Raw genomic sequence first — 43,751 nt, forward strand, 5'->3', positions numbered from 1 at the left:
GAGCTGAAGTTCACGACGGCGTTGCCGTTGTCGTATATCGCGTGAAAGGCCGCGAGGACGGCCCGCTCACCATCTCAACCAATGCTTTCCGGCGAGCGCTCCCAGCGCCGCCGACATGCCCATCCCGAGCACGTACCAGATCGCCACGAAGGGGGCTTCCATCTCGGGGCAGTGCAGCGAGTAGACACACGCCCCCACCGCGCCCGCCAGCCAGCCCGCCGCCGCGCCGGTCAGCACGGGCCGCGTCGGCGCCAGACCGCGCAGGGCCCACAGCAGGCCGACGCCAATCGGCAGCGACGTCGCCGTCACGTTGAACACGCACACGCGCCAGGTCGTGCCCAGCATCAGCGGCACGCGCGCAGCGGGCTCGGCCATCCAGAGCACCACCGCCGCCCAGATCCACAGCAACGACACCGGCAGCCACACGCCCAGCCACCAGCCGTTCATGCGCGCGCCGGGGTGCCCGAGGCGGAACACCACGATCAGGCCGGTCGCCGCCACCGCCAGCGGCATCGCGACCTTCCGCCAGAACGCGGCCGTGCCCATCACCTCGGCCAGGTCGGCGCGGATGCCGAAGGCTCCCTGCACCCACGCCAGCGCCAAGGCGATGCCAACGAGCAGCGCGACCGCGAAGCGCCGCTCTCCCGTGCGCGTCGGCACTGGGGCGGCGTCCTGCGCCAACAGTCCGATCAGGTCGTCGGTTTTCATGTCATGTCCTTCCACAGCCGCGCGAGCGTCTTCAGTCCCCGGTGTACGCCGACCTTCACCGCCGACTCGCTCAGTCCGGTGAGCTGGGCGGTCTCCTGGACCGACAGCCCTTCGACCTTCGTGTGCAGGATCGGCAGCCGCTGGTTCGTCGGCAATTGATCCAGCAGCCGGCTCAGGTCGCGGCGCGAATCGCCGGCTTCGTGATCCGCGCTCGCGAACACCGCGAGATCGTCATCGAGAGGCTCGTTCAGCGCCTCGTGCCGTTCGCGCCGGCGCCAGAGGTCCACCAGCTTGTAGCGCGCGACCGCGTGGACCCAGGCCGTCAGCGGTTCGCCGCGGCGATAGGTCTGGCGCTGGTTATGCACGGCCATCAGCGTCTCCTGCACCAGATCTTCCACCTCGTCCGGCAATTGCTGCAGCCGCCGGCGGAAGTACCCGCGAAGCAACGCCCCCAGACGCTGGAGGAAGCGGTGGTAAGCCCCCGCGTCCCCGTCCAGCCCGGCCACGAAAAGGTCGTGCAACTCATGCTCTGTCGCGATCACGGGATCTATTCGCTTAATGGGGCCGAAAGGTTACAGGGGGTCTGAAAAAAGAGAGTGAAAAATTTTTCAGGTGCGATGTAACCCTTGGCCGATCGGCGGCGAACTAGCTTGCGGAACGTGACGGACAGACCGCCTCGTCCGACCCTCAACCCGCATCCATGCACAAGGAGTGCCCCCATGAAGTCGACCACCCTCAGCCTCGCCCTCGTGACCCTGACCGCCCTGTCCGCCTCCGCGATGGCGCAGGACGCCAAGCCCGCCGCCGAGAAGGAGCGTTGCTACGGCGTCTCGATGGCCGGCAAGAACGACTGCGCCGCCGGCCCGGGCACCTCCTGCGCCGGCACGTCCAAGATGGACTATCAGGCCAACGCCTGGAAGTACGTCCCGGCCGGCACCTGCACCACGATCAAGACGCCCAAGGGCATGGGTTCGCTGGCCCCGGTCAAGTCCTGACCCTCGCATCGCCATGACGCACGCGCTGGGCGCCGGCCTCGGCTTCAAGCCCGAGTTCGCGGAGGACGCGCTCGCCGCGCGCGCGCCCGGACTCTGGTTCGAGGTCCATCCCGAGAACTACCTCGTGGCGGGCGGACCGCGGCTGGCCTTGCTCGAGACCCTGCGGGCGACGCATCCGCTGTCGCTGCATGGGGTGTCGATGTCGCTGGGCGGCGCCGCGCCGCCGGATGCGGAGCACCTGCGCCGCTTCGCCGCCCTGGCGGAACGGCTGCAACCTGTGCTGGTGTCGGAGCACTTGGCGTGGAGTCGCTTCGGCGGCGCCTATGCGCCGGACCTGCTCCCGGTGCCGCGCACGACGGAAGCGCTGCACCGCGTCGCGGCCAACCTCTCCCGGATGCAGGACGCGCTGCAGCGCCGCGTCGCCATCGAGAACCCCACCCATTACCTGACCCTGTCCCACGAGTGGGGCGAGGTCGATTTCCTGCATGAACTCGTGCGCCGCACCGGCTGCGGGCTGCTGGTCGATGTGAACAACGTGTTCGTGTCCGCCAGCAATCTCGGCATCGACACCGGGACCTGGATCGACGCGATCGACGGCGATGCGGTGATGGAGATCCATGTCGCCGGACATCGCCTCGATGGCGACGCCACCACGGGGCTGTTGATCGACAGCCACGATGCCGCAGTCGCGGCGCCGGTGTGGGCGCTGCTGGAACGATTGACGATGCGCATCGGGCCCAGACCGACGCTCGTCGAGCGCGACGGCAACCTGCCGCCCTTCGCCGAGCTCCTGGCTGAGCGCGGTGACGCGCAGTCCGTGCTCGACGTCCGCTTGTCTGCGCCTCAAGAGGTGCCGGCATGAGACTCATCGAACTCCAGGAGTCCTTCTGGCGCGACCTGTGGGCCGACCCGGAAGATGGCGTTGCCGGCTCGGGTGTGGCTGCCCAGCCTGGCTTCGCCGTGTATCGCAACACCGTGCTCAAAGGCTGCGCGGACGCGTTGATCTCGCTGTATCCATCGGTCCATCGCCTGACCGGCGACGCCTGGATGCAGGCGGTGGCGCTGGACGCCGTGCGGGCCGATCCGCCGTCGGGCGGCGACCTCCAGCACTACGGCGCGTCCTTCCCGGCCTTCCTCGATGCTGCGCTCGCCGGCGGCGAGCTGCCCTGGCTCGGCGACGTGGCCCGTCTGGATCGCTTCTGGGGCGAAAGTCATGTCGCGGTCGACGCACCGGTGCTCGACCCGACGTCGCTGGCGCGTTTCGACCCCGAACGGCTGGCCGCGTCGCGGCTGGTGCCCCACCCCGCGGCGCGATGGCGCTGGTCTGAGGACTGGCCCGCATTCAGCCTGTGGCATGCCGCCCGCACCGGCGCCGACGACCCCAACCCGCCGCACTGGCTCGGACAGGGCGCGCTGCTCACGCGGCCGTCGGGCGCGGTCGTCGCGCTGGAGGTCGCCGCCGCCGAGTGCGCGCTGCTCGATGCCTGCGCCGCCGGTGAGCCGCTCGGACCCGCCCTCGACGCGGTCCAAGACCGCTTCCCTGCTTTCACTCCCGGCACCGCGCTGGGCCGCCTGCTCAATCACGGCGCCTTCACGGGCGTCATGGAGATCCCGTCATGAACACCATCACTGCCACCTCTCGCGCCGGGCGCGACTCCGCCGGGTTCCTGGCGGCCATCCGCGATCGCCTGGAGCGCCTCATCTCGCCCGACCTCATCGCACTGGCCTGCCGCTTCAGCATCGCGGGCGTCTTCTGGCTGTCCGGCCGCACCAAGGTCGAAGGCTGGTTCACCCTGACCGACACGACCTTCCTGCTGTTCCGCCAGGACTACAAGCTCCCGCTGATCCCGCCGGAGGTGGCGGCCTACCTCGCCACGGGGGCGGAGCACGTGCTGCCCATCCTGCTCGTGCTGGGGCTGTGCACGCGGGTCGCGGCGCTCGGCGTGCTGGGGATGACGGCGGTGATCCAGACCTTCGTCTATCCGTCGGGCTGGCCGACCCACCTGAGCTGGGCGGCGCCGATGCTCTATCTGGTCGGTCGGGGGCCGGGCCGATGGTCGCTGGACCATCTGCTCGCGTCAAAGGCAATCGGTCCGTGGCGGCGCTGACCCCAGCACCGTCAGGAGATGTCCTTCAACGTCCCCGCTGCGAAGGCGGCCGCTGCGGCCTTGGCCGTGTAGACCGACGGCCCGTCGTAGCGCAGCGATTTGCGCACGCGTGTCATGACGCCGTCTGCCCACTTGCAGAAGGCCGGATCCTTGGCGACCCACTTGCCGTCGACGAAGACCCGGTTGTGGAAGTACAGCCGTCCCCAGCGCATCTCCGACCCGGTGTAGTACGGGCGGATCAATTCGATCAGATGGGAATTCTCAAGATCGACGTGCGTCTTCACCGGGCTCAGCCGTTTCAAGATGACCCTGCGCGGTAGCGACTTCGGCGGCAGGTAGCTGGTCAGGGAAACCTGACCCGCGGCGGACACAGGGATGGCCAACCGCTCCAGCGGCAACAGATCCGCCAGATCGTCCGTCGCAGTGTCTGACAGGACGTCGACGTCCCCGGAAGCGACCAGGAGGTCCTGAATCGCAGCGACGTCGCTGTCCGTTGCGTGGTAGCTGAACTGTTTGGCCATTGCTCCGGATCTTCTCATCGCGATGCGCCGGCCGCCGATCAGGCCCTCATTGAGGAACGCTAGTCCGAACTCGATCCGATCAAGATCGTCGCCGACCGTTCTTCCAGGAAAGCATAGGCGAAGTCCCAGAACACCGGATAGGCCGGGTGCCCGCTGCTCAACCAGAAACGTTTTATCGCAAGGGCGCGCTTTCCCAACGCGGACACTTCATCGGCCAAATCGTGACGGCCTTTCCGACCAATACTCCTAGGAACCCGCCATGACGCTTGCGATCCCGTCACGTGTGCCCTCAACCTTGATGTCACGAGACGCCGCTTCACGACGGCGTTTTGCGGCGGGTTGAATCGAATGCCGCACGCCCAACGGCTGGTGTGTTTCCCGTACGGACAATCCCTCCCCCGCCGCCCTGCGAATCTCCTCCCGGCATCTACGGCTTCAGCCGCGCCCTTGAAACGTCACCACCCGTCCATATAATCTCCCTGCTAGCACTCGCGAAGGTCGAGTGCTAACAAGCCCCGCGGCCCTGGCTGAGGGGCTTACTTCTTGTGATGGACTGGCTTGTGCGTTCAGCGCACGGCGGGTCATTGAAGCAAGTCTGCATAGTCAAGGAGATCTGATGAAACTGCGTCCTCTGCACGATCGCGTGATCGTTAAGCGCCTGGAAAACGAAACCAAGACGGCCTCCGGCATCGTCATCCCCGACAACGCCGCCGAGAAGCCCGACCAGGGTGAAGTGCTGGCCGTCGGCCCGGGCAAGCGCAACGACAAGGGTGAGTTCGTCGCCCTGAACGTCGCCGTCGGCGACCGCGTCCTGTTCGGCAAGTACAGCGGCCAGACCGTCAAGGTCGACGGCGACGAGCTGCTCGTCATGCGCGAGGAAGATCTGTTCGCCGTCATCGCCAAGTAATCGGCGACCGCGACAGACATTCATCCAGATAGAGAATTCGGAGAAATACACATGGCAGCAAAAGACGTTGTCTTCGGCGGCGAGGCCCGTGCCCGCATGGTCGAAGGCGTGAACATCCTGGCCAACGCGGTCAAGGTCACGCTGGGCCCCAAGGGCCGTAACGTGGTGCTGGAGCGCTCGTTCGGCGCCCCCACCGTCACGAAGGACGGTGTCTCGGTCGCCAAGGAGATCGAGCTCAAGGACAAGCTGCAGAACATGGGCGCCCAGATGGTCAAGGAAGTCGCTTCCAAGACCTCGGACAACGCCGGTGACGGCACCACCACCGCCACCGTCCTGGCCCAGGCCATCGTCCGCGAAGGCATGAAGTACGTGGCCGCGGGCATGAACCCGATGGACCTGAAGCGCGGCATCGACAAGGCGGTCACCGCCCTGGTCACCCAGCTGAAGGCGGCCTCCAAGGCCACCACCACGTCCAAGGAAATCGCCCAGGTCGGCACGATCTCGGCCAACTCCGACGAATCCATCGGCAAGATCATCGCGGACGCGATGGAGAAGGTCGGCAAGGAAGGCGTCATCACCGTCGAAGACGGCAAGAGCCTGGACAACGAACTCGACATCGTCGAAGGCATGCAGTTCGACCGCGGCTACCTGTCGCCGTACTTCATCAACAACCCGGAAAAGCAGTCGGCGATCCTGGACAACCCGTTTGTCCTGCTCTACGACAAGAAGATCTCGAACATCCGCGATCTGCTGCCGACCCTGGAAGCCGTCGCGAAGTCGGGCCGCCCGCTGCTGATCATTGCTGAAGAAGTCGACGGCGAAGCGCTGGCGACCCTGGTCGTCAACACGATCCGCGGCATCCTGAAGGTCGTCGCCGTGAAGGCCCCGGGCTTCGGCGACCGCCGCAAGGCGATGCTGGAAGACCTGGCCATCCTGACCGGCGGCAAGGTGATCGCCGAGGAAGTCGGCATGTCGCTCGAGAAGGTCACGCTGGCTGACCTGGGCCAGGCCAAGCGCGTCGAAGTGGGCAAGGAAAACACCACCGTCATCGACGGCAACGGTTCCAACGACGACATCCAGGCGCGCGTCAAGCAGATCCGCGTCCAGATCGAGGAAGCCACCAGCGACTACGACCGCGAGAAGCTGCAAGAGCGCGTGGCCAAGCTGGCCGGCGGCGTCGCCGTCATCAAGGTCGGTGCCGCCACCGAAGTCGAGATGAAGGAAAAGAAGGCCCGTGTCGAAGACGCGCTGCACGCCACCCGTGCCGCCGTTGAAGAAGGCATCGTGGCCGGCGGCGGCGTCGCGCTGCTGCGCGCCCGTCAGGCCGCTGGCACCATCCAGGGCGACAACGCCGACCAGGACGCCGGCATCAAGCTGATCCTGAAGGCCATCGAAGCCCCGCTGCGCGAGATCGTCTACAACGCCGGTGAAGAGTCGTCGGTCGTCGTCAACACCGTGCTGGCCGGCTCCGGCAACCACGGCTACAACGCGGCCAACGGCACCTACGGCGACATGATCGAGATGGGCATCCTGGACCCGACCAAGGTGACCCGCACCGCGCTGCAGAACGCCGCGTCCGTGGCCTCGCTGATGCTGACGACCGAATGCATGGTCGCCGAAGCGCCGAAGGACGAGTCCGCCGGCCCGGCCATGCCCGGCGGCATGGGCGGCATGGGCATGGACATGTGATGTCCGCCTGAGCCCGTCGCGCGGTGCGCCCACCGCGCTTCAGGCCCGGGACTCACGTTCTCGAAAGGGGTCGCTTCGGCGACCCCTTTTTTCGTTCGCACGGCAACACGCCGTTGCGATTCGATACGAAGTCGGCTGGCGCCTTGCCGAAACCGGGCGCGCCAATCGCCCAGAATCATTCGACCCCGCCGGTCGCGTGGTCGCGCCAGCACCGGGCTTTCCCCAGGTCGCACGTCCCCGTGCCCCAGGGGATGTCACCTGAATGTGGGGCGACCATAATGCGGCTGACAACTTGTCACAAATGATGGTCCAAGCGTCTTCGCCCTCCCAGCAGTCCCTGCTCGACGACATGCTCGCGCATGTGCCCACCCTGGCGCATGCGGTCTACAACGGTCTGCAGGACGAACTCAAGAGCCGACTGGAATACCACCAGCTACTCGCCGGCTGGTCCAAGCGGCGCGCCAGCTTTGCCGCCGACTTCGAGGGCTCGCTCAGCCTGTTGCTGAAGATCGCCCGCGACGGCGGCGACCCGCTGCAGCGGGACCGGACGGCGCAGCGCGGCCGCGGCGATTTCGCGCTGAGTCTGGTCGACGAAGGCCAGGCGCTGAAGGACGTCGCGATCTCCCATGTGATCACCGCGATCGAAGACCAGTCCCGGGCGGAGCTGCACCAGCTGAGCAACTTCTTCGCCGCGCTGCGCGGCATCGCCCGACCGCTGAAGAACGACAACCCCTTGCGGGCGGCGCTGTTCGCGCAGGCGCTGGCACGCGCCATCGAAGGCGTGGACCTCGACGCCGACGGCCGCTATGCGCTGATGCGCATGGCCGCGCATCCGCTGGCCGTCCGGCTGCAGCCGATCTACACCCTGCTCTGCCAGAGCCTGAGACAGGCGCAGTTGACCGGGATGCTGACCAGCCACGGCTCGGCAATCAAGGAATCGGACCTGCGCCTGCGCCAGTTCAAGACGCTGACGGACACGCCGACGCAGAACGCGACGCTCGATCAGGTCGCGATGAAGCTGGACCTGATGAACACGCGGGCCGCGGAACTCGGATCGGTGCGCGCCGCGACGCCGTCGACCCCGGGCGCGCTGGCCGCGGCACCGGCCCGGTTGGGCCCGGGCATCGGCGCGCCGGGCTCGGACCTGTTATCGCGCCTGTATGACCAGATCCTCGCCGACGGCAGCCTGCAGCCGCCGCTGAAGGTGCTGATGGGTCGACTGCAGGTCGCGATCGTTCGACTGTCCAAGGCCGATCCCACGCTGCTGCGGCGCCAGGACCATCCGACCTGGCAGCTGTTGAACCGCCTGGCCGCGCACGGCGCGGGCTTCCAGCGCAGCGACGACGCGGCGCTGAAAGCCTTCCTGCAGTTCCTCGAACGCGTGATCCAGCCGCTGCTGGACGCCGCGCATCCGTCGGCACTGCAGTTCCAGCAGGCGCTGACCGAAGTCGAGTCCCACATCCGTGCCCAGGCCGAGGCCCGCGGCCAGCGCAGCGCCGTCGCGCTGGAACGGCTGGACCGCGAGCAGCGCCGCCAGGAGTGGCAGCGCATGCTGCGCGACCAGTTGCAGCACCAGCTCGACGATGCCCAGGCCGGCAAGCTGATGCGCCGTTTCCTGCTCGGCCCCTGGGTCGAGGTCATCGCGCAGGCGATGGTCCACCACGGTCGCGACGCCGCCGAACCGCAGGTCTACATCGAGCTCGTGGATGCGCTGCTGCACAGCGTGTCGCCGCAGCCGGACGACGCGGCGCGCCTGCGCCTGCGCGGCCAGTTGCCGGATCTGATCCGCGCGCTGGAACGCGGCATGGACGCCATCGCGCTGCCGCCGATGCAGCGGCAGGCCTTCCTCGACGAACTGATGCGCCAGCACGGCCGCGTGCTGCGCGGACTGCCCGCGGTGCAGGAGAACGCCCCGGCGGCGCCCGCGCCGCGTCGTCCGGCGCAGACGCCGGAAGAGCTGCTGCAGGTGCTGCTGGACGAGCGCGAGTCGCAACTCCCGTCGCGCTGGGCCCATGAGCGCGTCGATCGCGGTCAGCTGCCCACGGTGCCGGTGGCGCTCTACAGCGAGGAGCACTCCCCGCACGCGCACGCGGCACTGCAGGACTGGATCGCCGGCGTGCACATCGGCGGCTGGTACCACTTCTTCCATCGCAGCGAATGGATCACCGCGCAGGTGGCGTGGATCAGCGACAGCCGGCAGATGTTCCTGTTCATCGGGCAGGTCGCCGAGGATCGCCATTCGGTGACACGCGGCGCGCTGGAGCAGCTCGTCGCCAACGGCCTGATCACGCAGCTGGAAGACCAGCCGCTGCTGCAGCGCGCGATCGGCACGCTGATGCTGGACCTGGACCGGGCGCCCCACAACGGCAACGACCACTGACGGACGTCCGCCGGCTCGATGCCGCGTGCGACGTCGAGCCGCTTCGGGTCACAATGCGCCCGCCTCGCGCCGTTGCCGCAGGGCCTGTGCCGTCAGCCCGATGTCCGCCGTGTTCCGAGATTCCAGCGCCCCTCTCTCCCCCCTTCCCGGCCGCCACCGCTGGTCCTGCCGCCGAATCCGTCACCTTGACCGGCTCCGCCGCGTGATGCTGGCCGTCGCCGCGGCGGCCCTCGCCACGCCGGTCGTGCTGCTCGCGCAGACGGTGCCGCCGAATCCGCCGCCGGGCCCCGTGGCCACGCCCGCGGCCGACCAGGCCCAGCGACCCAAGCTGGGCCTGGTGCTCTCGGGCGGCGGCGCCCGGGGCCTGGCGCACGTCGGCGTGCTGAAGGTGCTGGAGCGCGAGCGCATCCCCGTCGACATCGTCACCGGCACCTCCATGGGCGCGATCATCGGCGGCCTCTACGCCAGTGGCATGTCCGCCGACGACCTGGACCGCGAACTCTCGCGGATCGCCTGGGACCGGCTGTTCGCGAGCCGCGTCGACCGCCAGGATCTGTCGCAGCGTCGCAAGGAGGAGGATTTCGAGTTCTCCGCCACGATCGAGTTCGGCCTGCGCGACGGCGAGGTCCGCGTCCCCACCGGCACGCTCTCCAGCCGCGGGCTGGAAGCGCTGCTGCGCCGGCTGACGCTGCCGGTGCGCGACGTGAAGCAGTTCGACCGCCTGCCGACGCCCTTCCGCGCCATCGCCACCGACATGGAGAACGGCCGCGAGCGCATCCTGGCCGAGGGTGACCTGGCGCTGGCGCTGCGCTCCAGCATGAGCGTGCCCGGCGTGTTCGCGCCGGTCGAATGGGAGGACCGCATCCTGGGCGACGGCGGGCTGGTCAACAACCTCCCGGTCGACGTCGCCCGCGAGATGGGGGCGACCCGGCTCATCGCGGTCAACGTCGGCACGCCGGTGGGCGGGCGCGAGACGCTGAATTCCCTGCTCGGGCTGACCGCCCAGATGATCAACATCCTCACCGAGCAGAACGTGCAGCGCTCCATCGCCAGCATGTCCGCCGGCGAGGACCTGCTGGTCACGCCGGCGCTGGGCAAGCTGACCTCCGGCGACTTCGACAAGGCCCGGGAACTGATCCGCGCCGGGGAGGAGGCCGCCGAGGCGCTGCTCCCGCAGCTGCGCGCCTACGCCGTCGACGAGCGCACCTACACCGACTGGCAGATCGCCCGCATCGGCACCAAGGCGCCCGGCGTGTTCATCGCCGCGGTCAAGCTGGAGGGCTCCGACAACACCAATCCGGAACGCTTCCGCAGCCAGCTCGAATCGAAGCCCGGCCAGCCCTTCAACAACGAGACGGCCGAGCGCGACATGCGCTTCCTGTCCTCCAGCGGCGACTACAACCGCGTCGATTACCACGTCGAGCAACGCCCCGAGGGCGAGACGCTGGTCTTCAACATGGAAGACAAGCCCTGGGGACCGAACTACTTCCGGGTCGGGATGGACCTGTCGACCGATTCGAGCGGCGACAGCTTCTTCAATCTGCGCCTGAGCCACAACCGCCACTGGCTGACCGACAAGGGCACCGAGTGGCGCAACCAGATCACGATCGGCGAGACGCCGCGGCTCTACACCGAGCTCTACCACCCGCTGGGCCTGAAGCTGGGCGTGGCCGACGACTGGTTCGTCAGCGCCTGGGGCGAAGCCAACCAGCGCAAGCAGATCGTCTACAACGACAACGACCCGGACGATGCCGCCCTCGGCCAGGCGCGGCTGGTGCGGCGCGACGCCTCCCTGGGTCTGGACATCGGCCAGCCGTGGGGACGCTGGGGCGAGGTGCGGCTCGGGGCGATCAGCCAGATCCGCCATGCGAAGCCGGATCTGATCACCCTGCTCGCGCCGGAGGCCGGCAAGCTGCGCTGGACCAGCTACGAGCGAGGCTTCCGCCTGCGCACCGTGGTGGACCAGCTGGACTACGCCAATTTCCCGCAGCACGGCTACCGGTTCACCGTCGAGGCGCAAGGTGGCCGCCAGGACAACCGCAACCTCAGCAGCGGCCGCTTCCTGCGGCTGAACATGGACGGGAACGTGGTGCGCAGCTTCGGCGGGCACACGGTCAGCCTGTACGCGCGGGCCGTCGCGTCGCAGCAGCCGGACGACACCGGACTGGGCGGCTACACGCTGGGCGGCTTCCACCAGCTGTCGGGCTACAACCCGAACCAGCTCAGCGGCAACTCGCTGCTGTTCACGCGGGCGACCTACTACCGGCGCCTGAACGACCAGCCCTTCCTGTCGCGCGGCTTCTTCATCGGCGGCACGCTGGAGGCCGGCAACACCTGGCTCTCGCGTCGCGACTTCAGTCCCAAGGACCTGCGTTACGCGAGCAGCGTGTTCCTGGGCTCCGACACGGGGCTGGGGCCGCTGTACGTGGGCGTCGGCTACGCGCCGCGCGGCGGGACCGCGTTCTACGTGTTCATCGGCCGGCCCTGAGCGTCATCGCCGGCCCCGGGGCCGGCGAGGCCCGGGGTCAGGTCTGGTCGGCCTCGTCGCCGATGGAGGCGGTGTCGTCCGACGCCGCGTCGTCGTCCTCATCGTCGCCGTCCGGGGTCCGCGGCTCGGCGTGCGCCCAGTCGTAGATCACCTCGGCGACGTCCTCCAGCCCCTGCTTGCTCAGCGCCGAGAACAGCGTGACGCCGATGTCGGAATCCTCCGTCGCCAGCACGCCCAGGTCCTTCTGCACCTGCGCCAGGATGGCGGCGCCTTCCTTGCGGTTGAGCTTGTCGGCCTTGGTCAGCACGACCAGCAGGCTGACCTCGCCGGCGGTGACGCGGTCGGAGACGAATTCGAGCAGCTGCTTGTCGAGGTCGGTCAGCCCGAGCCGGGAATCGACCATCAGCACCACGCCCGACAGCGATTCGCGCTGGCCGAGGTAGTCGGCCATGACGCGCTGCCAGCGCAGCTTGGCGTCGCGCGCGACGGCCGCGTAGCCGTAGCCGGGCAGGTCGGCGAACAGCGCGTTCGGCGCGTCGCGCGGGCCCACCGCGAACAGGTTGATGTGCTGCGTGCGGCCCGGCGTCTTCGACGCGAAGGCCAGGCGCTTCTGCTGCGCCAGCGTGTTGACCGCCGTGGACTTGCCGGCGTTGGAACGACCGACGAAGGCGATCTCCGGCAACCGGCGCGGGGCCAGGTCTTGCGCGAGCGCTTCGCCCTCGGCCACCGATCCGGAGCCGGAATCCGCCTCCGGCGCGCCGACGTCGGCGTCGTCCAGCAGGTCGTCGTCGACCTCGTCGATCTCATCGAACCCGGTGGCTTCCGCGCCGGCCAGCGCCGCTTCCGCCTCCGCCTCGGCCCGCGCCTGCGCGTCCGCCGGCAGCACGCCGTTGACCGGCAGGTGCTTGAGCTGGCTGGCGGTGGTCAGGAAACGCGCGGTGTGCGTCCAGGCCAGCGCCCGCTTGCCCGGGGTCATGGGCTCGGTGCTGGCGGTCTTCTTCACCGGCGGGGGCAGGCCTTGCGCCTTCGCCTTCTCGGCGTTCTTCGCGCGGGCCTTGGCGGCCGCGCGCATACCCGTTTTTCCAGGACCCTGCTTCTTCTTTGACGCTCCAGCGCGCCCCGCGCCACGGCCTGCGGGTTTCCCTGGGGCCGCAGGGGCGGGTTTCTTGTTGGAATCGGTCATCGGGCTGCGGGGCTCTAAAGAGGTGCATTGTAAGATCCTGCGGTTGCGCTCACCCAACCCTCAACATTCATGAAGACTGCCGCTTTCTTGTTGTCGAGCATGGTTTTGATGTCCGGCGCCGCCAACGCCAATGAACCCGCTGCGGCGGCCAAGCCCGATCTGACCAAGGGTCAGGCCATCAGTTCGCAAGTCTGTGCCGCCTGCCATACGGCCGACGGCACCCGTGGCAGTCCTGCCAATCCCATCATCGCCGGCCAGCACGCCGACTACCTCGCCAAGCAATTGCACGAGTTCAAGTCGGGCAAGCGCAAGAACGCGGTGATGTCGGGCATGGCCGCGCCGTTGACGGACGACGACATCCGCAACGTGTCCGCGTTCTACGCCAGCAAGGGCTCCAAGCCCGGCTTCGCGAAGAACAAGGAGCTGATCACCCTGGGCGAGAAGATCTATCGGGGCGGCATCGCCGACAAGCAGGTGCCCGCCTGTGCCGGCTGTCACAGCCCCAACGGCGCCGGCATCCCGGCGCAGTACCCGCGCCTGGGCGGCCAGCACAGCGACTACACCGAGGCCCAGCTGACGGCGTTCCGCGCTGGCGGCCGCCCCAACAGCCCGCAGATGCTGGCGATCGCCGCCAAGATGAGCGACCGCGAGATCAAGGCGGTCTCGGACTACATCGCCGGCCTGCGCTGAGCGATCGCCCGCGGGGCACCTTTCGGGGAAGGTTCCGACGAACGAGGCCGGTGATCCGATCACCGGCCTTCGCTTTTGCCGGCCCTCGCCCGATTCGTCACCCGGGGCAACGAGAATGCCGGCCATGACCGAGAAGTCCCCCGAGAGTTCCCGCAGGCTGACAGCCCAGGCGGTTGCGCGCGTCGCGCTCGACGACGCGATGGAGCTGGTGGCGTCGATGCGCTTCGCCATCGCGCTGCTGACGGTGCTGTGCATCGCCTCCGTGATCGGCACCGTGGTGCAGCAGCGCCAGCCGATGCCGAACTACGTCAACCAGTTCGGACCGTTCTGGTCGGAGCTGTTCGGCAAGTTCGACCTCTACACGGTCTACAGCGCCTGGTGGTTCCTGCTGATGCTGGGTTTCCTGGTCGTCTCGACCAGCCTGTGCATCGCGCGGCATACGCCCAAGATCCTGCGCGACCTGAAGACCTACAAGGAGACGATGCGCGAGCAATCGATCCAGGCCTTCAAGCACAAGGCGCTGGGTTACCTGCACATGAATCCGGAGGCCGCGCTCGGGCAAGTCAACGCCTGGCTGAGCGCCGAGGGCTGGAAGGCTCGCGCGCAGGTGCGCAACGGCGGCGTCATGATCGGCGCGCGCAAGGGCTCGGCGCACAAGATCGGCTATCTGGCCGCGCATTCGGCCATCGTGCTGATCTGCCTGGGCGGGCTGTTCGACGGCGACCTGGTCGTGCGCGTCATGATGTGGGCGCAGGGCAAGCAGATCTACCAGGGCGACGACCTCACCCAGGTCACCGACGTCAACCGGCTGACCCCAGCCAACCCCAGCTTCCGCGGCAACCTGTACGTGCCCGAGGGCAGCCGTTCGTCCAACGCGCTGATCTCCATGCCCAGCGGCGTCGTGGTGCAGGACCTGCCCTTCGACGTCGAGCTGAAGAAGTTCATCGTCGAGTACTACTCGACCGGCATGCCCAAGCTGTTCGCGAGCGACGTCGTCCTGCACGACCGCCGCGACGGCAGTTCGACCACGGCCACGGTCAAGGTCAACGAGCCGGTGACCTACCGCGGCGTCACGCTCTACCAGAGCAGCTTCGAGGACGGCGGTTCCTCGCTGAAGCTGAAGCTGCGCGCGCTGCAGGCGCCGCATGACACGCCGCTGGACGGCAAGGTCAACGGCACGACGACGCTGACGGCGGACGGCGAGAAGTACGGGCTCGAATTCACCGGACTGCGCGTCATCAACGTCGAGAACTTCGCCGACGACGGCAAGGACAAGAACGGCACCGACGTGCGCAAGGTCGACCTGGTCGGCCGGCTGGAGCAGCACCTGGGTTCGGGCGCCAACAACGAAGGCAAGAAGACGCTGCGCAACGTCGGTCCGTCGTTCAGCTACAAGCTGCGCGACGCCAGCGGCCAGGCCCGCGAATACAGCAACTACATGCTGCCGCTGGAGCTGGACGGCCACCGGGTCTACCTGCTCGGCGTGCGCGACACGCTGTCGGACAGCTTCCGCTACCTGCGGGTGCCGGTGGACGCCAAGGACAGCATGGAAGGCTGGCTGGCGCTGCGGCGCGCGCTGGCCGATCCGGCGCAGCGGCTGCAGGCGGCCCGGCGCTATGCGCTGGGCGCCAGCCCGGCGGACAAGCCGGCGATGCAGGCGCAGCTGGAAGCGACCGCCTTGCGCACGCTGACGCTGTTCGCCGGCGCGGAAGGGCTGAAGGCCGACGCGCCCGCGCAGGGCGCGGCGATGGGCGGCCTGCCGGCGCTGTCGCAGTTCGTCGAACGTGAAGTGCCGGAAGGCGAACGCTCGCGTGTGTCCGAGGTCCTGCTGCGTATCCTCAACGGCGCGCTGTTCGAACTCCACAAGCAGGCCGAGGAGCAGCTCGGCCGCCCCGCGCCCGGGCCGGGCGAAGCCACGCAGACCTTCATGACGCAGTCGGTGCTGTCGCTGTCGGACGCGATGTTCTACCCCTCGCCGGTGGTCATCCAACTGGACGACTTCCAGCAGGTGCAGGCCAGCGTGTTCCAGGTGACCCGCGCACCAGGGCAGACACTGGTCTACCTCGGAGCGGTATTGCTGATCATCGGCGTGTTTGCGATGCTCTACGTCAAGGAACGTCGCCTGTGGCTGTGGCTGGAAGCCGCCCCGGGCCGCAACGAACAGACCCGGATCCGCATGGCGCTGTCCAGCAACCGGGACACCCCCGACCTGCCCGTCGAATTCGAATCGCTCAAGCAGCGCCTGCTGCATGAGGAGGCCTGACATGAACACCACCACCGCGGATCCGTCCCACCTGCCGTCCCACCCGTCCTCGCAACTGCCGTCGCAGATGCCGGGGGCCAGCGAAGGCACCCCGACGCGCTCGCTGGTCATCGGCAAGCGCGGCTACTTCCAGGGTCGCAATGCCTTCGACTGGATCTTCGCGGCGCTGGTGCTGCTGGGCGCCGGTTTCGCGTTCAGCCGCTACCACGCCTCGATGGACGTCTACGAGAAGGGCATCCTGGCCGGCGCCACGCCGGCGCTGATCGCGCTGGGCTGGTTCTGGCGGCCGCTGCGGCTGCTCTGCCTGATCGTGGGGGCGACCAGCCTCTTCGCGATCCAGCTCTACCTGCGCCAGACCGACGGCTTCGGCGCCGACCTGGCGGCCGGCGAGAAGGTGTTCTTCCTGAAGTACATGCTGTCCAGCCAGAGCGCGATCCTGTGGATGAGCGTGCTGGTGTGGATGAGCACCTTGTTCTACTGGATGGGCTTCCTGAAGAAGGACGGCGAGAGCGCGGCCGAGGCGATCGGCACCCGGCTGGCCTGGGGCGCCGTCGGCATGGCGCTGATCGGCACCATGGTGCGCTGGTTCGAGAGTCACCAGATCGCGCCCGACATCGGTCACATCCCGGTCAGCAACCTGTACGAGGTGTTCGTCCTCTTCACCTGGCTGACGACGCTGATGTACCTCTACTACGAGCAGCGTTTCGCGACGCGGGCGCTGGGGGCGTACGTGATGCTGGTGGTGAGCGCGGCGGTGGGTTTCCTGCTCTGGTACACGATGGCCCGCGAGGCGCACGAGATCCAGCCGTTGGTTCCGGCGCTGCAGAGCTGGTGGATGAAGATCCACGTCCCTGCGAACTTCATCGGGTACGGCAGCTTCGCGATGGCGGCGATGGTGGCCCTGGCGACGCTGCTGAAGACGGCGACGCCGCGCGCGCTGGTGATCGGACTGATCGGCGTGCCGGTGGGTCTGGTGCTGGTGCTGGTGGGTTTCCGCTTCGGCGCGAACGTCTCGCCGGAGATCGCCACGGGTCTGAACGGCTGGGCCGGCAAGATGGCCGGCGTGGCGGTGTTCCTGGCGGCGAGCGTCGCGCTGCGCGGGCCGCTGACGGCGCGTCTGCCGTCGCTGACGGTGCTGGACGACCTGGCCTACAAGGCCATCGCGCTGGGCTTCGCGTTCTTCACCATCGCGACCATCCTGGGCGCGTTCTGGGCGGCGGAAGCCTGGGGCGGCTACTGGAGCTGGGACCCGAAGGAAACCTGGGCGCTGATCGTCTGGCTGAACTACGCGGCCTGGCTGCACATGCGACTGATGAAAGGCCTGCGCGGCGTGGTCAGCGCCTGGTGGGCGCTGATCGGGTTGCTGGTCACCACCTTCGCCTTCCTGGGCGTGAACATGTTCCTGTCGGGGCTGCACTCGTACGGGACGCTGTAAGGCGCACGGGGCGCCCGAACCGGGGGGGCGGAGGGGCTGCTTAAGCACGCCCTCATGAAAACCTTCAGCCAGCAGCGTAAGGTTCGAACCTTCCTTCCCTCGAGGTCCGCCATGCATTTCCACAAGCCCCGCGACGGTCAGCGCATCCCGTCTTCCGAGATCACTTCCCGCGAGCTTTACGACAGCCGCCGCGACTGGCTGAAGTCGGCCGGCGCGCTCGGGCTGACCGGCCTGGGCCTGAGCGGCCTGTCCGATGCCGCCGGCGCGCAGACCGCCGGCCCCGGCAAGCTGGCGAAGCTGCCCGGCGTGAAGAGCACCGTTCCGGGCGCGACCGTGATGGAGAAGCTGACGGCCTACAAGGACGTCACCTCGTACAACAACTTCTACGAGTTTGGCACCGACAAGTCGGATCCCGCCGAGAACGCGCACACGCTCAAGCCGCGGCCCTGGTCGGTCGTCATCGAGGGCGAGTGCGCCAAGCCTGGCCGCTTCGGCCTGGAGGACCTGCTGAAGGTCGCCCCGATGGAAGAGCGCGTCTATCGGCTGCGCTGCGTCGAGGGCTGGTCGATGGTGATCCCGTGGGTGGGGTATTCGCTGGCGGAGCTGCTGAAGAAGGCGGAGCCAACGGGCAAGGCGAAGTACGTCGAGTTCACGACGCTGGCGGACAAGGCGCAGATGCCGGGCGTGCGCTCGGGCGTGCTGGACTGGCCGTATGTCGAGGGCCTGCGCATCGACGAGGCCATGAACCCGCTGACGCTGATGGCCTTCGGTCTGTACGGCGAAGTGCTGCCGAACCAGAACGGCGCGCCGCTGCGGCTGGTGGTGCCGTGGAAGTACGGCTTCAAGTCGGCCAAGTCCATCGTCAAGATCCGCTTCGTCGAGAAGCAGCCGGTGAGCAGCTGGACCAAGGCGGCGCAGCAGGAGTACGGCTTCTTCTCCAACGTGAACCCGCAGGTGGACCACCCGCGCTGGAGCCAGGCCACCGAGCGCCGCATCGGCGAGGACGGGCTCTTCGCCAAGCGCCGCCAGACCTTGATGTTCAACGGCTACGAGGCGCAGGTCGGGCAGCTGTATGCCGGCATGGATCTGAAGAAGAACTTCTGATGAAGAAGCGTCATCCGCTGCTGCATCCGGCAGCGAAGGTCGTGCTCTTCGTGCTGTGCCTGCTGCCGCTGGGCTGGTACGTGTTCGGGGCGGTCGCGCAGCCGGACCTGCTCGGAGCGAATCCGGCGGAGACGCTGATCCGGGGCCTGGGCGACTGGACGCTGCGTTTCCTGTGGATCACGCTCGCGGTGACGCCGGTGCGCACCTGGTTCAACCAGCCGACGCTGGCACGTTTCAGGCGGATGCTGGGCCTGTTCGCGTTCTTCTACGCGAGCCTGCACCTGTTGGCCTACGGCTGGCTCGACAAGAGCCTGGACTTCCCCGACATCCTGCGCGACATCGCCAAGCGGCCGTTCATCCTGATGGGCTTTGTGGCTTGGCTGCTGCTGGTGCCGCTGGCGGCGACCTCGTTCAACCGGGCGATCAAGGCGCTGGGCGCCGCACGCTGGCAGATGCTGCACAAGCTGGTCTACGCGATCGCGATCGTCGGCCTCATGCACTTCATCTGGATGCGCGCGGGGAAGAACAACTTCGCCGAACCCATCGTGTACGGGACGATCCTGGCGGTGCTGCTCGGGTGGCGGGTGTGGAAGCGCGTCAAGCGGTGACCTGACGGCAGGTGGATCCATGCGCCGCTATGCTCGGCGCCCATGCTGAACCTCCACCCTGTCTCCGAGCGGGACCTTTCCGACCTGCGCCGATTCGAAGTCGGCAACCGCGCGTTCTTCGAGGCCCACATCAACGCGAGGCCGGCGTCGTACTACGCCGACGGCGGCATCGAGTCCGCCATCGCGACCGCGCGTCGGGAGGCTGAGGCGGACACGGGGCATCAGTTCCTGATCCGCGACATCGCGGGCGCGCTGATCGGCCGCATCAATCTCAGCCAGATCAAGCGCAAGCACTACCACTCGTGCGAACTCGGCTACCGCATCGCGGAGAGCGAGAACGGCAAGGGCTACGCAAAGGAGGCGGTTCGCCTCGTGCTTGAGAAAGCATTCGGCGAGCTGGGCCTGGTCCGCGTCGAGGCCAAGGCACGCGCCGGGAATGCGGGCTCGATCCAGGTCCTGCAACGCAACGGTTTCACCGAATTCGGCCGCTCGACACGCAGCTTCCAGCTCCACGACGAGTGGGAGGACATGCTGTATTTCGAGTGCCGGGCGCCGGGGCGCTGAACGGCGAATCAGCGCCGCCCGCCGATACTCATCCGGTCCTCCACGCATCACCGCGCTTCATGACCGACCACGACGCGTCCGACGCTCCGAGAGAGATCCCGACCCACGCGCCTGAATTGCCATCGGCCCTCGCGGCCAGACTCGCCGGCTACGACTGGCACCGCAACCTCGTCGGAGAAGCCGGCGCGACCGTGTACCGGCTGCATCGATCCGGCGCACCGACGCTGTACCTCAAGGTCGGCGACAGCGACGCGGCAGACGCCATCGTGGATGAATTCGCCCGCCTGCGGTGGTTCGCCGATCGCTGGCCGACGCCTCGCATCGAGCACTTCGACTGGACCGACGGCTCCGCCCGGTTGCTGACCCGCGCCCTGCCCGGCCGCACCGCCTACGAATGGCTCGCCGACGATCCCGCGCGCGCCGCAGCGATCGTGACCGCCCTTGGACGCCTGCTTCGCGACCTGCACGGACTGCCTGTCCAGTCCTGCCCGTTCAGTGCGAACCACCTCCTGGAACTCGATCTCGCTCAGCAGCGCCTCGACGCAGGACTCATCGATGCCGACGACTTCGATGAGGCGCGTCAAGGTTGGACGCCGCAGCAAGTCTGGGCCGCGATCAACGCCATGCTGCCGTTTACCGAAGACCCGGTGGTGAGCCACGGCGACTTCTCGCTCGACAACATCCTCATGAATGAAGCCGGTGACGTCGTCGGCGTGATCGATCTCGGCCGGGCAGGCATCGCGGATCGCTACCGCGATCTCGCGATCCTGGCGAACTGCCTCGACGAATTCGATCCGGCGCTGCGCAACACGCTGTTCAGCGCGTACGGGATTGCCGAGCCGGACCTGCGCAAGCTCGACTTCCACCTGCTGCTCGACGAGTGTTTCTGAGGCGGCGCACCGGTAGCCTCCGCCGTTCCGGACGCTTCAGAGGTGCACCCCGCCCGACACCTCGATCCGCTGCCCGGTGACGAAGCGGTTGCCTTCGCTCACCAGCGCGGCGATCGCGCCGGCGACGTCGTCGGCGACACCGAAGCGACCCAGCGGCGTCAGCGACGCGATGTGCTTCTGCAGCTGCTCGCTGGAGCGCAGCATCCCGCCGCTGAAATCGGTCGCCACCGCGCCCGGCGCGATGACGTTCACCGTGATGCCGCGCGGTCCCAGCTCGGTCGCCAGGTAACGCGACAGCACCTCCACCGCGCCCTTCACCGCACTGTAGATGGCACGCTCCGGCACGTAGAAGCGCGCGGTGCCGCTGGAGATGTTGACGATCGCGCCCGGATTTGCGATCAGCGGCACCAGTTGCTGCGTCAGGAAGAACACGCCCTTGAAGTGCACGTCGACCAGTTGATCGAAGGCCTCGGGCGTCGCCTGCAGCGTCGGTTGCGCGACCTGCACGCCGCCGTTGTTGATCAGGACGTCGAAGGCCTCGCGGTGCCAGGTCTCGCGCAGCACGTCGTGCACGCCGTCGACGAATGCACCGAAGCCCGCCACGCGCGACACGTCCAGCGGCAGCGCCACCGCGCGGCGTCCGAGCTGGCCGATCTCGCGGACGACCTCCTCGGCCTCCTCACGGTGCGAGCGGTAGGTGACGATCACGTCGAAGCCATCGCGGGCCAACCGCATAGCTGTGGCTCGGCCGATGCCGCGGTTGGCGCCAGTGATCAGTGCGATGCGAGTGGAAGTCGCTGCGGCAGTGGTTGCGGCGTTGGCGTTGATGCTCATGGTCGGACTCCTTGAAGGCAGTGAGGAAGAAGCCCGAATGCTGAGCGTTTCGATCGGACAGATAAATCGTTCAATATCGACATCAATGTCCAACTGAATTGCACAATCGGCGGATTCAGTCCGGAGGCCCCATGGACCGCATCGACGCCATGCACCTGTTCACGCGCATCGTGGACCTCGGCAGCTTCACCGCCGCCGCCGAGGAGCTGGATCTGCCGCGCTCGAACGTGACCTACGCCGTCCAGGCCCTCGAGAAGCGGCTCGGAGCGCGCCTGCTGGCGCGCTCGACGCGCCATGTGAGCCCGACGCCTGAAGGCCATCTCTACTACGAGCGCTGCCGGCGCGTGCTGGAGGAGGTCGAGCAGGCTGAAGCCGTGCTCGGCGAGGCCGCCCAGCAGCCGCGCGGCCGGCTGCGCGTCGACCTGCAGGCCGGGCTCGCCGCCGCTTTCGTGTTCCCGCATCTGGGCGATTTCTGCAAGCGCTATCCCGGCATCGAACTCATCGTCGGCACAGGGGACCGGCTGGTCGACCTCGTCCGCGAAGGCGTCGACTGCGTGCTCCGCGGCGGCACGCCGCAGGAGTCAGGCCTGGTGGCACGTCGCATCGCCGACCTCCCGTCCGTCACCTGCGCCAGCCGCGAGTACGTCGCCGCGCACGGCCTGCCCGCGAGCATCGACGCGCTGCGCCAGCATCAGGCGGTGAACTTCCAGTCCAGCGCGACCGGTCGTGTGGCGCCGTTCGAGTTCCTCGTCGACGACAAGCTGCAGACGCTCACGATGCGCGGCCCCGTCTGCGTCACCTCGGCGCCGGCCTATCGCGCCTGCTGTCTGCAGGGCCTCGGGCTCATCCAATGCCCGCGCTTCGGTGTCGCCTCGCTGCTGGCATCCGGCGAACTGATCGAGTTGCTGCCGCAGACCCCGCCGCCGCCGATGCCGGTCTCCGTGATGTTCGCCAAGCAGCGGCAGATGATGCCGCGCGTGCGGGTGTTCATCGACTGGGTCGTGGCGCGCGTCCAGGAGGGCCTGGTGGCGGAATCCGGCGCAGCAAGGCCCCCGATGGGTCATTCCGGCGCCCTTCCGGGATAATCACGGGTTTGCTCCGGCGCCCATCGGCGGCCGCGGCAACCGCGCCCTCTCCCGCCTCGTCTTGTCCCCTCATGTCCCAGCCCACGCCAGACCGACTGCCCGCCAGCCTGCCCGCGCTCGTCGACGCCGCCATCATCGGCGGCGGTCCGGCGGGCTGCAGCGCCGCGAGCTGGCTCACGCAGCTGGGCCTGAGCGTCGCGCTGATCGAGCAGGCCCCGCGCCTGTGCGACAGCCTGCGGCCACTCGACTACCAGCAGGACTGGCTGCTCGGCGCCCCCGGCGAATCGCTCGCCGAACTGGGCGAGCGCTATGCCAGCCACGCCGCCGCGCAAGCGGGCGTGCACACGGTGCTCGGCCAGACGGTGAACACCCTCGACTGGCAGGCCGAGCAGGGGTGGACGCTCTACCTCGACGGCGGTCCCGCCTTTGCCGCGCAGGCCGGCGACACCGCCGAACCCGCCGCCACCGGCAACCTGCGGCCGCTGCGCGCGCGCTCGCTGCTGCTCGCCACCGGCCTGACCCCGCGTCATCCGTCGCCGCTCTATCCCGAGCGGGACCGCCACGATCGCGTGCTCGACGCCATCGAGCTGACCGCCGTCCGCGACCGCCTGCCCCCGGGCAAGGTGCTGCTGCTCGGCGGCGGCGACAACGCCATCGAGAACGCGCTGTACCTCGCCGGTCGCGGTCACGCGGTCACGCTGTGGTCGCGCTCCGAATGGCGCGCGCAGAGTCATCTGATCCAGCAGCTCGACGGCGCACCCGGTTTGCGCCGCCGGCCCGCCCAGGCGCTGCCGACCGCGGTGGTCGCCTCGCCCGACGGTGTGACCGTGACCTCCAAGGCCTACGGCGAGGAGCATTTCGACCACGTCGCCGTGCTGCTCGGCTACGAGCCCGCACCTTCCGCCTGGCTGCTCGTGGCCGATGCGCTGCAGCGCGCCGGCGTCACCGCGCCGTCGCAGCCTTTCCGCGACGAGCCGCGTTTCGGCGTGCTGGGCCTGTTCGTCGCCGGCGACGCCAGCGGCCGCCAGCATCCCTGCGTGCAGACGGCGCTGGGCGACGGCGTCGTCGCGGCCAAGCAGATCGAAGCCTTCCTGCGCCCGCTGCGCGAATCGCAGCCGCCCCCGGCGCTGCGCCGCAACAACCGCCAGGTCATCCACATCAACGGGCTGCGCTTCGGCGCCAACCTCGGCGTGCTCGACTTCGAGCGCGAGGGCCCCCAGCCCATCCTGGTCGACGCCGAGATCAACCTCGGCGCGCAGACCATCGTCTCGCGCGACGCCGACATCGGCCACGTGCTGGACTATCGCCGCGTGCGCACCATCATCATCGACGAGTGCACCGCGGAACACACCGACCTGCTCGAAGCCCTGCTGGGCAAGCTCTGCGTCCGGCTGATGAAGCTGCCCGGCGTGGTGGGCGTGCGCATCAAGGTGACCAAGCTCGAAATCTTCCCCGACTGCCAAGTCGCAATCTCTGCCGAATGCGGCCAGTGGTGATCCCATGACAACTGAAATCCTCTCCTCCGCCACCGACATCGATGCCAGGGCCGCCGAGGCCATCCAGGCTTCCGAGGCTGCCAAGAAGCACGCGCACGAGATGAACAAGCTCTCGAAGCGCCTGCACCGCCAGGTCGGCCAGGCGATCGGCGACTTCAACATGATCGAGGACGGCGACAAGGTCATGGTCTGCGTGTCCGGCGGCAAGGACAGCTACTCGCTGCTGGACATCCTGATCAACCTGCGCGACCGCGCGCCGATCAAGTTCAGCATCGTGGCCGTCAACCTCGACCAGAAGCAGCCCGGCTTCCCCGAGGACATCCTGCCCGCCTACCTGAAGTCGCGCGGCGTGGACTTCCACATCGAGGAGCAGGACACCTACTCCATCGTCAAGCGCCTGGTGCCCGAGGGCAAGACGACCTGCTCGCTGTGCTCGCGCCTGCGCCGCGGCATCCTGTACCGCGTGGCGGGCGAGCTCGGCGCGACCAAGATCGCGCTCGGCCACCACCGCGACGACATCGTCACCACGCTGATGCTGAACATGTTCTTCGGCAGCCGCATGAAGGGCATGCCCGCCAAGCTGGTCAGCGACGACGGCAAGAACGTCGTCATCCGCCCGCTGGCCTACGTGAAGGAATCCGACCTCGAGCGCTGGGCCGAGCATCGCGAATTCCCCATCATCCCGTGCAACCTCTGCGGCAGCCAGCCCAACCTGCAGCGCGCCACCGTCAAGGCCATGCTGCAGGACTGGGACAAGCGCTTCCCCGGCCGCGTGGACAACATGTTCACCGCGATGGGCAACATCGTGACCTCGCACATGATGGACCGCGAGCTGTTCCCCTTCGAGACGATCAAGGCGACCGGCGCGCCGGTGGCGGACGGCGACATCGCCTTCGATGAAGACGAGCAGTGCGGTACCCCGGCGCCGGCCACCGGCGTCGTCAACATCATCCGTCCGGGCGCCAAGGGGCAAGTCCCGGCCCCCGTCGACGACGCGGGCGAGGCCTACTCGGCCGCCGACGACTGAACAACGTCCAACCAAGAGAAACCCGCCGCTTACCGCACCGTCACGCCGTCAACACGCGCAGGTCAACCGCCCGGGGCCACAATCGTTGGACTGTCACGCCGAAGATCGGCGTCGCCGGGCGCGACACATGCCCTGGTCGACGGTCCATCGCGGTATCCGACTGGAGGTCTCCATGTTCACCTTGAATCGTCGAGTCGCCCTGCTGAGCCTGGGCGCCGCGGCGGCGCTCTCCCTCACCGGCTGCGCCGCCCTGAATAGCGTCTCCGCGGATGCGCAGACTTTCGGCAGCTGGCCGGCGGGCCGGCAGCCCGGCACCTTCACCTTCGAGCGCCTGCCCTCGCAGCAGCGCAACGAGGCCAACCAGGCCTCGCTCGAAGACGCCGCCCGCGGCGCGCTGCTGAAGGCCGGTTTCACCGAGTCCGCCGACCCGAAGGCGGCCGACGTCGTCGTGTCGCTGGGCGCGCGCGTCAGCCGCTCCGGCCCGGCGCCGTGGGACGACCCGCTGTGGTGGCGCTGGAACGGCAGCTACTGGGGCTGGCGTTACGGCCCGGCCTGGCGTCCGTACTACAGCCGCTGGGGCTACTCGTACCCGATGGACCCCATGATGGAGCGCCGCTACGACCGCGAGGTCGCCATGCTCCTGCGCGACCGCAAGACCAACGAGCCGCTGTATGAGGCTCGCGCCTCCAACGACGGTTTGACCGAAGGCGGCAAGGAACTCTTCGGCGCGCTCTTCGAGGCCTCGCTGACGGACTTCCCGCAGACGCGGCCCGAGCCGCACCGCGTGACCGTGCAGCTGACGCCGTCGAAGTAGGACGGCCCGCTCCGGCAGCGCCGTCCAGCGCTTCGCGGCGACCCCGATAATCGCGGTCTCTCCAACAGGGAACCGCGATTTTTCTTATGTCGCTGAACATCGTCGTCATGGCCGCGGGCAAGGGCACCCGCATGAAGTCCGGCCTGCCCAAGGTGCTGCACAAGCTGGCCGGCCGCGCGCTGCTCCGGCACGTGCTGGACAACACCGCCGCGCTGGATGCCCAGGCACGCATCGTGATCACCGGCCACGGCGCCGAGCAGGTTGAGGCGGCAGTCGGCGGCGAGGGCCTGCGCTTCGTGCGCCAGGAACCGCAGCTAGGCACCGGGCACGCCATCCAGCAGACCGTCCCCGCGCTGGTCGCCGGCGGCACCACGCTGATCCTGAGCGGCGACACGCCCCTGATCAGCACCGCGACCACGCGTGCGCTGGTCGAGGCCTGCGGCGGCGACAAGCTCGTGCTGCTGACCATCGAGTACGCTGATCCGACCGGCTACGGCCGCATCGTCCGCGAGGGCGAGCAGGTCGAGGCCATCGTCGAACACAAGGACGCCAGCGAGACGCAGCGCGGCATCCGCGAGTGCTACACCGGCATCATGGCCGCGCCAACCGAAGCGCTGAAGCGCTGGGTCAGCCAGCTCGACAACAAGAACGCGCAAGGCGAGTACTACCTGACCGACATCGTCGCGATGGCGGTGGCGGAAGGCGTGTCCGTCGTCGGCGTGAAGACGGGCGACGAGACCGAAGTGCTGGGCGTCAACAGCCCGTCGCAGCTGGCGCAGCTGGAGCGTCGCTTCCAGCTTGTCCAGGCCGAGGCGCTGATGACGGCCGGCGTGCGCCTGGCCGACCCCTCCCGCTTCGACCTGCGGGGCACCCTCACCTGCGGCAAGGACGTCGAGATCGACGTCAACTGCATCTTCGAAGGCCAGGTGACGCTGGGCGACGGCGTGCGCATCGGCGCGAACTGCGTGATCCGCAACGCCACCATTGGCGCCAACGCCCGCATCCACGAGTTCACCCACATCGACGGCGAGGCCGCCGGCGCCAGCGTCGGCGAAGGCGCGCTGATCGGCCCGTTCGCGCGGCTGCGCCCGGGCGCGCAGCTGGGTGCCGAGGTCCACATCGGCAACTTCGTCGAGGTGAAGAACTCGACGCTGGCCAAGGGCGCCAAGGCCAACCACCTGGCCTACCTGGGCGACGCGACCGTCGGCGAGCGCGTCAACTACGGCGCCGGCAGCATCACGGCCAACTACGACGGCGCCAACAAGCACCGCACGACCATCGGCGCGGACGTGCACGTGGGCTCGAACTGCGTGCTCGTCGCGCCCGTCACCCTGGGCGACGGGGCCACCATCGGCGGCGGATCGACCATCACCAAGGATGTCGAACCCGGCGGCCTGGCTGTGGCGCGTGGCCGACAAACCGTGATTTCGGGCTGGAGCCGCCCCAAGAAAGCGAAGTGATTCACCCAAATCGGCGATGAAAGGCCGTAAGCTCGGCTTGTTCGTGTCACGAAGTGTGACAAGTTCCCGGGTATCGGCCTCTGGTGGCCGAACTGGAGCGCGTTCCCCCCGAGCCGTGGGAGGCGCGTTTGCCAGTCACTGCCTAGGATCCGTTTCGTTGATTGGCTGAACCGCTGTTCCCCAGCTGAATCCTTATGGCGAACTCCAAAACCGCTGCCAAGCTGCTGCCCCAGAACGACGACGCGATCGCCGTTCCCCCGGCGTCCGCCGTGCTGGACGCGTTGGCGGACCGCTCGGACGATCCGGCCGCCCAGGCGGCCCGGGCCGAGTCGCTGGAGCAGTTGGCGATGTCGCACGCGATGTCGGATCAGGCCGCGGAAGCCTGCTTCTACCTGTGCCGCAGCCTGGGACTGGCTCGCCAGCAACGGGCGCCGGACGCCGAGCCGGATCTGGAACTGCTGTTCCAGCTGCTGGGCGCGCTGGCAGATCTGCCGGCCGAGGTGTCGGCCCTGCCGATGCCGGAAGGCCAGGCGGACGGCCTGGGCGTCGCAGAACTCTGTCATCAGCTGAGCGCCGCTCGCGACATGACAACGGCCGCCTGGAACGAGGCGGCCGAGTCAGACGATTCGGTGGCAGCTTGCCCCGCGGCTCCCGCCCGGGCTTTGCATTAAGACTTCAGCCGCTTTTCAGCGCTGGCGTTCATGGCCAGCAATGAGCCGGCTGACTCGCGACACTGAAAGTCCCAACTCACGCGCGAGTTCAGTCATCGACTGACCGCCTTCGGTGTGCGCGCGATACAGCGCCTCTTCCCGGCTGCCGCTGGACTTGAGCCAATCGCCCCAGCGACGCGGTCGCGGCGAGCGCGGCGGATGCTCGCTCAGCCGCACGGTGCGTTGCACAAAGGCGGCATCGCCCAGGAAGATCTGGTGCCGCAGCTGGCTCCAGATGTCGAGGTCGGGTTCCGACTCCACGATCGCCTGGTACCGCTGCGCCGCCTTGCGGCGATCCGCCGCGTTCTGCGGCACGCGGCCCAGGACGTTGGTCCAGAGGCCGTCGATCTCCAGCCACTCCGGCGCGGTCACCAGGCCGGCGTGCGCCTGCAGGCTGCTCCAGCGCCAGGCCGTCGGCGACGACGCCAGCCCCGCACGCCTTCCGATCAGTTCCACATAACGGCAGGCATCGAGCAGCAGATGCTCCCGATCCACCAGCACCGCCTTGAAGCGGCCCTGGAAGACATGCCCGATCTGCCCATGCCGCCGGTTATGCGCCTGGGTGTACACGCCGTTCAGATGGCGCATCAGTCGGGAGAGATTCGCCTGCCGCGTGAAGAGCAGCAGCTCGTAGTGTTCCCGGCCCAGCCCGTAGGCGAGCACCTGGGCGTCGAAGCGTTCCGCCGCCTGCTGGATCAGGCCGAGCATCACCTGACGGTCCTCGTCGTCGGAGAACACATGCGCATCCCCACGTGTCGCCACGTGATAGACGGCGCCGGGGAATTCGATGCGAAGCGGCCTGGCCATGCCCAACAAATAGGCGATGAGCGCACAAAAGACAAGCGCCCGCGCCGGGATTCCGGCCTCGACGCAAGACTTGACCCCTGATCGCGGGGCCTGGACTCGTGCTGCGGTGCAGAAGGCTCCGCCGATCCGCCCTGCAGCTCACCGGGAGCGTGCGGGGGTCAGGACTCAACAGCCCCGGCCGGGCCCTGGATATCCGTGCCTACGCATGGATCGCCCGCTGTCGGGCACCATGTCCCGGTTCAGCTCTTCCCGAGCGACTCCAGCACCTTCATGACCGCGTCCTCGCCCATGTTGCGGGCGTCGGCGAGTTCCCCGCCCTTGGTCGTGCCAAGCACCTGGCCGTCCGCGCCGATCACCGCCACGGTCGGGATGCCTTTCTTCAGCGTCACGCCCATCTGGTTGGCGACGTCGACGTTCTTGTCGAAGCGCCCGACGTTGACCTTCACCGTCACGAAGCGCTTGTCCACGGCAGTGCCGAGGTGGCCGTCGCTGAAGCCCTTGTTCAGCGCCAGGCAGTCCTTGCACCAGTTGGCGCCGTAGACCACCAGCACCTGCTTGCCGTCCCTGGCGGCGCGGGCGACGGCATGGTTGATGTCGGCGCGGGCGTCAGCCTGCTCGTCGTAGGGACCGGGTCCCGAGACGGCGTCGGCGGCGTGGACCGAGGTCACGGACACCGCGGCGAGCGCGGCGGCGAACAGCAAGGAGGCGGTGCGGCGTTTCATGACGCCGGAGTGTGCCACCGGCTTCAATTCCGTGACGGCGGCAAGGGGCCGCGCGGACCGGAAAACCGCTGTTCGGGCTCCGGAAGGCCAACGGCTTGCGGTACAAAGGCGGGCTTCGCACAAATCATCACTTTCAGGGAACGGGACTCTTCCGCCATGGCCTCCAGCCTGCTCGCACTGCTCGACGACATCACCACGGTCCTGGACGACGTGGCCCTGCTCTCCAAGATGGCCGCCAAGAAGACGTCCGGCGTCCTGGGCGACGATCTGGCGCTCAACGCGCAGCAGGTCACCGGCGTCAGCGCCGACCGCGAACTGCCGGTGGTCTGGGGCGTCTTCAAGGGCTCGATGCTCAACAAGGCCATCCTGGTCCCGGCCGCGCTGGCCATCAGCGCCTGGGCGCCCTGGCTGGTCACGCCGCTGCTGATGATCGGCGGCGCCTACCTCTGCTTCGAAGGGGTCGAGAAGCTCGCCCACAAGTGGCTGCACACCGCCGAGGACGATGCCCACGAGGCGGCGCTGTCCGAGGCGGTCAAGAACCCCGCCATCGACCTCGCCGCGCTGGAACGCGACAAGGTCAAGGGCGCGATCCGCACCGACTTCATCCTGTCCGCCGAGATCATCGCGATCACGCTGGGCACGGTGGCGGACGCGACGTTCACCACGCGGCTGCTGGTGCTCTCCGGAATCGCCATCGTGATGACGATCGGCGTCTACGGGCTGGTCGCGGGCATCGTCAAGCTGGACGACGCCGGCCTCTGGCTCAGCCGAAAGGCCGCCGCCTGGCAGCAGGCGCTGGGTCGCGGGCTGCTGTGGCTGGCGCCGTGGTTGATGAAGGCGCTGTCGGTCGCGGGCACGGCGGCGATGTTCCTGGTCGGCGGCGGCATCCTGACGCACGGCGCACCGGTCCTGCATCACGCGATCCAGCATCGGGTCGAGGACTGGGGACTGACCGGCCTGGCCGCCTCGGTGGTCGCGATGCTCGGCGACGCGATCGTGGGCATCCTGGCCGGCGCGGTGCTGGTGGCCGTCGTCACCGGTATCCAGCGCCTGCGTCATCGCCGAGAATGACGCCCATGAAGACGCATCACATCGAAGTCCAGAAGCTCAAGGGCGCCTCGAACTCCTCCACCAGCGGCCTGGTGACCTTCAAGCTGGACGCCATCGTCAAGGAACGCGAGCCGGTCGACGGCATCGAGCCGAGCACCCTGCTCGTCATGACCGAGGCCAACGCCCGCGTGCTGATGGCGCTGCTCAAGACGCAGCTGACCGACATGGACGGCCGCAAGCCCAAGAGCCGTCACGGCCGCCACGGCTGACCGCGCCGAATCTCCCCCTCACGTCACCCGCACCTCGCCCGACTCTCCAGGATCCGACATGGACTTTCCGCAGTACCAGCCCGACAAGGCGCAATACACCCCGCTGACCGACGACGAGCTGTCGGACCTGGACGACTTCCTGTCCGAGCTGGACAACGACGCCGCGATGAACATCGAGGCGCTGGACGGCTACCTCAGTGCGCAGCTGCTGAGCCCGCTTGCGCTGAGCGGCAAGCCCGGCGACGAATGGATGAGCCCCGTCTGGGGCGGCGGGGATCCTTTCACCAGCGGCAAGCAGCGCAAGAAGATCGCCCTGCTGCTGCTTCGTCACGTGCACAGCCTGTCGGTGCAGTGGACCTCGAAGCAGGACGAGTGGGAGCCCATCTTCAGCGTCGCCGAGGAAGGCGAACAGCAGCTGGTGGACGCCGAGGACTGGTGCACCGGTTTCATGATCGGCGTCGACCAGGACGGCGAAGCCTGGACGCCGCTGTTCGACCACATCAAGACCGCGGCCGCGCTCGCGCCGATCGCGCTGCTGGGCGGCGACGAAAGCCAACTCAGCGCCGAGGACCAGGAAAAGCTCACCGACCTGCACTGGCGCGACGCGCTCAGCCGCGAGGTGCCGGAAGGCGTGCTGACACTGTGGACGCTGCGCTCGCAGGCCGAGTGAACGACTGACCCTGTGCCCGGGCGAGCGACCGGGCGGTCCTTTCCTTCTCCATCGCCGGATCCGATGAAACGCAACTTCCCGTTCGCGGTGCTGGCCACCGCCGCCTTGCTGACGATCGCCGGCTGCGGCACCAACGTCGTCAACCCGGTCACCGGCCGCACCGAACGCAGCGCGATGAGCCCGCAGCAGGAAGTCGCGACGGGCCGCCAGGCGCACCAGGACGTGCTCAAGGAGTACTCGGTCGTCGACGACGCCAAGCTCCAGGCCTACGTCACTGCGCTGGGCAACAAGCTGGCGGCGCAGTCGCACCGGGCGGAACTGGCGTGGCACTTCACCGTGCTCGACAGTCCGGAGGTCAACGCCTTCGCCCTGCCGGGCGGCTACGTCTACGTGACGCGGGGCATCCTCGCGTACATGGAGAACGAGGCCGACCTGGCCGGCGTGATGGGCCATGAGATCGGCCACGTGACAGCGCGCCACGGCGCGCAGCGCGCGACGCGGCAGCAGAACGCCGGCATCGGCGTGCTGGCGGCGACGGTGCTCGGCGCGGTGCTGGAGTCGCGCGGCGTCAGCGGCGCAACGGACCTCGCGGGTCAGGTGTCGCAGAACGCCGCGGCGGGCTACATCGCCTCCTACAGCCGCGACCAGGAACTGCAGGCGGACCAGCTCGGCGCCGAGTACCTCGCGCGCAACCGCTACGACCCCAAGCACATGGTCGACGTGATCCAGGTGCTGAAGGACCAGGAGCAGTTCGCCGCCGACCAGGCCAAGGCGCAGGGCAAGCAGCCGCAGAGCGGCAACAGCTGGCTGGCCTCGCACCCGAGCAACGAGCAGCGCCTGCAGCGCATCCGCGACGAGGCCGCGCAGCTGACCGGCGACAAGCCGGTCGACGAGAACCGTGCGGCCTTCCTGCAGGCGATCGACGGCATGGTCTTCGGCGACAGCCCGTCGCAGGGGCTGGTGCGCGGTCAGCAGTTCCTGCATCCGACGCTGGACATCGCGCTGACGGCGCCCGCCGGCTGGGCGCTGCAGAACGGCAGCGAGACCCTGACGGTGATGAGTCCGCAACGCGACGCCGCGCTGATCCTGCAGCCGGTGCCGGAGAAGGCGGGCACGGTGCACGACGACATCCTGCGCCGCTGGGGTGCGGAGCAGGGCCGCACGGACGCGAAGACGATCAACGGCCTGAAGGCCACGCACTTCAGCGGCGTGCGCAAGAACGCGCAGGGCCAGCGCGGCAATGCCGAGATCACGCTCATCACGAGCGCCAAGGGCGCGGTGTACGCGCTGGTCTACGCGGCGAAGGACGGCCAGTCGCTGCAGTCGCGTCGCGCTGCGCTCACGCAGGCGGAGGAAAGCTTCCGCGCGTTGACGGCCGACGACAAGAAACTCGCCAAGCCGTGGAAGGTCGCGCTGCGGCCCTATCCGGCTGGCGGCTTCGCCGAGATGGCGAAGACCGCGGTGGTCACCGAAGCGCAGCTGAAGCTGCTCAACGGGCGCTATGGCGGCGAAGCGCCACCGAAGGTGGGTGAGCGCGTGAAGACGGTCGTCGCGGCGCCCTGATCCCAGAGACGCCAAGCCCCGCAGTCCTCGGTAGCAAAACCGGTGAAGTGCGGGGCTGATGGGGGACGGCAGGTCGCAGGGTTTCGGACCTTGCGTCCGGGGGAGAGCGGGACCGAGTCCAGTCCAGTGGACTGGACGACGCCCGCGAGCGCTGGAGGGCCGCAGGTCCGACAGGCCTGCGACCTGGCGGCCAACGCCCTGACCTCTGCAGGTCGGCGTCGCACCGCCAACCGCTACAGCATCACTTCTGCTGCGCCGCTCCCAAGTTCCGCAGCCAGAACTGCTCGTACTTCCGATGCCAGCCCACGGCCTTCACTGCGCCGCCGAGGGCGTGCTCGCCGTCCGGATCCAAGAAGAGTTCGACCAGCCCTTCCTTGCCCGACTCCAGCAGCGCGCGGTACACGTTGACCGTGTCCTGGTAGAGGACGTTCGGGTCCTGCATCCCGTGCACCAGCAGCAGCGGCTTCTTCAGGTTCTTCGCCAGCGGCAGCAGCGAGTACTTGCGCAGCACGGGTTTGGTCCGGTCGACCTTGCCGATGGTGCGTCCGCTGTACCAGCTGTTGTAGTTCTCCCATTCCGTCGGGCCTGCGCCCGCGATGCCGGCCGCGAACAGGTCGGGCTTGGTGTACATCGTGTATTGGGTCTGGAAGCCGCCGAAGCTCCAGCCGTTCAGGCCGATGCGCGAGCCGTCGACGCCCAGGTTGGTCTTCATGTACGCGGCCAGGTCTTCGAGGTCCTCGGTCTGGGGCGCGCCCGGCTTCTCCCAGTTGGCGTCGGCGAACTTCTCGCCGTAGTTGGAGTGGCCGCGCGGGTCCACCGTCACCGTGACGTAGCCGTGCTTGGCCGCCATGTACATCGCGAAGACGTAGCCGGTCGGCTGGAAGCTGTCGGTCTCCACCGAGTGGCGGTCGTTGAGCGGGCCGCCGTAGGTGTAGACGATGGCCGCACGCTTGTCGCTCGGCGCCCAGCCCAGCGGCTTGAAGGCGTAGGCGGGGATGGTGTCGCCATGACGGTTCTTGAAGCTGAAGCGCTCCGGACGCAGCACGTCGACCTGCGCCCAGGCGGGGTCGTGGCTCTGCGTCAGCAGCTTGCCCGCCTCCGCGCCGGCCGCCGGGGCCTGTCCCTTCAGCAGCTTGAGCTCGGGACGCTCGGCCCAGTTGCCGGCCACCGCCGCGGCCCACTGGCCGTTGCGCGCCACCACCGCGTTGCGGTGGTAGTCCGGCGAGCGTCCCAGCGCCGTCATGCGGCCGTCCTTCAGGTCGACGCGCCAGACGTTCATCGCCGCGTAGTCGTCCTTGTTGGCGACGACGAACATCGTCTTCGCATCCGGCGTGAAGCCCAGCACCTGGAAGGCTTCGAACTCACCCGTCAGCAGCGGCTTGACCGAGCGGTCGGCGCCGGCCGCCAGACTCATCGCGTAGGGCTGGCGCCAGCCGTTGTCGGCCAGGATCAGCACCAGTTGCCTGGAGTCCGGCGTGAACGACGGCGTCATCACGTTGACCAGCTCGTGGTGGATGGGCGCGCGGCGCTCCAGCACCATCTCGGGCTTCGCCTCGCCCGGCTTGCCGAGGTAGACGCGGAACTGATCCTTCTCACGTTCGAAGGTCGTGAAAGCGTAGACGCTGCCGTCGCGGGCCCACACCACCGGCGAGATCTCGAACCAGCTGTCGCCGCCCGGATGCGTGAACACCGGCTGCGGCTGGCGTTCCGGCGCGGCACCGGGCGTCGGCACCTTGCGGATGTAGATCGCCATCGACGGCACGCCGCGCTTGTCGTCGGAGACCTCGCGGTCGACCTTCTTCGCGGTCGCCCAGCGGTCGTTGAAGTTCATGATTTCGACCTGCCGGCCCGGCTTGGGCAGCGGCTTGCCGTCGGCGCCGACCAGCGGCGCGTTGGCGACCAGCGCCATCCAGCGGCCGTCCTCGCTCATCGCCGTCTGGGCGATCTTGAACTTGCGGTCCTCGTCGTCCGGATTGAACAGCTCGCGGTTGATCACCTCGATGCCGGCCGTGGCCAGGCGCACGCGCAGCACGCGTGTCTCGTCCTGCACGATCAGGAACTGGTCGTCCGGCGCGTAGGCCACCGGCTTCAGCGTGCGGCCCGTCGCGAGCAGCGGCTCGGCGCGCTCGCTGCCGGCCTTCCAGCGCAACAGCTGGCCGCGGTACGCCAGCACGAGTTCCTCGCCCTTGGACGCCCACACGAACTGCGACACGCCGGGGTACAGGTCCTCGGGCTTGAGCTTCTCGCGTTCGCGCTTCTTCTTGAGCTCGTCGCGCAGCTCCCAGAGCGCCATGTCCTTGGGATCCTTGGCCGGCTTCTTCGCCTCGGGCGCCGACGCGGCGGAGGCCGGCGCGGCAGCCGCGACCGCGGCGTCGCCCCACGCGGCCTTCTCGGCGGCCTTGCGGGCCTCGTCGCGGGCCTTGCGCTCGGCCAGTTCGACCTTCAGCTCGTCGATGGCCTTGCGCTCCCACTGCTCCAGGTCGACCGCCTCGCCGCGCAGGTAGGCGGCCTGCGCCTCCTCGCGGGCCTGGCGCTCGGCCAGTTCGTCGCGCTTCTGCTTGAGCTTCTTCGCGTAGCGGTCGAGGTTCTCCGGCGTCTCCACCGCGGCCATCAGCGTCGGCGAGGTCAGGCGCAGCGTCTTGCCCGTCTGCGTGTCATGCACGTAGAGGTCGCTGCCGGCCTCGCCGAACGGGTTCCACAGGTAGGCGACGTAACGGCCGCTGGCGCTGAACTTCGCGTCCTTGGCGGACTCGCCGCGATAGGGCTCGGCGCGGAACAGCTGTTCCAGCGTCAGCGGCCGGTTGGTCACGGCCACCGGTGCGGCGGCCGTCTGTGCCAGCGAGACCTCGCTGGTCGCCAGTCCCGTCGCCAGGGTCGCCAGCGCCAGGGAAGTGAGGATCCATTGCTTCAATCGTTGCTCCACGTCCCGCAGGGTCGGCGGGGGACGCGGGATTCTAGGGATGCGGTCAACAACTGCTTACCCCTCGGCTGTCCACCGCATCCGTCAAGCGCGCGTTAACTGTCCATACTTTCCCTAGGCAGGCCCTTTCCGGACGCCTCGCCCATGACCTCCGGCAGGGGGAAAGGTCGCGAAGCGAACCGGAAGCACCAGAAAGAGGTATTCGATGAAGCAGCTGATTCAACGCATCCTCGGCGCCGTGGCGCTGACGGCCGGCGCCTTGAGCGCGCCGGCGGCCTTCGCGGGCGACGTGGGCGTGTCCATCAGCGTCGGGCAGCCGGGCTTCTACGGCCGGATCGACGTGGGCAACGTCCGTCCCGACGTGGTGTACGCGCAGCCGATGGTGATCGAGCGCGTTTATGCGCCCGCACCGCCGCTCTACCTGCGCGTTCCGCCGAACCATTACCGGTCCTGGGCGCGCCATTGCGGCTATTACGGCGCCTGCGGCCGGCAGGTGTACTTCGTGCAGGAGGGGTGGTATTCCCGCGCCTATGCGCCGGCCTATTACGGTCGTCCGCATGTGCATCCGATGCCGGTGTACGCGCCGCCTCCGCCGCCGCGGTGGGATCCGCCCCGTCGCGACCATTGGGACGGGCGCCGTGACTGGCATGACCATCGCGACGACCGTCGCGGCTGGGAAGGCCGTCGCTGGGACGAACGTCGGGACGACCATCGCGGGGGTGATCGTGGCGGCTGGGACCGTGGTGATCGCGGTGACCGGGGCGACCACGGCCACGGTCACGGCCGGCATCGCGACTGACGGCCCTGTCAGCCCTGACAGGGCTGACAGACGCCTCGCGGGGCCTCGCGTATAGTGGTCGGCTTACACACCAGCAAGGTGTGATTCACAGCGCCGACGTATGTTCGCCCAAGTCCTCGCCACTCTCGGTCTGCTGACCTGCGTGTTCCTCGCGATCGACATGGCGTTGCCGCGCCGGCACCAACTGGCCTGGCGGGCCTGGCTGAAGCGGATCGGATGGCGCATGAGCGGGTTCAGCCTGCGCGGCCGCTTCAGTTCCCGCGACCGCCGCCGCGCCGCGCATGACGCGGCGCTCGATGCGATCGCGCGAGCGAAACACCGCTCCGGCACCTGGGACGGCAACGTCTATCACGGCGACGACTTCGAACAGCGGCAGCGGCGCAAGCCGCATTGAGCTGCTCGCCAAGCGCGGGCCGAACGATAGCTCCGGAAGCGCCGCGATGGCCGTCCTCGATCACCTCATCCTCAAGGTCAACGACCTCGCCGACAGCGTCGCGTTCTACGTCGGCATCCTGGGTTTCACGAACGAAGGCGCATCGGGTCCGTTCACGGTGATCCGCGTCGGCCGCGACTGCCAGCTGCAGCTCGCGCCGTGGGGAACGCCTGGCATGGAGCACTACGCGTTCTCGGTGTCGCCCGAGGAGTTCGAAGACATCTTCGAACGCGTGAAGGCCGCCGGCATCGGCTACGGGCCGAGCTTCCACGCGGTCGGGACCAACACCGGGCCCGGCGAAGAGATCGGCGCCCGAGGCGCGGCACCGACGCTGTACTTCAACGATCCGAACAGGCATCTGATCGAGATCAGGGCGTATCCGGTGGCGTGAGCCTTACCAGCCCCTCTTCTCAGCCCGATCAATCGCCTGCTGCACGATGGCTTCGTATTCGGGCATGCCGGGCTCCAGCGGGGCGCGTTGCGTTGACGGCGAAGGTTGCGTTGCCTTCCGACGGGATGCAATGTCCACCACGATCGCGTTACTTAGCTCGCTTCGAATCCGAACAGGTTGCTCACCATCCGAAGTGGATGGTCGGGCGAATTTGACGATCATTGGTTTGCCCTTTACCGATTCATCGGAGATTCAAGCGAAGCGCCGTCCACGCACGCCTTCTGAAGCACTGCGCGGAAATGCTGCATGGCAGCCTCTTCAAATTCTACGTAGTTGTCCATGTACTCAGGGAGCACCGTGGGTGCAGCCGCCATCGCGATGGGAATGAACTGCCCCGATCGCGCATCTTTCTTTCCCCGGGACCTGAAGACAGTGGCATACAGGCGCGGAGCGACACCGGAAAAGTGTTGAAAGCGAATGCGCGATTCATCCCTTGCTCGATCTCCCTGTGCACCGGGCCCAAGCTCGAAGTCGATCGCATCGTGATGCAGCTCTTGCGCCAGGCTCTTGTCATAGGGCTCGATGTAGACCACCCGTTCGATCCCCGCCGCGACGATATGCCTCGCGCAGCTGTGACATGGAAACGTCGTTGAGAATAACGTGCTACCCGTTCCACCCCGCACATCCGTTGCGAAAGCGGACAAGTCTCCCGCCGTGCCGTTCGCACGGACAGTCGTCGTCGACCAAACCTTGACCAAACCTTGACCAAACGCGACAAGGGCCGGCGCCGCGTTGTCTCGCGGCCACCGGCCCCTCTTCAGGAGGATTTACGGCTTCCTTCCGTCACCGCCTCGCCAGCACCGGCTGCAACGCCTTCCCGGTGTGCGTCCCCTGCTCGACCAGCGTCTCCGGCCTGCCCTGCGCGACCACGCGTCCGCCGGCCGAGCCGCCTTCCGGACCGAGATCCAGCACCCAGTCCGCTTCCGCGATGACATCGAGGTCGTGCTCGATCACGACCACGCTGTGCCCGCCGTCCACCAGCCGGTGCAGGACGCGGATCAGCTTCTCGACGTCCGCCATGTGCAGGCCCACCGTCGGCTCGTCCAGCACGTACAGCGTGTGCGGCGCCTTCTGCCCGCGTCGCGTGACGTCGTCGCGCACCTTCACCAGTTCGGACACCAGCTTGATCCGCTGCGCCTCGCCGCCCGACAGCGTCGGGCTCGGCTGCCCCAGCGTCAGGTAACCCAGGCCCACGTCCTGCAGCAGCTTCAGCGGGTGCGAGATCGAGGTCATCGCGGCGAAGAACTCCACCGCCTCGTCGACCTCCATCTGGAGCACCTCGCCGATGCTCTTGCCGCGCCAGCTCACCGCCAGCGTCTCCGGATTGAAACGCTGTCCGTGGCACTGGTCGCAGAGCACCTTCACGTCCGGCAGGAAGCTCATCGCGATCGTGCGCATGCCCTGGCCCTCGCAGCCGGGGCAGCGCCCTTCGCCCGTGTTGAAGCTGAAGCGGGCCGGCGCGTAACCCCGCGCCTTCGCTTCCAGCGTCTCGGCGAACAGCTTGCGGATCGCGTCCCAGAAGCCGATGTAGGTCGCCGGGCAGCTGCGCGGCGTCTTGCCGATCGGCGTCTGGTCGACCTCGAGCACGCGGTCGACCTGCGCGTGGCCCTCGATCGCATCGCAGCCCACCCACTTCGACGGCGCGCGGCGCAGCGGCACGGCCGCGGCCATGTTGGCCAGCAGCACGTCCCGCGCCAGCGTGGACTTGCCCGAGCCCGACACGCCGGTGATCGCGACCAGCCGGTGCAGCGGCACGTCCACCGTCACACCCAGCAGGTTGTGCAGCGTCGCGTTGAGCACCGTCAGCTTCGGCGCCTCCGCCTCCATGACGCGGCGTTCCTTCAGCGGGTGCACCAGCGGTCTGGACAGGAAGCGGCCCGTCAGCGAATCGGGGTTCTTCGCGATCTCCTCGGCCGTGCCTTCGGCGATCACCCGACCGCCGCGCTTGCCCGCGCTCGGGCCGATGTCGATGATGTGGTCGGCGCGGCGGATCGTGTCCTCGTCGTGCTCCACGACCACCAGCGTGTTCCCCTTGTCGCCCAGCGTCGCCAGCGCCTTCAGCAGGATCTGGTTGTCGCGCGGATGCAGGCCGATGGTCGGCTCGTCCAGCACGTAGCACACGCCCTGCAGATTGCTGCCGAGCTGCGCCGCCAGCCGGATGCGCTGCGCCTCGCCGCCCGACAGGGTCGGCGCCGCGCGGTCCAGCGTCAGATAACCGAGTCCCACTTCCTCCAGGAACTCCAGCCGGCCCTTGATCTCGACCACCACGTCGCGCGCGATCTCGGCGTCACGGCCGGTCAGCGTCAGGCCGGCGATCCACTCGCGGGCCTCCTTCACGCTCCAGGACGCGACCGTCCCGATCGTCTCGTGCTCGAAGCTCACCGCGCGCGCCACCGGATTCAACCGCGCGCCGTGGCAGTCGGGACACGGCGCATCGCTCAGGTCCTCGATCTCGGCTTCCTCCGCCGGGAAGCTCTGCTCCCGGCCGCGGTTGTCCTTGTCCTGCTGCGTGTCGTCGAGCGCCTTGCGCTGTTCTCGCGTCAGCGCCAGGCCGGTGCCGACGCAGGTCGTGCACCAGCCGTGCTTGGAGTTGTAGCTGAACAGGCGCGGATCCAGTTCCGGATAGCTGGTGCCGCACTGCGGGCACGCGCGCTTCGTGGAGAACACGCGCAGTTCGCCGATGCCGCGCGTCGCCTTGCCGCTGCGCAGCGCCTCGTGCAGGCCGTCCAGCGGCGAGAGCACATGCACCACGCCCTTGCCATGGTCCAGCGCCTTGGCGAGCAGCTCGCGCAGCCCGGCCTCGGTCTCCGGCGCGATCGTCATGTCGCCGACCGGCAGCTCGATGCTGTGCTCCTTGAAGCGGTCCAGGCGCGGCCACGGGCTGGTCGGCAGGAACTCGCCGTCCACACGCAGATGCGTGTGGCCGCGCTGCTTGGCCCACTTCGCGAGGTCGGTGTAGACGCCCTTGCGGTTGACCACCAGCGGCGCGAGCAGCCCGATGTGCCTGCCCTTGAAGTCGCGCAGCAGCTGCGCGGCGATGGCCTCGACGCTCTGCGGCTTCACCGGCGTGCCGTCGTGCGCGCAATGCTGGACGCCGAGCTTCACGTAGAGCAGGCGCAGGAAGTGCCACACCTCGGTCGTCGTCGCGACCGTGCTCTTGCGACCGCCGCGCGACAGGCGCTGCTCGATGGCGACCGTCGGCGGGATGCCCCAGACCGCGTCGACCTCGGGCCGGCCCGCCGGCTGCACGATCGAGCGCGCGTAGGCGTTCAGCGATTCGAGGTAGCGGCGCTGGCCTTCGTTGAACAGGATGTCGAAGGCGAGCGTGCTCTTGCCCGAGCCGGACACCCCGGTCACGACGTTGAACTTGCCGCGCGGGATGCTGACGTCGACCGACTTCAGGTTGTGCTCGCGCGCGTTGACGATGCGGATCGATTCGTCGGCCTGCCGGCGCCGGCGCAGCAACGATTGCAGCGGCTGGCCTTCCGAAACCTTCATCGGCGGGCGGTCCATCTCCAGCGCGTACTCGCGCAGCGCCTTCGCGGTGTGCGAGGTCGGATGGTCCTTCAGATGCTCGGGCGTGCCGGTGGCGACGACCAGGCCGCCGTCCTCGCCGCCCTCGGGGCCGAGGTCGATGACCCAGTCCGACGCGCGGATCACGTCGAGGTTGTGCTCGATCAGGATCAGCGAGTGCCCCGCCGACAGCAGCTTGCGCATCGCGCGCATCAGCTTGGCGATGTCGTCGAAATGCAGGCCCGTGGTCGGCTCGTCGAACAGGAACAGCGTGCCCTTGGTCGCCGTCGCCTGGCGCGGCTTGGAGGCCGCCTCGGCGAGGTAGCCGGCCAGCTTGAGCCGTTGCGCCTCGCCGCCCGACAGCGTCGGCACCGGCTGCCCCAGCGTCAGATAGTCCAGGCCGACGTCCGACAGCGGCTGCAGCTTGTTGAGCACCTCGCGGTCGTCCTTGAAGACGCCCAGCGCCTCGGCCACCGTCAGGTCCAGCACATCCGACACGCTGAGCTGCCGGCCGGCGCGTTCGAGCTTGACCTCGAGCAGCTCGGCGCGGAAGCGCTTGCCGTCGCAGTCCGGGCAGCGCAGGTAGACGTCGGACAGGAACTGCATCTCGACGTGCTCGAAGCCCGAGCCGCCGCAGGTCGGGCAGCGGCCGTCGCCGGCGTTGAAGCTGAACATGCCGGCGCCGTAGCTGCGCTCCTTCGCCATGGGCGTGTCGGCGAAGCGCTTGCGGATCTCGTCGAACACGCCGACGTAGCTCGCCGGGTTCGAACGCGCCGTCTTGCCGATCGGCGACTGGTCGACGAACACCGCGTCGGCCAGCCAGTCCGCGCCCAGCAGGCGATCGTGCTGGCCCGGCGTCTCGGTGGCCTGGCCGAACCAGCGCGCCAGCGCCGGATAGAGCACGTCCTGCATCAGCGTGCTCTTGCCCGAGCCGGACACGCCCGTCACCGCGACCATGCGCTGCAGCGGGAATTCGACGTTGAAGTTCTTCAGGTTGTGTTCGCGCGCGCCTTCGAGGATCAGGCGCGGCGTGTTCTCCTCGACGACGCGCTTCAGGCCCATGCCCACGTGCTTGCGCGCGCCCAGGTAGGCGCCGGTCAGCGTGTCGGCCGCGCGGATCTGCTCCGGCGTGCCGTCGAAGACGATCTGCCCGCCCTGCTGGCCCGGGCCCGGCCCCATGTCGATGAGCCGGTCCGCCGCCAGCATCACCGCCGGGTCATGCTCGACGACCACGAGCGTGTTGCCCGCGTCGCGCAGCCGCTGCATCGCCTCGACGATGCGGTTCATGTCGCGCGGATGCAGGCCGATGCTGGGCTCGTCCAGCACGAACAGCGTGTTGACCAGCGAGGTCCCCAGCGCCGTCGTCAGGTTGATCCGCTGCACCTCGCCGCCCGACAGCGTGCGGCTCTGGCGGTCCAGCGTCAGGTAGCCGATGCCGACGTCGACCAGGTATTTGAGGCGGTTGCGGATCTCGTCGAGCAGCAGCTTGAGCGCCTCGTCGAGCAGCGTGCCGGGCAACTGCAGCTCGTCCATGAAGCGTCTGAGCCGATGGATCGGCAACTGCATCAGGTCGTGGACCGACAGCCCCGGCAGCGCTTCCAGCTGAGCGCGGGTCCACTTCACGCCCTCCGGCATGAAACGCTTCTCAGCCGGCAAGGCCGCGTCCGCCAGGGCCTTGGAGCCGACACGCCACAGCAGCGCCTCGGTCTTGAGCCGCGCGCCGCGGCAGGTCGGACACTCGGTGTAGCTGCGGTACTTCGACAGCAGCACCCGGATGTGCATCTTGTAGGCCTTGCTCTCCAGGTACTCGAAGAACCGGCGCACGCCGTACCACTGCTTGTTCCAGTTGCCGTTCCAGTTCGGGCTGCCGTCGATCACCCAGTCGCGCTGGGCCTGCGTCATCTGGTTCCACGCGGTGTCGCGCGGGATGCCGGCGTCGCCGGCGTACTTCAGCATGTCGTCCTGGCTCTCCTTCCAGGCCGGCGTCTGCATCGGCTTGATCGCACCGCCGCGCAGCGTCTTGCGCTCGTCGGGGATCACCAGCCCGAGGTCCACGCCGATCACGCGCCCGAAGCCGCGGCAGGTCTCGCAGGCGCCCATCGCCGAGTTGAACGAGAACAGCGCCGGCTGCGGATCGGCGTAGCGGATGTCGCTCTCCGGGCAATGCAGACCCGTCGAGTAGCGCCAGAGCGTGGGCGCCACGCCCTCCTCCGCGCTGAGCACATGCACCGTCAGGCGGCCGCTGCCGCGCTTGAGCGCCAGCTCGATCGCCTCCATCGCGCGCGCCTGCTCGACGCCCTGGATGCGGAAGCGGTCGGCGACGACGTCCAGCACCTTGCGCCCGTTGATCACGCGCTCGGACTGGACGCGCGTGAAGCCCGAGGCCGACAGCCATTGTTCGACCTCGCCGGCGCTGACCGACTCGGGCAGCTCGACCGGGAAGGTCAGCACCAGGCGCGGGTCGTCGCCGACGGTGCGCGCCAGCAGCTCGGCGTAGATGGTCTGCGGCGTGTCGTGGCGGACCGGCAGCGCGGTCTCGCGGTCGAACAGGTCGGCACCGCGCGCGAACAGCAGCTTCAGGTGGTCGTTGAGCTC

At 68.4% G+C, this 43,751-nt stretch carries 38 protein-coding genes and 1 pseudogene; 29 read left to right on the forward strand and 10 right to left on the reverse strand.

Annotation, left to right across the window (positions count from 1 at the left end; genetic code table 11):
* Positions 1-66: 66 nt before the first annotated feature.
* Both PV762_RS25215 and PV762_RS25220 read right to left on the reverse strand, forming a co-directional pair.
* Complete coding sequence (locus PV762_RS25215; RefSeq protein WP_421037755.1) at positions 67-708, reverse strand: NrsF family protein; 642 nt, start codon at positions 706-708, stop codon at positions 67-69.
* Positions 705-1,250 carry a sigma-70 family RNA polymerase sigma factor gene (locus tag PV762_RS25220; RefSeq protein WP_421037756.1) on the reverse strand — a complete coding sequence of 182 codons (546 nt, stop codon included), beginning with the start codon at positions 1,248-1,250 and terminating at the stop codon, positions 705-707. The genes PV762_RS25215 and PV762_RS25220 overlap by 4 nt, the downstream gene beginning before the upstream one ends.
* Before the next feature lie 177 nt (positions 1,251-1,427).
* Here PV762_RS25220 and PV762_RS25225 point away from each other — a divergent pair, with 177 nt between their 5' ends.
* Genes PV762_RS25225 through PV762_RS25240 form a run of 4 tightly spaced genes read left to right on the forward strand, consistent with a single transcriptional unit; the run spans position 1,428 to position 3,811 of the window.
* Positions 1,428-1,703 carry a DUF2282 domain-containing protein gene (locus tag PV762_RS25225; RefSeq protein ID WP_421037757.1) on the forward strand — a complete coding sequence of 92 codons (276 nt, stop codon included), beginning with the start codon at positions 1,428-1,430 and terminating at the stop codon, positions 1,701-1,703.
* 13 nt (positions 1,704-1,716) lie between these two features.
* On the forward strand, positions 1,717-2,565 hold the full coding sequence (locus PV762_RS25230) for a DUF692 domain-containing protein (protein WP_421037758.1): 849 nt from the start codon (positions 1,717-1,719) through the stop codon (positions 2,563-2,565).
* Positions 2,562-3,323, forward strand: coding sequence for a DNA-binding domain-containing protein (locus PV762_RS25235; protein ID WP_421037759.1), 762 nt, complete (start codon positions 2,562-2,564; stop codon positions 3,321-3,323). Before PV762_RS25230 ends, PV762_RS25235 begins: the two co-directional genes overlap by 4 nt.
* On the forward strand, positions 3,320-3,811 hold the full coding sequence (locus tag PV762_RS25240; RefSeq protein WP_421037760.1) for a DoxX family protein: 492 nt from the start codon (positions 3,320-3,322) through the stop codon (positions 3,809-3,811). The genes PV762_RS25235 and PV762_RS25240 overlap by 4 nt, the downstream gene beginning before the upstream one ends.
* Positions 3,812-3,822: 11 nt before the next feature.
* Here the strand turns inward: PV762_RS25240 and PV762_RS25245 are convergent, their stop codons facing one another.
* Positions 3,823-4,332, reverse strand: coding sequence for a hypothetical protein (locus PV762_RS25245; protein WP_421037761.1), 510 nt, complete (start codon positions 4,330-4,332; stop codon positions 3,823-3,825).
* Between the two features lie 616 nt (positions 4,333-4,948).
* Between PV762_RS25245 and groES the strand changes: the two genes are divergently transcribed.
* The 4 genes from groES (at position 4,949) to PV762_RS25265 (ending at position 11,796) form a co-directional block, all read left to right on the forward strand.
* The gene (gene groES / locus PV762_RS25250; RefSeq protein ID WP_067277665.1) at positions 4,949-5,239 is read left to right on the forward strand and encodes a co-chaperone GroES; all 291 of its coding nucleotides are present in this window, start codon (positions 4,949-4,951) and stop codon (positions 5,237-5,239) included.
* A gap of 51 nt (positions 5,240-5,290) precedes the next feature.
* Entirely contained in the window at positions 5,291-6,928 is a 1,638-nt protein-coding gene (groL, locus tag PV762_RS25255) for a chaperonin GroEL (protein WP_421037762.1), read from the forward strand.
* A 301-nt stretch (positions 6,929-7,229) separates the two neighbouring features.
* Entirely contained in the window at positions 7,230-9,308 is a 2,079-nt protein-coding gene (locus PV762_RS25260) for a DUF1631 family protein (RefSeq protein WP_421037763.1), read from the forward strand.
* Positions 9,309-9,513: 205 nt separating this feature from the next.
* Entirely contained in the window at positions 9,514-11,796 is a 2,283-nt protein-coding gene (locus PV762_RS25265; protein WP_421037788.1) for a patatin-like phospholipase family protein, read from the forward strand.
* A 37-nt stretch (positions 11,797-11,833) separates the two neighbouring features.
* On the opposite strand, the gene yihA is transcribed toward PV762_RS25265, so the two are convergent.
* Positions 11,834-12,523 (reverse strand): ribosome biogenesis GTP-binding protein YihA/YsxC, encoded by a 690-nt coding sequence (yihA, locus tag PV762_RS25270; RefSeq protein WP_421037789.1) that lies wholly within the window; start codon positions 12,521-12,523, stop codon positions 11,834-11,836.
* 564 nt (positions 12,524-13,087) lie between these two features.
* On the opposite strand from yihA, the gene PV762_RS25275 reads away from it, so the two are divergent.
* From PV762_RS25275 to PV762_RS25305, 7 genes are all read left to right on the forward strand, one after another.
* On the forward strand, positions 13,088-13,669 hold the full coding sequence (locus PV762_RS25275) for a c-type cytochrome (protein WP_421037764.1): 582 nt from the start codon (positions 13,088-13,090) through the stop codon (positions 13,667-13,669).
* 124 nt (positions 13,670-13,793) lie between these two features.
* The gene (locus tag PV762_RS25280) at positions 13,794-15,932 is read left to right on the forward strand and encodes a cytochrome c biogenesis protein ResB (protein ID WP_421037765.1); all 2,139 of its coding nucleotides are present in this window, start codon (positions 13,794-13,796) and stop codon (positions 15,930-15,932) included.
* A 67-nt stretch (positions 15,933-15,999) separates the two neighbouring features.
* Positions 16,000-17,367 carry a c-type cytochrome biogenesis protein CcsB gene (ccsB, locus tag PV762_RS25285; protein WP_421037790.1) on the forward strand — a complete coding sequence of 456 codons (1,368 nt, stop codon included), beginning with the start codon at positions 16,000-16,002 and terminating at the stop codon, positions 17,365-17,367.
* A 111-nt stretch (positions 17,368-17,478) separates the two neighbouring features.
* Positions 17,479-18,471 carry a protein-methionine-sulfoxide reductase catalytic subunit MsrP gene (gene msrP / locus PV762_RS25290; protein WP_421037767.1) on the forward strand — a complete coding sequence of 331 codons (993 nt, stop codon included), beginning with the start codon at positions 17,479-17,481 and terminating at the stop codon, positions 18,469-18,471.
* The gene (locus PV762_RS25295) at positions 18,471-19,079 is read left to right on the forward strand and encodes a sulfite oxidase heme-binding subunit YedZ (protein WP_421037768.1); all 609 of its coding nucleotides are present in this window, start codon (positions 18,471-18,473) and stop codon (positions 19,077-19,079) included. Before msrP ends, PV762_RS25295 begins: the two co-directional genes overlap by 1 nt.
* Positions 19,080-19,121: 42 nt before the next feature.
* Positions 19,122-19,643, forward strand: coding sequence for a GNAT family N-acetyltransferase (locus PV762_RS25300; RefSeq protein ID WP_421037769.1), 522 nt, complete (start codon positions 19,122-19,124; stop codon positions 19,641-19,643).
* A 59-nt stretch (positions 19,644-19,702) separates the two neighbouring features.
* A complete protein-coding gene (locus tag PV762_RS25305) occupies positions 19,703-20,533 on the forward strand; it encodes an APH(3') family aminoglycoside O-phosphotransferase (RefSeq protein ID WP_421037770.1) in 831 nt (276 codons plus the stop codon).
* 36 nt (positions 20,534-20,569) lie between these two features.
* Here the strand turns inward: PV762_RS25305 and PV762_RS25310 are convergent, their stop codons facing one another.
* The gene (locus PV762_RS25310) at positions 20,570-21,367 is read right to left on the reverse strand and encodes an SDR family NAD(P)-dependent oxidoreductase (RefSeq protein ID WP_421037771.1); all 798 of its coding nucleotides are present in this window, start codon (positions 21,365-21,367) and stop codon (positions 20,570-20,572) included.
* Between the two features lie 131 nt (positions 21,368-21,498).
* On the opposite strand from PV762_RS25310, the gene PV762_RS25315 reads away from it, so the two are divergent.
* From PV762_RS25315 to PV762_RS25345, 7 genes and pseudogenes are all read left to right on the forward strand, one after another.
* Positions 21,499-22,452, forward strand: a complete 954-nt coding sequence (locus PV762_RS25315) for a LysR substrate-binding domain-containing protein (protein ID WP_421037772.1) — start codon at positions 21,499-21,501, stop codon at positions 22,450-22,452.
* Positions 22,453-22,523: 71 nt separating this feature from the next.
* Positions 22,524-23,492: pseudogene (locus tag PV762_RS25320) on the forward strand (NAD(P)/FAD-dependent oxidoreductase); the annotation flags it as partial.
* Between the two features lie 87 nt (positions 23,493-23,579).
* Entirely contained in the window at positions 23,580-23,948 is a 369-nt protein-coding gene (locus tag PV762_RS25325; protein WP_421037791.1) for a dihydroneopterin aldolase, read from the forward strand.
* Between the two features lie 4 nt (positions 23,949-23,952).
* Positions 23,953-24,975, forward strand: a complete 1,023-nt coding sequence (gene ttcA / locus PV762_RS25330; protein WP_421037773.1) for a tRNA 2-thiocytidine(32) synthetase TtcA — start codon at positions 23,953-23,955, stop codon at positions 24,973-24,975.
* 172 nt (positions 24,976-25,147) lie between these two features.
* Positions 25,148-25,789, forward strand: coding sequence for a DUF4136 domain-containing protein (locus PV762_RS25335; RefSeq protein ID WP_421037774.1), 642 nt, complete (start codon positions 25,148-25,150; stop codon positions 25,787-25,789).
* Between the two features lie 86 nt (positions 25,790-25,875).
* Positions 25,876-27,249 carry a bifunctional UDP-N-acetylglucosamine diphosphorylase/glucosamine-1-phosphate N-acetyltransferase GlmU gene (gene glmU, locus PV762_RS25340; protein WP_421037775.1) on the forward strand — a complete coding sequence of 458 codons (1,374 nt, stop codon included), beginning with the start codon at positions 25,876-25,878 and terminating at the stop codon, positions 27,247-27,249.
* Between the two features lie 194 nt (positions 27,250-27,443).
* Positions 27,444-27,920, forward strand: coding sequence for a hypothetical protein (locus PV762_RS25345; protein ID WP_421037776.1), 477 nt, complete (start codon positions 27,444-27,446; stop codon positions 27,918-27,920).
* A gap of 15 nt (positions 27,921-27,935) precedes the next feature.
* Here PV762_RS25345 and PV762_RS25350 read toward each other — a convergent pair whose 3' ends face one another.
* Together PV762_RS25350 and PV762_RS25355 are read right to left on the reverse strand one after the other, a co-directional pair.
* Positions 27,936-28,766, reverse strand: a complete 831-nt coding sequence (locus PV762_RS25350) for a transposase (RefSeq protein WP_088405009.1) — start codon at positions 28,764-28,766, stop codon at positions 27,936-27,938.
* Between the two features lie 239 nt (positions 28,767-29,005).
* Positions 29,006-29,488 carry a thioredoxin family protein gene (locus tag PV762_RS25355; RefSeq protein ID WP_421037777.1) on the reverse strand — a complete coding sequence of 161 codons (483 nt, stop codon included), beginning with the start codon at positions 29,486-29,488 and terminating at the stop codon, positions 29,006-29,008.
* A 156-nt stretch (positions 29,489-29,644) separates the two neighbouring features.
* Here PV762_RS25355 and PV762_RS25360 point away from each other — a divergent pair, with 156 nt between their 5' ends.
* The 4 genes from PV762_RS25360 (at position 29,645) to PV762_RS25375 (ending at position 33,040) form a co-directional block, all read left to right on the forward strand.
* On the forward strand, positions 29,645-30,559 hold the full coding sequence (locus PV762_RS25360; protein ID WP_421037778.1) for a DUF808 domain-containing protein: 915 nt from the start codon (positions 29,645-29,647) through the stop codon (positions 30,557-30,559).
* A gap of 5 nt (positions 30,560-30,564) precedes the next feature.
* Positions 30,565-30,807, forward strand: a complete 243-nt coding sequence (locus PV762_RS25365; RefSeq protein WP_421037779.1) for a hypothetical protein — start codon at positions 30,565-30,567, stop codon at positions 30,805-30,807.
* Between the two features lie 58 nt (positions 30,808-30,865).
* Positions 30,866-31,477: a UPF0149 family protein gene (locus tag PV762_RS25370; protein WP_421037780.1), complete on the forward strand. Its 612-nt coding sequence runs from the start codon at positions 30,866-30,868 to the stop codon at positions 31,475-31,477.
* Between the two features lie 63 nt (positions 31,478-31,540).
* Positions 31,541-33,040, forward strand: a complete 1,500-nt coding sequence (locus PV762_RS25375; protein WP_421037781.1) for a M48 family metalloprotease — start codon at positions 31,541-31,543, stop codon at positions 33,038-33,040.
* Between the two features lie 241 nt (positions 33,041-33,281).
* Here PV762_RS25375 and PV762_RS25380 read toward each other — a convergent pair whose 3' ends face one another.
* Positions 33,282-35,951 (reverse strand): prolyl oligopeptidase family serine peptidase, encoded by a 2,670-nt coding sequence (locus PV762_RS25380; RefSeq protein ID WP_421037782.1) that lies wholly within the window; start codon positions 35,949-35,951, stop codon positions 33,282-33,284.
* A 214-nt stretch (positions 35,952-36,165) separates the two neighbouring features.
* On the opposite strand from PV762_RS25380, the gene PV762_RS25385 reads away from it, so the two are divergent.
* The 3 genes from PV762_RS25385 to PV762_RS25395 all read left to right on the forward strand — a co-directional run bounded on the left by PV762_RS25385 (position 36,166) and on the right by PV762_RS25395 (position 37,583).
* Complete coding sequence (locus tag PV762_RS25385; RefSeq protein WP_421037783.1) at positions 36,166-36,759, forward strand: hypothetical protein; 594 nt, start codon at positions 36,166-36,168, stop codon at positions 36,757-36,759.
* Between the two features lie 100 nt (positions 36,760-36,859).
* On the forward strand, positions 36,860-37,153 hold the full coding sequence (locus PV762_RS25390) for a hypothetical protein (protein WP_421037784.1): 294 nt from the start codon (positions 36,860-36,862) through the stop codon (positions 37,151-37,153).
* A 46-nt stretch (positions 37,154-37,199) separates the two neighbouring features.
* Positions 37,200-37,583 (forward strand): VOC family protein, encoded by a 384-nt coding sequence (locus PV762_RS25395; RefSeq protein ID WP_421037785.1) that lies wholly within the window; start codon positions 37,200-37,202, stop codon positions 37,581-37,583.
* Between the two features lie 233 nt (positions 37,584-37,816).
* On the opposite strand, the gene PV762_RS25400 is transcribed toward PV762_RS25395, so the two are convergent.
* Entirely contained in the window at positions 37,817-38,176 is a 360-nt protein-coding gene (locus PV762_RS25400; RefSeq protein ID WP_421037786.1) for a hypothetical protein, read from the reverse strand.
* 250 nt (positions 38,177-38,426) lie between these two features.
* The coding region (uvrA, locus tag PV762_RS25405) for an excinuclease ABC subunit UvrA (protein WP_421037787.1) at positions 38,427-43,751 on the reverse strand (5,325 nt) is incomplete at its 5' end.

This window comes from Mitsuaria sp. CC2, assembly GCF_048957715.1.
GTDB lineage: Bacteria > Pseudomonadota > Gammaproteobacteria > Burkholderiales > Burkholderiaceae_C > Roseateles.

Bases quoted from the DNA above. Each gene is read 5' to 3' on its own strand.
- PV762_RS25315 (WP_421037772.1), top strand. From the start codon at position 21,499: ATGGACCGCATCGACGCCATGCACCTGTTCACGCGCATCGTGGACCTC.
- PV762_RS25395 (WP_421037785.1), top strand. From the start codon at position 37,200: ATGGCCGTCCTCGATCACCTCATCCTCAAGGTCAACGACCTCGCCGAC.
- PV762_RS25305 (WP_421037770.1), top strand. From the start codon at position 19,703: ATGACCGACCACGACGCGTCCGACGCTCCGAGAGAGATCCCGACCCAC.
- PV762_RS25310 (WP_421037771.1), bottom strand. From the start codon at position 21,367: ATGAGCATCAACGCCAACGCCGCAACCACTGCCGCAGCGACTTCCACT.
- PV762_RS25245 (WP_421037761.1), bottom strand. From the start codon at position 4,332: ATGGCCAAACAGTTCAGCTACCACGCAACGGACAGCGACGTCGCTGCG.
- PV762_RS25225 (WP_421037757.1), top strand. From the start codon at position 1,428: ATGAAGTCGACCACCCTCAGCCTCGCCCTCGTGACCCTGACCGCCCTG.
- ttcA (WP_421037773.1), top strand. From the start codon at position 23,953: ATGACAACTGAAATCCTCTCCTCCGCCACCGACATCGATGCCAGGGCC.
- PV762_RS25275 (WP_421037764.1), top strand. From the start codon at position 13,088: ATGTCCGGCGCCGCCAACGCCAATGAACCCGCTGCGGCGGCCAAGCCC.
- msrP (WP_421037767.1), top strand. From the start codon at position 17,479: ATGCATTTCCACAAGCCCCGCGACGGTCAGCGCATCCCGTCTTCCGAG.
- PV762_RS25265 (WP_421037788.1), top strand. From the start codon at position 9,514: ATGCTGGCCGTCGCCGCGGCGGCCCTCGCCACGCCGGTCGTGCTGCTC.
- PV762_RS25260 (WP_421037763.1), top strand. From the start codon at position 7,230: ATGATGGTCCAAGCGTCTTCGCCCTCCCAGCAGTCCCTGCTCGACGAC.
- PV762_RS25350 (WP_088405009.1), bottom strand. From the start codon at position 28,766: ATGGCCAGGCCGCTTCGCATCGAATTCCCCGGCGCCGTCTATCACGTG.
- ccsB (WP_421037790.1), top strand. From the start codon at position 16,000: ATGCCGGGGGCCAGCGAAGGCACCCCGACGCGCTCGCTGGTCATCGGC.
- PV762_RS25365 (WP_421037779.1), top strand. From the start codon at position 30,565: ATGAAGACGCATCACATCGAAGTCCAGAAGCTCAAGGGCGCCTCGAAC.
- PV762_RS25355 (WP_421037777.1), bottom strand. From the start codon at position 29,488: ATGAAACGCCGCACCGCCTCCTTGCTGTTCGCCGCCGCGCTCGCCGCG.
- PV762_RS25235 (WP_421037759.1), top strand. From the start codon at position 2,562: ATGAGACTCATCGAACTCCAGGAGTCCTTCTGGCGCGACCTGTGGGCC.
- PV762_RS25345 (WP_421037776.1), top strand. From the start codon at position 27,444: ATGGCGAACTCCAAAACCGCTGCCAAGCTGCTGCCCCAGAACGACGAC.
- PV762_RS25240 (WP_421037760.1), top strand. From the start codon at position 3,320: ATGAACACCATCACTGCCACCTCTCGCGCCGGGCGCGACTCCGCCGGG.
- PV762_RS25215 (WP_421037755.1), bottom strand. From the start codon at position 708: ATGAAAACCGACGACCTGATCGGACTGTTGGCGCAGGACGCCGCCCCA.
- PV762_RS25385 (WP_421037783.1), top strand. From the start codon at position 36,166: ATGAAGCAGCTGATTCAACGCATCCTCGGCGCCGTGGCGCTGACGGCC.
- PV762_RS25280 (WP_421037765.1), top strand. From the start codon at position 13,794: ATGACCGAGAAGTCCCCCGAGAGTTCCCGCAGGCTGACAGCCCAGGCG.
- groES (WP_067277665.1), top strand. From the start codon at position 4,949: ATGAAACTGCGTCCTCTGCACGATCGCGTGATCGTTAAGCGCCTGGAA.
- PV762_RS25295 (WP_421037768.1), top strand. From the start codon at position 18,471: ATGAAGAAGCGTCATCCGCTGCTGCATCCGGCAGCGAAGGTCGTGCTC.
- PV762_RS25230 (WP_421037758.1), top strand. From the start codon at position 1,717: ATGACGCACGCGCTGGGCGCCGGCCTCGGCTTCAAGCCCGAGTTCGCG.
- PV762_RS25360 (WP_421037778.1), top strand. From the start codon at position 29,645: ATGGCCTCCAGCCTGCTCGCACTGCTCGACGACATCACCACGGTCCTG.
- PV762_RS25300 (WP_421037769.1), top strand. From the start codon at position 19,122: ATGCTGAACCTCCACCCTGTCTCCGAGCGGGACCTTTCCGACCTGCGC.
- PV762_RS25375 (WP_421037781.1), top strand. From the start codon at position 31,541: ATGAAACGCAACTTCCCGTTCGCGGTGCTGGCCACCGCCGCCTTGCTG.
- groL (WP_421037762.1), top strand. From the start codon at position 5,291: ATGGCAGCAAAAGACGTTGTCTTCGGCGGCGAGGCCCGTGCCCGCATG.
- PV762_RS25335 (WP_421037774.1), top strand. From the start codon at position 25,148: ATGTTCACCTTGAATCGTCGAGTCGCCCTGCTGAGCCTGGGCGCCGCG.
- PV762_RS25390 (WP_421037784.1), top strand. From the start codon at position 36,860: ATGTTCGCCCAAGTCCTCGCCACTCTCGGTCTGCTGACCTGCGTGTTC.
- glmU (WP_421037775.1), top strand. From the start codon at position 25,876: ATGTCGCTGAACATCGTCGTCATGGCCGCGGGCAAGGGCACCCGCATG.
- PV762_RS25370 (WP_421037780.1), top strand. From the start codon at position 30,866: ATGGACTTTCCGCAGTACCAGCCCGACAAGGCGCAATACACCCCGCTG.